Origin of the sequence: Gemmata obscuriglobus (assembly GCF_008065095.1) — a bacterium.
GTDB classification, from domain to species: domain Bacteria; phylum Planctomycetota; class Planctomycetia; order Gemmatales; family Gemmataceae; genus Gemmata; species Gemmata obscuriglobus.
This window is the reverse complement of record NZ_CP042911.1, coordinates 3,216,754-3,274,424: the sequence shown is the minus strand read 5'-3', so window position 1 is coordinate 3,274,424 and position 57,671 is coordinate 3,216,754. Positions and strand designations below refer to the sequence as shown.

General features: G+C 66.5%; 43 protein-coding genes, 4 tRNA genes and 3 pseudogenes. 33 read left to right on the top strand and 17 right to left on the bottom strand.

Annotated elements, in window-relative coordinates; all coding sequences use genetic code 11:
• Positions 1 to 317: 317 nt before the first annotated feature.
• From GobsT_RS13505 to GobsT_RS13490, 4 genes are all read left to right on the top strand, one after another.
• Positions 318 to 1,805 carry an FHA domain-containing protein gene (locus tag GobsT_RS13505; protein WP_010040349.1) on the top strand — a complete coding sequence of 496 codons (1,488 nt, stop codon included), beginning with the start codon at positions 318 to 320 and terminating at the stop codon, positions 1,803 to 1,805.
• 504 nt (positions 1,806 to 2,309) lie between these two features.
• On the top strand, positions 2,310 to 2,510 hold the full coding sequence (locus GobsT_RS13500; protein WP_071529281.1) for a transposase: 201 nt from the start codon (positions 2,310 to 2,312) through the stop codon (positions 2,508 to 2,510).
• A gap of 97 nt (positions 2,511 to 2,607) precedes the next feature.
• Complete coding sequence (locus tag GobsT_RS13495) at positions 2,608 to 3,792, top strand: hypothetical protein (protein ID WP_050790271.1); 1,185 nt, start codon at positions 2,608 to 2,610, stop codon at positions 3,790 to 3,792.
• A complete protein-coding gene (locus GobsT_RS13490) occupies positions 3,792 to 4,577 on the top strand; it encodes a purine-nucleoside phosphorylase (RefSeq protein WP_010040345.1) in 786 nt (261 codons plus the stop codon). Before GobsT_RS13495 ends, GobsT_RS13490 begins: the two co-directional genes overlap by 1 nt.
• 610 nt (positions 4,578 to 5,187) lie before the next feature.
• Here GobsT_RS13490 and GobsT_RS13485 read toward each other — a convergent pair.
• Positions 5,188 to 6,189, bottom strand: coding sequence for a hypothetical protein (locus GobsT_RS13485; RefSeq protein WP_010040343.1), 1,002 nt, complete (start codon positions 6,187 to 6,189; stop codon positions 5,188 to 5,190).
• A gap of 253 nt (positions 6,190 to 6,442) precedes the next feature.
• Here GobsT_RS13485 and GobsT_RS13480 point away from each other — a divergent pair, with 253 nt between their 5' ends.
• The 19 genes and pseudogenes from GobsT_RS13480 (at position 6,443) to GobsT_RS13390 (ending at position 27,685) form a co-directional block, all read left to right on the top strand.
• Positions 6,443 to 6,883: an NADH-quinone oxidoreductase subunit A gene (locus tag GobsT_RS13480; protein ID WP_010040340.1), complete on the top strand. Its 441-nt coding sequence runs from the start codon at positions 6,443 to 6,445 to the stop codon at positions 6,881 to 6,883.
• Complete coding sequence (locus GobsT_RS13475) at positions 6,874 to 7,479, top strand: NADH-quinone oxidoreductase subunit B (RefSeq protein WP_010040338.1); 606 nt, start codon at positions 6,874 to 6,876, stop codon at positions 7,477 to 7,479. The genes GobsT_RS13480 and GobsT_RS13475 overlap by 10 nt, the downstream gene beginning before the upstream one ends.
• Before the next feature lie 124 nt (positions 7,480 to 7,603).
• Positions 7,604 to 8,002, top strand: a pseudogene (locus GobsT_RS13470) (NADH-quinone oxidoreductase subunit C); the annotation flags it as partial.
• Positions 8,003 to 8,191: 189 nt separating this feature from the next.
• Positions 8,192 to 9,421: an NADH-quinone oxidoreductase subunit D gene (locus tag GobsT_RS13465; RefSeq protein ID WP_010039196.1), complete on the top strand. Its 1,230-nt coding sequence runs from the start codon at positions 8,192 to 8,194 to the stop codon at positions 9,419 to 9,421.
• Entirely contained in the window at positions 9,418 to 9,915 is a 498-nt protein-coding gene (locus tag GobsT_RS13460) for a TIGR03067 domain-containing protein (RefSeq protein WP_081471604.1), read from the top strand. Before GobsT_RS13465 ends, GobsT_RS13460 begins: the two co-directional genes overlap by 4 nt.
• A gap of 18 nt (positions 9,916 to 9,933) precedes the next feature.
• Complete coding sequence (locus GobsT_RS13455) at positions 9,934 to 10,416, top strand: NADH-quinone oxidoreductase subunit NuoE family protein (RefSeq protein WP_010039193.1); 483 nt, start codon at positions 9,934 to 9,936, stop codon at positions 10,414 to 10,416.
• 3 nt (positions 10,417 to 10,419) lie between these two features.
• Positions 10,420 to 11,787 (top strand): NADH-quinone oxidoreductase subunit NuoF, encoded by a 1,368-nt coding sequence (gene nuoF / locus GobsT_RS13450; protein WP_010039191.1) that lies wholly within the window; start codon positions 10,420 to 10,422, stop codon positions 11,785 to 11,787.
• Positions 11,788 to 11,837: 50 nt separating this feature from the next.
• On the top strand, positions 11,838 to 12,221 hold the full coding sequence (locus GobsT_RS13445) for a hypothetical protein (protein WP_010039189.1): 384 nt from the start codon (positions 11,838 to 11,840) through the stop codon (positions 12,219 to 12,221).
• A gap of 16 nt (positions 12,222 to 12,237) precedes the next feature.
• On the top strand, positions 12,238 to 12,993 hold the full coding sequence (locus tag GobsT_RS13440) for a hypothetical protein (RefSeq protein WP_010039186.1): 756 nt from the start codon (positions 12,238 to 12,240) through the stop codon (positions 12,991 to 12,993).
• Between the two features lie 101 nt (positions 12,994 to 13,094).
• On the top strand, positions 13,095 to 14,801 hold the full coding sequence (locus GobsT_RS13435; protein ID WP_010039183.1) for an NADH-quinone oxidoreductase subunit G: 1,707 nt from the start codon (positions 13,095 to 13,097) through the stop codon (positions 14,799 to 14,801).
• 108 nt (positions 14,802 to 14,909) lie between these two features.
• Complete coding sequence (locus tag GobsT_RS13430; protein WP_010039176.1) at positions 14,910 to 16,208, top strand: complex I subunit 1/NuoH family protein; 1,299 nt, start codon at positions 14,910 to 14,912, stop codon at positions 16,206 to 16,208.
• Between the two features lie 63 nt (positions 16,209 to 16,271).
• Positions 16,272 to 16,838, top strand: a complete 567-nt coding sequence (locus tag GobsT_RS13425) for a NuoI/complex I 23 kDa subunit family protein (RefSeq protein ID WP_010039172.1) — start codon at positions 16,272 to 16,274, stop codon at positions 16,836 to 16,838.
• Positions 16,839 to 16,975: 137 nt separating this feature from the next.
• Positions 16,976 to 18,208 (top strand): NADH-quinone oxidoreductase subunit J family protein, encoded by a 1,233-nt coding sequence (locus GobsT_RS13420; RefSeq protein ID WP_010039170.1) that lies wholly within the window; start codon positions 16,976 to 16,978, stop codon positions 18,206 to 18,208.
• Positions 18,205 to 18,630: an NADH-quinone oxidoreductase subunit NuoK gene (nuoK, locus tag GobsT_RS13415; protein ID WP_010039169.1), complete on the top strand. Its 426-nt coding sequence runs from the start codon at positions 18,205 to 18,207 to the stop codon at positions 18,628 to 18,630. Before GobsT_RS13420 ends, nuoK begins: the two co-directional genes overlap by 4 nt.
• Positions 18,623 to 20,581 carry an NADH-quinone oxidoreductase subunit L gene (gene nuoL / locus GobsT_RS13410; protein ID WP_010039167.1) on the top strand — a complete coding sequence of 653 codons (1,959 nt, stop codon included), beginning with the start codon at positions 18,623 to 18,625 and terminating at the stop codon, positions 20,579 to 20,581. Before nuoK ends, nuoL begins: the two co-directional genes overlap by 8 nt.
• A 93-nt stretch (positions 20,582 to 20,674) precedes the next feature.
• Positions 20,675 to 22,582, top strand: coding sequence for a complex I subunit 4 family protein (locus GobsT_RS13405; protein ID WP_109571108.1), 1,908 nt, complete (start codon positions 20,675 to 20,677; stop codon positions 22,580 to 22,582).
• A gap of 83 nt (positions 22,583 to 22,665) precedes the next feature.
• Positions 22,666 to 24,237, top strand: coding sequence for an NADH-quinone oxidoreductase subunit N (locus GobsT_RS13400; protein WP_010039163.1), 1,572 nt, complete (start codon positions 22,666 to 22,668; stop codon positions 24,235 to 24,237).
• Positions 24,238 to 24,730: 493 nt separating this feature from the next.
• A complete protein-coding gene (locus GobsT_RS13395; protein ID WP_010039161.1) occupies positions 24,731 to 26,017 on the top strand; it encodes a PQQ-binding-like beta-propeller repeat protein in 1,287 nt (428 codons plus the stop codon).
• A 186-nt stretch (positions 26,018 to 26,203) separates the two neighbouring features.
• Positions 26,204 to 27,685 (top strand): outer membrane protein assembly factor BamB family protein, encoded by a 1,482-nt coding sequence (locus GobsT_RS13390; protein WP_010039157.1) that lies wholly within the window; start codon positions 26,204 to 26,206, stop codon positions 27,683 to 27,685.
• Between the two features lie 490 nt (positions 27,686 to 28,175).
• Here the strand turns inward: GobsT_RS13390 and GobsT_RS13385 are convergent, their stop codons facing one another.
• Together GobsT_RS13385 and GobsT_RS13380 are read right to left on the bottom strand one after the other, a co-directional pair.
• Positions 28,176 to 29,159 carry a sugar kinase gene (locus GobsT_RS13385; protein ID WP_010039153.1) on the bottom strand — a complete coding sequence of 328 codons (984 nt, stop codon included), beginning with the start codon at positions 29,157 to 29,159 and terminating at the stop codon, positions 28,176 to 28,178.
• 19 nt (positions 29,160 to 29,178) lie between these two features.
• Positions 29,179 to 29,826 carry a bifunctional 4-hydroxy-2-oxoglutarate aldolase/2-dehydro-3-deoxy-phosphogluconate aldolase gene (locus GobsT_RS13380; protein ID WP_010039150.1) on the bottom strand — a complete coding sequence of 216 codons (648 nt, stop codon included), beginning with the start codon at positions 29,824 to 29,826 and terminating at the stop codon, positions 29,179 to 29,181.
• A 179-nt stretch (positions 29,827 to 30,005) separates the two neighbouring features.
• Here GobsT_RS13380 and GobsT_RS13375 point away from each other — a divergent pair, with 179 nt between their 5' ends.
• Complete coding sequence (locus GobsT_RS13375; RefSeq protein WP_010039148.1) at positions 30,006 to 31,220, top strand: TerC family protein; 1,215 nt, start codon at positions 30,006 to 30,008, stop codon at positions 31,218 to 31,220.
• A gap of 145 nt (positions 31,221 to 31,365) precedes the next feature.
• On the opposite strand, the gene GobsT_RS13370 is transcribed toward GobsT_RS13375, so the two are convergent.
• Both GobsT_RS13370 and GobsT_RS13365 read right to left on the bottom strand, forming a co-directional pair.
• Positions 31,366 to 31,713 carry a hypothetical protein gene (locus GobsT_RS13370; RefSeq protein ID WP_148087727.1) on the bottom strand — a complete coding sequence of 116 codons (348 nt, stop codon included), beginning with the start codon at positions 31,711 to 31,713 and terminating at the stop codon, positions 31,366 to 31,368.
• A 109-nt stretch (positions 31,714 to 31,822) separates the two neighbouring features.
• Positions 31,823 to 34,936, bottom strand: a complete 3,114-nt coding sequence (locus GobsT_RS13365) for a WD40 repeat domain-containing protein (RefSeq protein ID WP_010039144.1) — start codon at positions 34,934 to 34,936, stop codon at positions 31,823 to 31,825.
• A gap of 196 nt (positions 34,937 to 35,132) precedes the next feature.
• Here GobsT_RS13365 and GobsT_RS13360 point away from each other — a divergent pair, with 196 nt between their 5' ends.
• Positions 35,133 to 35,447, top strand: a complete 315-nt coding sequence (locus GobsT_RS13360; RefSeq protein ID WP_010039143.1) for a hypothetical protein — start codon at positions 35,133 to 35,135, stop codon at positions 35,445 to 35,447.
• Between the two features lie 1,327 nt (positions 35,448 to 36,774).
• On the opposite strand, the pseudogene GobsT_RS40840 reads toward GobsT_RS13360, so the two are convergent.
• Positions 36,775 to 38,105: pseudogene (locus tag GobsT_RS40840) on the bottom strand (IS701 family transposase).
• Between the two features lie 152 nt (positions 38,106 to 38,257).
• On the opposite strand from GobsT_RS40840, the gene GobsT_RS13350 reads away from it, so the two are divergent.
• Positions 38,258 to 38,668: a hypothetical protein gene (locus tag GobsT_RS13350; protein ID WP_010039142.1), complete on the top strand. Its 411-nt coding sequence runs from the start codon at positions 38,258 to 38,260 to the stop codon at positions 38,666 to 38,668.
• Between the two features lie 25 nt (positions 38,669 to 38,693).
• Here the strand turns inward: GobsT_RS13350 and GobsT_RS13345 are convergent.
• The 3 genes and pseudogenes from GobsT_RS13345 to GobsT_RS13330 all read right to left on the bottom strand — a co-directional run.
• Positions 38,694 to 39,137, bottom strand: a pseudogene (locus GobsT_RS13345) (transposase); the annotation flags it as partial.
• Between the two features lie 227 nt (positions 39,138 to 39,364).
• Positions 39,365 to 39,886 (bottom strand): hypothetical protein, encoded by a 522-nt coding sequence (locus tag GobsT_RS13340; RefSeq protein WP_148087726.1) that lies wholly within the window; start codon positions 39,884 to 39,886, stop codon positions 39,365 to 39,367.
• An 828-nt stretch (positions 39,887 to 40,714) separates the two neighbouring features.
• Positions 40,715 to 40,788, bottom strand: a tRNA-Asp gene (locus GobsT_RS13330).
• A 402-nt stretch (positions 40,789 to 41,190) separates the two neighbouring features.
• Here GobsT_RS13330 and GobsT_RS39585 point away from each other — a divergent pair.
• Positions 41,191 to 41,895: a hypothetical protein gene (locus GobsT_RS39585; protein ID WP_010039129.1), complete on the top strand. Its 705-nt coding sequence runs from the start codon at positions 41,191 to 41,193 to the stop codon at positions 41,893 to 41,895.
• On the opposite strand, the gene GobsT_RS13320 is transcribed toward GobsT_RS39585, so the two are convergent.
• From GobsT_RS13320 to GobsT_RS13310, 3 genes are all read right to left on the bottom strand, one after another.
• Entirely contained in the window at positions 41,888 to 42,883 is a 996-nt protein-coding gene (locus tag GobsT_RS13320) for an IS701 family transposase (protein ID WP_010033997.1), read from the bottom strand. The two genes, GobsT_RS39585 and GobsT_RS13320, sit on opposite strands and share 8 nt — an antisense overlap.
• A gap of 465 nt (positions 42,884 to 43,348) precedes the next feature.
• Entirely contained in the window at positions 43,349 to 44,440 is a 1,092-nt protein-coding gene (locus tag GobsT_RS13315; RefSeq protein ID WP_109571109.1) for a site-specific integrase, read from the bottom strand.
• A gap of 329 nt (positions 44,441 to 44,769) precedes the next feature.
• Positions 44,770 to 44,841: transfer RNA gene (locus GobsT_RS13310), tRNA-Val, on the bottom strand.
• A 188-nt stretch (positions 44,842 to 45,029) separates the two neighbouring features.
• On the opposite strand from GobsT_RS13310, the gene GobsT_RS13305 reads away from it, so the two are divergent.
• Positions 45,030 to 45,587, top strand: a complete 558-nt coding sequence (locus GobsT_RS13305; RefSeq protein WP_010050494.1) for a flavodoxin family protein — start codon at positions 45,030 to 45,032, stop codon at positions 45,585 to 45,587.
• Positions 45,588 to 45,605: 18 nt separating this feature from the next.
• Here the strand turns inward: GobsT_RS13305 and GobsT_RS13300 are convergent, their stop codons facing one another.
• The 3 genes from GobsT_RS13300 to GobsT_RS13290 all read right to left on the bottom strand — a co-directional run bounded on the left by GobsT_RS13300 (position 45,606) and on the right by GobsT_RS13290 (position 48,918).
• Positions 45,606 to 47,615 (bottom strand): alpha/beta hydrolase-fold protein, encoded by a 2,010-nt coding sequence (locus tag GobsT_RS13300; RefSeq protein ID WP_081471997.1) that lies wholly within the window; start codon positions 47,613 to 47,615, stop codon positions 45,606 to 45,608.
• Positions 47,612 to 48,082 carry a MarR family winged helix-turn-helix transcriptional regulator gene (locus GobsT_RS13295; RefSeq protein WP_033200040.1) on the bottom strand — a complete coding sequence of 157 codons (471 nt, stop codon included), beginning with the start codon at positions 48,080 to 48,082 and terminating at the stop codon, positions 47,612 to 47,614. The genes GobsT_RS13300 and GobsT_RS13295 overlap by 4 nt, the downstream gene beginning before the upstream one ends.
• Positions 48,083 to 48,618: 536 nt before the next feature.
• Entirely contained in the window at positions 48,619 to 48,918 is a 300-nt protein-coding gene (locus tag GobsT_RS13290) for a twin-arginine translocase TatA/TatE family subunit (protein WP_010047044.1), read from the bottom strand.
• A 466-nt stretch (positions 48,919 to 49,384) separates the two neighbouring features.
• Here GobsT_RS13290 and GobsT_RS13285 point away from each other — a divergent pair.
• Together GobsT_RS13285 and GobsT_RS13280 are read left to right on the top strand one after the other, a co-directional pair.
• Positions 49,385 to 49,455: transfer RNA gene (locus GobsT_RS13285), tRNA-Gly, on the top strand.
• Between the two features lie 467 nt (positions 49,456 to 49,922).
• Positions 49,923 to 49,996, top strand: a tRNA-Met gene (locus tag GobsT_RS13280).
• 577 nt (positions 49,997 to 50,573) lie between these two features.
• Here the strand turns inward: GobsT_RS13280 and GobsT_RS13275 are convergent.
• Positions 50,574 to 51,551, bottom strand: coding sequence for a glycoside hydrolase family 16 protein (locus GobsT_RS13275; RefSeq protein ID WP_010047041.1), 978 nt, complete (start codon positions 51,549 to 51,551; stop codon positions 50,574 to 50,576).
• Between the two features lie 453 nt (positions 51,552 to 52,004).
• On the bottom strand, positions 52,005 to 53,567 hold the full coding sequence (gene dacB, locus GobsT_RS13270) for a D-alanyl-D-alanine carboxypeptidase/D-alanyl-D-alanine endopeptidase (RefSeq protein WP_010047039.1): 1,563 nt from the start codon (positions 53,565 to 53,567) through the stop codon (positions 52,005 to 52,007).
• Positions 53,568 to 54,082: 515 nt separating this feature from the next.
• On the opposite strand from dacB, the gene GobsT_RS13265 reads away from it, so the two are divergent.
• The 3 genes from GobsT_RS13265 to uppS all read left to right on the top strand — a co-directional run bounded on the left by GobsT_RS13265 (position 54,083) and on the right by uppS (position 57,644).
• On the top strand, positions 54,083 to 54,832 hold the full coding sequence (locus GobsT_RS13265) for an SDR family oxidoreductase (protein WP_010047037.1): 750 nt from the start codon (positions 54,083 to 54,085) through the stop codon (positions 54,830 to 54,832).
• A 662-nt stretch (positions 54,833 to 55,494) separates the two neighbouring features.
• Positions 55,495 to 56,772: an adenylosuccinate synthase gene (locus tag GobsT_RS13260; protein WP_010047034.1), complete on the top strand. Its 1,278-nt coding sequence runs from the start codon at positions 55,495 to 55,497 to the stop codon at positions 56,770 to 56,772.
• A gap of 98 nt (positions 56,773 to 56,870) precedes the next feature.
• The gene (gene uppS / locus GobsT_RS13255; RefSeq protein WP_010047033.1) at positions 56,871 to 57,644 is read left to right on the top strand and encodes a polyprenyl diphosphate synthase; all 774 of its coding nucleotides are present in this window, start codon (positions 56,871 to 56,873) and stop codon (positions 57,642 to 57,644) included.
• Positions 57,645 to 57,671 lie beyond the last annotated feature (27 nt).

Genomic DNA, 57,671 nt, shown 5'->3' with positions numbered 1-57,671 from the left:
GAAAAATGCCCGAGGCGCGAGTGCGATCGGCGGCGCCAAGGAGCGGAAAAGCAGTTTCCCGCGCCGGCTTTACTGCGCCGGGCGGTACGTGCCATCTGTCGGGAAGCGGCGTGCCAAAATCGCACACCACCACGCCGTTTCCGCTCACTCCGACATGCATCAGTGGTGGGAGACAGGCAGGGCAGAGAGAACCGGGCAGGCGCGAACGTGCCGGCGTCCGACGCCGGCACCGCACCTGTGTCGGAGGTTGGTCGGTTTCAATCGATTCGAATCTGGTACACTATGCGCACGGTCTCCGCCACCCACTCCGTCACCCTATGCCCGCGTCACTGTGGTTGGTACTGCGTCAGACGCAAGAGGCGGTCGGTGCCGGCCGCCCTGAAGACGCGCACCGGTTGCTCGAACCCCATCTCGCCGACGGGCACCGCAAGGTGGTTCGGCTCGCCCGCGAAGTCGTGCGGTCTTACCTGACGCGGGCGGCCAAGGCACTCGACCAGCACAACCCCGATGCGGCGTGGCGCGACCTGCTAGCTGCCGAGACGCTCAACACCGGGGAAAAAGCGGTTACCGACTTGCGGTACACGCTTTCCAAACTGTCAGTGGTTCAGGCAAAGGCGATGCTCGAAGCCGGCCGCCCCATCGACACGCTCGACCAGATCACCCGGATTCGCGACCGCGGGGTGCGGCACCCCGATCTCGAACGGCTCGAAGTCGCGGCCCAAGACTGGGTTCACGCATCTGAACTGGCGGACCGCGGCGAGTTCCTTCGTGCCTTGGCGGAATTGGACCGCATCGCCCCGAAGCTGCCGTGTCCACCGACCGGGTTGGAGCGGTTCCGAGACGCGGTCGAGGCGCGGCACGTGCAGTTCCGTGACGCGGTCTCACGCCTCATGGACGCGGCCGACGCGAAAAAATGGGCCGAAGCCGTAACGTTCGCGGCGGAGGTGCTGGCCGTAGCTCCGGACCACCGGGAGGCGAAAGCGGTTCGCGGACGGGCCTGGGCCGCCGCGGCACCCGAGACGGTGAGCGTTGCCGTTCCGATGCCGGTGCCGGAACTGCCGACCATGCGGCCGATCGCGCGGAGTACGTCGGGCCGGGCAGGAGCTACACGGGTCGAGTCGTTACATCCGCCAGCAACTGGGAGCGGTCGCCCTATCGCTCGTGTAGCCGGAACGGCTCTTGCGGAAGAGTCCTCGAGCGCAGGTGCCCCGCTACCGAAGCGGTTCCTGCTATGGGTGGACGGGGTGGGCGGGTATCTGGTGTGCCTGTCGAACCGGGTCACCTTCGGACAGGCTACAGCCGACGGCCCGGTGGACGTGCCGCTCTACGCAGAGGTGTCACGTACCCACGCCGAACTCACCCGCGATGCCGAAGGCTACGTGATCGAGTCCGGTCGCTCACTGCGCGTCAACGGCGCAGATACTAAACGGGCGGTGCTCGCGCCCGGCGATCGCGTGACCCTCGGCACGAGTTGCCAGTTCCTGTTCCACAAGCCGGTGGAGGTCAGTTCGTCTGCGAAACTGGAAGTGACGAGTGGGCACCGGTTGCAGGCCCCGGTTGACGCGGTGCTGCTGATGGGGAACGAACTCATTCTCGGTCCGGAGCCCGACGCACACATTCCGCTGGCGGTTGACGCGCCCGTGCTGATTTATCGCTCGCGCGAGGGGTTAAGCGTGCGCGTGCCGGACACGAAGTTCCTGATCGACGACCGCCCCTGTCTCGACCGGGCCATATTGCCGCTACCAGGGGTCGTGTCGTGCGAGGCGTTTACGTTCGCGGTGGAACCGGTCGGCGGGCGGCTGTGAGTCACCGCCCTTCGGCGTTCAGCGCGTCGTAGCCGGAGCAGTCACGTAACGTTCCCGAAGGGTTCACCTGCCGCAGGCGGCCGGAACCAACGTCCAGTGCGGTGAGGTATCTGCCCAAGGCTGTGCACGGATTGGTGTTGGGTAAGCTGCGGCATGTGGGTGTGGGTGCGGCTCATCGTTTCAGTAGCCGCACCCATGTCCCGGTCCCTGGTCGAGCGATTGGCCTTGCTAACGGACCCGCGGAGCCGTCACGGTCGCCAGCACCCACTGGTAGGCCTGTTGACCCTGTGCTTGGGCGGTGATGGGCGGGCACACCACGCCCGAGGCGATCTCGCAGTTCGGTCGGCTGCGACAGAAGCGGTTGGGTCACGCGCTGGGTTTTGGGGCATGGCAACATACCGTGCCCCAACACCCAGGGCTAGTCAGAGATTGAGAGGTTGAGAGGCTGTACGGCAAATCCGAATTCTCCTAAAGTGCTGGAAATCAGGGACTTAGGGAGCATTCATGTTTGGCACGAATACATCAGCTCGCAAGTCGTATAGCAGTGATCTAACGGCCGATCAATGGACGCTCCTGGAGCCGATGTTCCCGCCGAACACGGGTCGCGGGCGTCGCCAGACGATTCCGATCAAAGATATCATTGATGCCGTCTTCTACATCAACGCCAACGGTTCAGCAATTCCCGGCGAGCGAGATTCGGCTTGAAAAGCTCGAATTCGTGAGCCTTTTTGGCCCCAGCGGGGTACGCTCGGTCCGAGGCGGCCGTTGTCGTATCGCCCTGGGATCTCGCTGGGGCGTGGTCATGAGCATACCCGTCAGTTCCCCGCGTGCATATGAGGACCTGCACTCCGACGCCCTGATCGCGTGCGCCCGGGAGCGGTTCGAGACGATCCCGGACGCACGCCGCGAGCCCACGTTCTCGCTGCCCGACGTGCTGATGGCGGGGCTGGCCCTATTCGCCCTCAAGGACCCGTCCCTACTCGCGTTCCAACGGCGCACCCTGGACCACAACCTGCGGCACGTGTTCGGCCTCACGGGCCGGCCCAGCGACTCCCAGATGCGGTCCATCCTCGACGACGTGGACCCGGACCACCTGCGTCCCGTGTTCCGGGACGTGTTCGCCCGGTTGCAGGCGGCTCACGTCTTGGACGAGTACCGGGTGGACGGGTGCTACGTGGTGGCCCTGGACGGGGTCGAGTACTTCTGCTCCCAGAAGGTCCACTGCCCCCATTGCATGACCCGCCGGCACGCCAACGGGGCCGTGTCGTATTACCACCAGATGCTCGGGGCCGCGGTCGTTCATCCGGACTTCTCCGCGGTCCTGGCCCTGGCCCCCGAGCCGATCCAGCGGGCCGACGGGGGGACCAAGAACGACTGCGAGCGGAACGCGGCCCGGCGGTGGTTGGGCCGGTTCCGCGAGGAGCACCCGGACCTAGCCGTTCTCGTGGTCGAGGACGCGCGGAGCAGCAATGCACCCCACGTCCGGGACCTTCAGAAGGCCAGGTGCCATTTCCTCCTGGGTGTCAAGGCTGCGGACCACGCCCACCTGTTCGCGCACGTGTGCGCCCGCCAGGACCAGCACGCGTTCGAGGTCGTCGAGAACGCGGACCCGCGGACCGGGCTCCGCCGCAGCTACCTGTGGATCGCCGATCTGCCGCTGAACGAGTCGAATGACGACGTGCGGGTGAACTTCGTGCACCTGGTGGAACTCGATCCGGACGGGACCCCACGGGAATGGACGTGGGTCACGGACATGGCCGTCACCGGGGCCAACGTGCGGCAACTGGCGCGGGCCGGGCGGGCCCGGTGGCGGATCGAGAACGAGACGTTCAACACGCTCAAGAACCAGGGGTACCACTTCGAGCACAACTTCGGGCACGGGGACAACAACCTGTCGGTGGTGCTGGCGCACCTGATGCTCCTGGCGTTCCTCTTCGATCAGGTGCAGCAGATGTGCCCCCCCCTGTTCCAGGCGGCGGGCGTTTGATGGTCGCGTTCGCCGCGTTCGCCCGTACCGCTGCGGCGCTCGCGCCGCGGGCGGCCGTCGTACTTGGGTCGGGATTGGGCGGCGCCGCCGCCGCGTTCGTGGAACGCGCAGCGGTGCCGTTCGGCGCGGTCCCGGGGCTGGTTCCGCCGTCGGTTCACGGCCACGGCGGCACGCTGGCGGTCGGTGAATGGAGCGGCATGCCGGCTCTGCTCTTCCGAGGCCGGGTGCATTTCTACGAGGGCCACCCCTGGGAGGTCGTGACCGGCACGGTGCGCACCGCGGCCGAACTCGGCGCGCGGCGCCTCGTCCTCACGAACGCGGCCGGCGGCATCAACCCGGCTCTGGCGCCCGGCTCGCTGATGGCCATTCAAGGGCACCTCAAGCTCCTCGGTCCCGCCGCGTGGCGCGGCCTAGCGGCCGGCGACGGACCGGTGCGCCCGTACGCCGCGCGTCTCATTGAGGTCATGGGGGCGCATGAGCGAACCGGCGGACGCGAACTGCTCGCGGGGCTCTACGCAGCGCTGACCGGCCCGAGCTACGAGACGCCCGCGGAGATCCGCGCGCTCGCCGCTTGCGGGGCCGACGCCGTGGGCATGTCCACGGCACTGGAAGCCGAAGCGGCGGCCGCGCTGGGACTGGAAGTGGCGGCGGTTTCGTGCGTCACAAACAAGGCTGCCGGGATCGGCGAAACGGCGCTCGATCACGCCGAGGTGTTGACGAACGCCGCCCTGGCCGTTGACCGACTGGGGGCGTTACTCGGGGCGCTCATTCGCGCTCCGTACTGACACAATCCCGGCGCGACATCGGAGTCACACCGAAGCGGGCTTCGCAGTGCCCGCAACGGAACGCAGGACTGAGCGCGGTAACCACACAGCCGCCGCCGACCGTACCCTCAGGTCGTTCCCCCCGGGTCAGACCGTAGAGGTAAGCTCGCACCTGATCGGAGCGCCCGCACTTCGGACAAATGGGTTTGCCTTCGGGTGTCTGCTCGTAGTGCTCGTAGTCGGTCTCCAGCGGTCCGCTCGGCTCCGTGCGGTTCGAACACCCGAGCGGCGCCAGCAGCACCGCTACCACAAGAACGCTTAGCGCCCGGCGCATCGCTGGCCCTCTGAGTCGCGACCGGCTCTATGATCCGGCCGAAGCACGCCACTTCGCCCAACGCGACGAACGCACACGCGCCGTCGGAATCCGTCGTGAACTCAGAACCCCGGGATTGCGTGCCGCACTTCAGGTCGGAGTTGATGGCGATCTTGCGACATCCCGTCCATTAAAACCCCTGATTGACCATAACGACCGAAGTCCACGCGAGCAAGAGACGTTCGCCGGCAGCGAACTTAAAGCTCTCCGTACTCGACGCGAGTCAGCGCCGGCTGCTCACCGCAAAATGAATCGTTATCACGGCCGAACCGGCTTCCCCTCTTTCTTCAGCAGCTCCTCTTCCGCCGCGATGAAAATTGTCGGTTTGAGGACCACCACCCACACTTTGTCCTTAGGTGCGTAGTCCAACTTGAAAATCGCAGCCCCACCATCGACAACCACAGTAGAACCGGTAGTGCCGAGGTCTTCGGTGTCGAGTGACTGCGCGATCGCCTTCTTACCCTCCAACTCGAACAGCTCGCGCTTCTGCATCCCGGTGACGGCCGTTGACGATTCGGTCAGCTTCATCCGAACGGAGCGACGATCGGCCGAAACCACCAGCAGCGCGTTGAGGGCAAAACCTTCCTTCACGAACAGGGGATTGCTGGTTTTCGTGCCGACGCTGATCGCGGCCGGATCGTTCTTGAACGGAATGACCACCTTGCGGGCTGAAACGGTCGAATCGACTCCGTTCACGAACCGTCCGCTGGAGGTCTGCACGATTCGACCACTTTTGAGGAGCTTGAGGGCAGCAGCGGGCAGTTCCAGATCTTCCGATTTCGACTCGGGGACGCCGATCACTTCCCTTCCGATCGCGAACAGCACCGGCGACTTCGACCGACCTTTCGGGAGCGCGTTCACGAGTTGCCGATAAGTCGCCGCATCGAGCTCGAAAACCTCTGTCTTCACGTCAATCGCGAAATCCTGAAGGGACTCCAAAGCCTCGAGCAGGTCTTTCACCTCGTGGTGGACCTTCTCGGTGGTGCGAACTTCGAGCTTGCCGCCGTCGCGTTCGACCAACTGTGCACCAGTGCCGTCCGGTTTCGGCTCACCGATCGAAATGGTTTCGAAAATGAGTTTGACCAGCGCGTCGAAGTCGGCAACGACGCCCCCCTTCTCGCGCCCGGCGATCAGGTTTTTGACGGTGTACACCTTCGTTACAAGATTCTTGTCGTCGAGGGGCTTGGGGGCGGGCTGCGCCACCACGGGCGAGCAGAACAGGACGAGCGCGACCGGGAGAGCGAACAGAGTCGGACGCATCGGGGCGGCCTCCGAGACGAGGGGCGTAGGGGCAATCCGTCCATCGAACACGCGAACGGGGCGAGCGTTGGCACACTTTTCTTGACGCCTCAACCGGCCTCCGTAGGATCACTAGGCCTAAAACGCACGCCTCGACCGTCTGTCGAGGTTGTTTTTTGCAGACCCTTGTGAAATCCCTCACAAGGCGCGGTAGAATACCCGCGAAGCAGACTCGCTCTTCTCGACCGATCACGACAGAAAGGGGACACGCGCGATGCCGGTCACCCCCGTTCAAACGCCCGGCGGCATCGAACCGGCGTTCGATCTGGTCGCTTACTACCCTGTGCTCATTTACGCCGCGGTCTGCATCCTTTTCGGCTTGAGCGCTGTCGCGGCCACCCACCTGTTCCCGTTCAAGCCGCGCAAGCCGACCAAAATCAAACAGATGCCTTACGAGTCGGGTATGGACCCGATCGGGTCGGCCCGGATGCAGTTCGACGTGAAGTTCTATCTGATCGCGATCCTGTTCCTCGTGTTCGACGTGGAACTCCTGTTCCTCTACCCCTGGGCGGTCATCGCCTTCGGCGAGGGCGGGGACCAGACCTGGCGCACCGTGTTCGGAACCATCGTGTTCGTCGAAATCATGGTGTTCCTCGCGACGTTCGTGATCGCTTACGCCTACGCCTGGAAGAAGGGGGTGTTCCAGTGGCGCTGACGAACATGCTGCCGGACTTCATGATCGCGCCGCTCGACTACCTCGCCAACATGGCGCGGAAGCACAGCCTGTGGCCGATGCCGTTCGCGACCGCGTGCTGCGGCATCGAGCTGATGGCGACCGCCTCCAGCCGGTACGACATCGCCCGGTTCGGCTCCGAGGCGATGCGGTTCTCCCCGCGGCAGTGCGACGTGATGATCGTGGCCGGCCGGGTGGCGATGAAGATGGTGCCGGTGATGCAGCGCATCTGGCTCCAGATGCCGGAACCGAAGTGGTGCATCTCGATGGGCGCGTGCGCGTCGAGCGGCGGGGTGTTCGACACCTACGCGGTCGTCCAGGGCATCGACCGGTTCATCCCGGTGGACGTGTACGTGCCCGGGTGCCCGCCCCGGCCCGAGCAACTGATCCGCGCGGTGCTCGACCTCCAAGAGAAGATCCAGAAAACGGGAACGATCGACGCCCGCGAGTTCGCCTCGCGCACGGCCTACGAAGGGCCGACCGCCCTGGCCCGCGAGTTGGGTGCAGAAGAGGCGATTATCACCCCCGGTGACTACAACACGGCCACGCGGTTGCGGTCGCTGCCGACAGTAAATTGATTGCGCCGGAGCGCGGGCCTCTGGCCCGCTTTGGCGTGCGGCGCGGATCGCTCTGACAAGATAGTCGGAGCGAGATCTTGGGTGCCACCAGCGGGCCAGAGGCCCGCGCTCCAGTAAAGAAAACATGCCCTACCTCGACACTCTTAACGCGAAGTTCGCCGGGGCGTTCACCACGTCGTCGTTCCGCGACAACCAGCGGGTGCTGGTCGACGCGGAGCAGGCGCCGAAAGTGTTGTTCGCGCTCCTGAAGTGCCTGAAAGAGGAGTGCGGGTTCGACTTTCTGACCGATATCGGCGGGGTCGATTACCTCGGCTACGCCGGCGCGACCGACCGTTACTGCGTGGTGTACGGGCTCACGAACCTCGCCACCGGCGAGCGGGTGTGGGTGAAGGCGTTCGCCAACGACCCCGAACCCGAGCTACCTTCGGTGGTGGAACTCTGGAAGGGGGCCGATTGGATGGAGCGCGAGGTGTACGACATGTACGGCGTGCGCTTCCCCGGGCACCCGGACCACCGCCGCATCCTGATGCCGAGCGAGTACACCGGGCACCCGCTCCGCAAGGACTACCCGCTCCGCGGGTACGGCGAGCGGCACAACTTCCCTACCGTTACGCGGGCCGACAGCTAGACGGAGCCCGGGCCGCAGAGCCGGGATGAAACGCCAGCGAACAGCACCCGGGCGACACCGCCGGGGTTTGCCAAGAGGTGTGCAATGCCGCTTGAGACCGCCGCACCCGTCGAAGATATTGCTGGCGCGGACCAGGAGTTCCTCTACACCCTGAACTTCGGCCCGCAGCACCCCGCGACGCACACCACGCTGCGGCTCATTCTCACCCTCGACGGCGAAACGATCGTCAAGGCCGTCCCCGACATCGGGTACCTGCACAGCGGGTTCGAGAAGCTGGGCGAAGACCTCGACTTCAACCAGTACGTCACCATCGTCGACCGGATGAACTACATCTCGCCGTTCGCCAACGAATGCGCGTGGTTCACGACGGTCGAAAAGCTCATCGGCATCGAACTCACCCCGCGGTGCAAGTACCTCCGCACCATTCTCGCGGAGTTGGCCCGCATCAGCGACCACCTCCTCTGCGTCGGCGCCGCGGCGCTCGACCTGGGGGCGCTGACCGGGTTCCTGTACGCCTTCAACGCCCGCGAGAAGGTGTACAACATCATGGAAGCTGCCTCCGGGCAGCGGTTCCACCCGAGCTACTGCCGCGTCGGCGGGTTGATGGCCGACGTCAACGACGACGTGGTGGCCTTGATCCGCGACTTCGTGAAGACGTTCCGCAAGGTCCACGCCGACATCTGCCGGCTGCTGAACCGGAACCGCATCTTCATCGACCGCACCAAGGGTATCGGCGTGCTGTCGAAGGAAGACGCGATCAACACCAGTTGCAGCGGCCCGGTGGCCCGCGCCAGCGGCGTGGTCCGCGACCTCCGCAAGGACGAACCGTACCTTGCGTACAAGGAGTTGTCCGGCGCGTTCAAGATCGTGTGCGGCAAGGGCGGCGACTGCTACAACCGCTACCTCGTCCGCATGGGCGAGATGCTGGAGTCCTGGAAAATCATCAACGCCGCCGTGGAGAACCTCCCGAGCGGCCCGGTTAACGTGGACCTGAACGACAAGCTCACGATCCCGGACAAGAACGCGACCTACCGCAGCATTGAGGGGCTGATCCAGCACTTCGAACTGTTTATGTGGAACCGCCGGTGGGAGACGCCGGTGGAAGAGGTGTACGGGGCCAACGAGACAGCCAACGGCGAACTCGGGTTCTACCTCGTCGCGGACGGGACCGGGAAGGCGTTCCGGGCGCGGACCCGGCCGCCGTCCTTCATCCACTTCGCGGTCTTCCCGATGATGATGGAGGGGCACCAGATTTCCGACGTGCCAGCGGTCCTCGGCAGCCTGAACATCATTGCTGCGGAGTTGGACCGATGACTCGTCTCCTATGCGTGTGTGTGCTCGCGTTTGCGAGCGGTTGCGGCAAACGGACCTCTGCGCCGACTTCGGTGGGGCAGCCCCCATCACCGACCGAGCAGGTTCCGGCCCCACAGTCAAAGGTTGACGCCGACGCTGAGAAGCTCAACGGAACTTGGCGGGTCACGGCCATTACCGCGGCCGGGGAACCTGTTCCGAAAGAGAAAGTGGATGCGATCCAATTGGAGTGGACCTTCGAGGGCAACCGAGTCACGACAAAACGGCCCGATCGTCCGGCCGGGCCGGGGACATTTGTTCTCGACGCATCGGCCGCACCCAAGCGGATGACGATCAGTAAGCCGGGTACTCCGCCGATCAAAGCGGTGTACGAGATCGACGGCACGAAACTGCGGCTGTGCCTGTCAGTAGACGATAACCCGAACGCTGGGTTTCCGGCCGGGCTCGCTTCGACATCTGCTCCGAAAACTGACCTTCTGACCCTCGAACGGCGCTAACCTGCACGGTGTCGCGAAATGGCCGCGCTTTCCGAAGACATGAAGAACCGCATTCGGGCGTTCATCCCGAAGTACCCGCGCAAGCAGGCGGTGACTCTGCCGGCGCTGCACCTCGTCCACGACGAGCTGCGCACCGTGTCGAACGAGGCCATCGTCGAGATCGCCGAGATCCTCGAACTGCACCCGTCGGAGGTGCACGACACGATGACCTTCTACGCCTTCTTCAAGGGCGAGGGGGAGAAGCTCGGCACCACGCGGCTGTGGGTGTGCCGCGGCCTAGCGTGCATGCTCCGCGGCGCCTACGAGCTGATCGAGCACTGCGAGCACAAGCTTGGCGTTCACTGCGGGCAGACCACCGCCGACGGGAAGGTCACGCTGGAGTTCGCCGAGTGCATCGGCGCCTGCGACGGCGCCCCGGCGTGCCTCATCGAAGACGTTCACGCGATGAACGTGACGCCCGAGAAGGCCGACCAGCTCATCACCGAACTGAAGCTGAAGTAAGCCATGCCATACGAACCCGTACTCCTCGCGCGGATCAACAAGCCCAACAGCGGCAAGCTGGAGGGGTACCGCGCCGACGGCGGCTACGAGACCATCGCGCGGGTGCTCAAGGACAAGCAGCCGCTCGACGTCACCACGCAGGTGAAGGACGCCGGGCTCCGCGGGCGCGGCGGCGCGGGCTTCCCGACCGGCCTCAAGTGGACCTTCCTCCCGAAGGACCACCCCGGGCCGGTCTACCTGTGCGTCAACGCCGACGAGTCCGAGCCCTGCACGTACAACAACCGCATCCTGATGGAGAAGGATCCCCATCAGGTGCTCGAAGGGATCATGCTCGCGTGCTACGCGATCAAGTCCCCGAAGGCGTTCTACTACGTCCGCTACGAGTACGGCGACTCGTACCGCTCGCTCGCCGCGGCCGTCGAAGAGCTGTACGCCGCCGGGTTCCTCGGCAAGGGGATCTTCGGCAGCAGCTTCGACCTCGACATCGTCCTGCACCGCGGCGCCGGGGCGTACATCTGCGGCGAGGAGACGGGCCTCATCGAGTCGCTGGAGGGCAAGCGGGCTTGGCCGCGCATCAAGCCCCCCTTCCCCGCGATCGAGGGCGCGTTCCGCAAGCCGACGATCGTGAACAACGTCGAAACACTCGCGTGCGTCACGCAGATCATGAAGCGCGGCAAGGAGTGGTTCCAGTCGCTCGGCGTGCCGCCCGACCCGAAGAACCCGCGCGACGCCGGCAGCTACGGCCCCAAGCTCTACACGCTGGCCGGGCACGTCGAGAAGTCGGTCTGCGTCGAGGTGCCGATGGGCATCACGATCCGCGACCTCGTCGAGAAGCACGGCGGCGGCGTGTGGAAGGGCCGCAAGGCGAAGGCGGTCAACCCCGGCGGCCTCTCAATGGGATTCGTGGACGTGAACGCGCCGCTCAAGGGCGAGGACGGCAAGACCGAGTACGACATCCCGCTGGACTTCAACGGCCCCGGGCGAGTGCAGTGCCTCGGGCTCGGCACCGCGGCCGTCACCGTGATCGACGACCAGACCAGCATGGTCGACGTGCTCCACAACGTGTGCCAGTTCTTCAGCCACGAGAGCTGCGGGCAGTGCACCCCGTGCCGCGAGGGCACCGGGTGGATGCTCAAGATCACCGACCGCCTCCGCCGCGGGCTCGGCCGCAAAGAAGACCTCGACATTCTTGTTGACGTCGCGGACCGGATCGGGATCATGCCCGGGACGACCATCTGCGGGCTGTCCGACGGCGCCGGGTGGCCGGTGAAGACGGCGATCCGCAAGTTCCGCGCGGAGTTCGAGGCCGCGATCAAGAGTGGCGCGAAGAGCAAGTACGCGAAGTCGCTCACGATGGCAGGGGCGCACTGAGCCGGGCTCCCGGTACGGGTCCGGTGGCCGCTCCCGCGGAGGGCTCCGAAGTGACCGATAGTGCACCGCGCCCGCCGGCGGCTCACTGGTGGAACGCGTGGTTCGCGGTCTGGTCGCCGCTCGCCGCTTGGGTGACCGTGGTGGCGCTCCTCGCCGCTGCCGGTCGCCTCGAACCTGGGGGGGACGTGCTCTTCTGGGGCGCGCTCGGTTTCGGCGCGGCGTGCGTGCTGCTCGGCCTGTTCGTCGTGATCGGCCTCGCGACGGACGCGCTGGAGAGCACGGCGGACGACGCAGCCGGAACGGCTCGCGAGCGTGCGAGACTAGCGCTGCTCAGTTTGGCCGGGGTGGTGGCGAGCTTGATCGGGTACGGCGGTCTCGTGGTGCTGATCGGTTTCGTGCTGCTGATGTCGGCCTTTCGCGGCATCCAGCACTGACCCGCGAGGTGTCGCCATGCGTCCGCGAATCCTGACGGTGGGCGTCTGCTTGCTTCTCCTTGTGGGGTGCAAGCGGGGGGCGAGAGACACGGGACCGGCACGCGACGAGGTCGGCGTCAAACCGGCCCCCGCAACTCCGACCGTGGCCGAAAAACCGGACACGAAGGACGAGCCGAACTGGCTGAAGGACGAACGGGGGCGGCCGAAAAGGGATCAGCTCCCAGTTGACGGTACGACGGGCGGCGGCAAGCAGCCCTGGAACGTGGGGGCACCCGCCGGCGGCGCTCAGCCACCGGCGGACGGGGCGCAAGTGGATCAGTCGGGTGCGGCGCAACCGATGACGCCACCGGTCGCCCCACCCACTCCAGGAGGTGGTGCGAACCCGGCCCCGGCAAAGTCCCAGCCGATGCCGATGCCGGCGGTGGGGAACCCGGTGCAGGCTCTCGCCCCGGCCGGCAACACGCCCCTCGGGGCCGCAAGGCGGGTGGTCGCGATGGCCGACATGCGTGACCTTCAGTTGTTCATCGACACCGCGTCCCTGGCGGGCGGAAAGATGCCCTCCGGGGCCGAGATCTACGAGGCGCTGGTGGCAGCGAGAGCGCCAACGGCGGCGCTGGTGAAGGACGGGACCATCGTCCTGACCGGCACCCGGGAGCGTGAAAGCGTCTGGGCGTTCGAGGCCAACGCGTACCTCAAGGGCGGGCTGGTGGTCAGCCAGAACGGGGTCGAGCGGCTCACCGCCGACGAGTTAAAGCAGCGGCTCGGGAAATAACAGGCAAGGGGTCAGGGGACGGGCATCGGGGGGCGGCTAACCGCCCCGTCGCTCGTCCCACTGATCTCGGATCTCTGACCTCTGTCCTCTGGGCTTACGAGATGCCGACGGTCTACGTCAACGACAAGCCGGTCGAGATCGGCGCCAAGCGGCTCAACTGCGTGCAGGCGGCGGAGCTGGCCGGCGTGTTTGTGCCCCACTACTGCTGGCACGAGGCACTGTCCGTCGTCGCGTCGTGCCGCATGTGCCTCGTCGAGGTCGGCGACCTGAAGGACGGCAAGGTCACCATGCAGCCCAAGGTCGTTCCCGGGTGCCAGACGCCCGTGAAGGACGGGACCGTCATCATCACGGGCGAGTACGACAAGCGCGACCGGGCGCTGCCCGTGCTGCCCTACGAACCGAGCTACACGAAGGCCGCCGCGCCCGGCGAGCGGGCCAAGAAGTCGCAGGCGGACACGCTCGAAGGGCTGCTGCTGAACCACCCGCTCGACTGCCCGGTGTGCGACAAGGCGGGCGAGTGCAAGCTGCAGGACTTCTCGTTCAAGTACGGGCGGTCCGAGTCGCGCATGGTGGACGTAAAGAACGCGCCGCCGAACAAGCCGCACCTGTCCAGCAAAATCACCCTGTTCACCGACCGGTGCATCCTCTGCACCCGGTGCGTGCGGTTCACCCGCGAGATCTCCGGCACGTCGGAGTTGCAGGTGGTCGGCCGCGGGCACCACGAGGAGATCGACGTCTTCCCGGGGCGGCCGCTGGAGAACAAGCTCGCCGGGAACGTCGTGGACCTGTGCCCCGTCGGCGCGCTCGGCAGCAAGGACTTCCTCTACAAGCAGCGGGTGTGGTACCTCAAGACCACCGACGGCGTGTGCAACCGCTGCTCGACCGGTTGCAGCACCTACAACGACACGAACAAGGACATCGTGTACCGCGTCCGCGCGCGGCACAACCCCGAGGCGCAGGGGCACTTCATCTGCGACGAGGGGCGGTACGGGTACCACCACGCCAACAGCGGCGAGCGGTTCGTGCGCCCCCTGGCGAAGGTCGAGGGGAAGTTCAAGCCGGTGCCGTGGAGCGCCCTCCTACCGCAGATCAAGCAGGAGTTCGCCGACGCCGTGAAGACCTCCCCGAAGGGCGTGGTCGCGGTCCTGTCGCCGTTCCTGACCGCGGAAGAGGCGTTCCTGCTCGGGAGCTATTTCAAGTCACTCGCCCCGGACGTGCGGCTGGTGCTCGGGCCGGTCCCCGTGGTGGGCGAGGACGACAAGTACCCCAAGAACGTGCGCGGCGAATCCGTTGAACCCGTCAAGTTCACCATCCGCGCGGAGAAGGCCCCGAACCGCCGCGGCGTCGAAGAGGTGCTGAAGCAGCTCCAGGGCGCCGTCATCCCGTTCGCGACCGTTGCGGGCGAAAGTCTCGCGGCGATGTGGTTCTGCGGCGGCTATCCCGATAAGTCACACCTCGACGCCCTCGTGCCGACCGGCTGGAAGGCGCCCGCGCTGCTGGTCGCGCAGGACCTCCTGCCGACGGTGGTGACCGCCTCGGCAAAGTACATCCTGCCGGCGACGACCGGCTTCGAGAAGGACGGCACGTTCGTGAACCACGCGAACTACGTGCAGACCTTCCCGCGGGCCGCGAAGCCGCCGGTCGAGGCGCGGACGGAACTCCAGCTCGCCTTCGACCTGCTGGGGCGGCGCGGGCTGGTGCAACCCGACGCGGTGCGCAAGGAACTTGCGAAGGCGGTGCCGTTCTTCGGCGCGTTGGCCCCGGAAACGCGGCTGGCGCTGGAAGTCGCCGGCCAGCGAGGGGCGTAAGCCCGCGACGCAGACCGGTTTCACACGACCTTCGTGGCCCGACGACTGCGTGTTCGTAAACGAGAACTCGGGGGGCTGACGCCCCCCGCTCGCCAAGACCGAGACACCATGCCGACCCTCGACCCCCTTGTCATCACCGCGATTCTGATCGTCGGCCTCATCGGCGGCGTGCTGGGCGTGTGCGGGTACCTCACGCTGGGCGAGCGCAAGATCTCCGCCTGGATGCAGGACCGCGTCGGGCCGAACCGCGTCGGCCCCGGCGGGCTGCTCCAGCCGCTCGCCGACGGCGGGAAGTTCTTCCTGAAGGAAGAGGTCATCCCCGACCACGTCGACAAGGTCTTCTACCTGCTCGCCCCGGCGGTCGCGGTGGGGACGGCGCTGCTGGCGCTGGCGGTCGTGCCGTTCGGCCAGACAACCCCGCAGCCGGACGCGGTCGTGGCCGGCCCCGGCGCCGTGGCGACGTTCGAGGCGCAACAGAAGGCGTACCAGGAAAGCGTCAACTTCGCGATCGCGCCGGGCCTGGACATCGGCGTGCTGTACATCTTCGCCCTCGGGTCGCTGGCGGTGTACGGCGTGATCCTGGCCGGGTGGAGCGCGAACAACAAGTACTCGCTCCTCGGCGCGCTCCGCAGCTCCGCACAGATCGTGAGCTACGAGATCCCGCTCGGCATGTCGGTCCTCGGGGTGTTCCTGATCGTGGGGTCGCTGAACCCCGAAAAGATCATCGCCTGGCAGGCCGGCGCCAGCAGCGGGGACGCGGTGCTGGGCCAACTGGCCGCGTCGCTCTCGATCGGGAACAACTGGTGGCTCGTCCTATTCCAGCCGCTCGCGTTCCTGCTGTTCCTCGCCAGCGGCTACGCGGAGAGCAGCCGGCTGCCGTTCGACCTCCCCGAAGCCGAGCAGGAGCTGGTCGGCGGCTACCACACCGAGTACAGCTCGCTCAAGCTGGGGCTCATGCTGCTGACGGAGTACGTCCACCTCGTCACCGGCAGCTTCATGGTGGCGGTGCTGTTCCTCGGCGGGTGGAGCTTCTTCGGGCTCGAAGCGGTCTCCTCGAACGTGATCGTCACCGCGGTGCTGAAGCTGCTCATCCTCGTGAGCAAAATGGTCGCGCTGTGCGTGTTCGCCCAGTTCGTGCGGTGGACCATCCCCCGGTTCCGGTTCGACCAGCTCATGAACCTCGCGTGGAAGGTCATGATCCCGCTGGCCCTGCTGAACCTGCTGGCCGTAATTTTCGTGAAGCAGTTCGGGTGGTCGCTGCTGGTGCTCACGGGCGTGAACGTGGTGCTGTTCTTCGGGGCCGGCGTGCTGGGCGCCCGGACCAGCGGCACCGTCACCAACCCGAAGCGGAAAGTCGTGAAGCTGCCGCCGGGGCTCCCCGCGGGCGTCACGTACGCCGGACGCTGACCCGCTCCTCGCCCCGAATCGCCCCCGCCGCATGACAGGCGGGGTGTCAGGACACGGTGCCTTATGCCGCTCGCCGAGAACGACGTGACGTGGGTCGAAGAGGCCAAGCTCGGGCTGTGGGAGCAGCTCTACATCCCCGCGCTCGTCGCCGGGCTGAAGACGACGCTCGGGCACATGGTGAAGCCCAAGATCACCGAGCAGTACCCCGAGCAGGAGCCGAAGCTGACGCCGAACTACCGCGGTGTCCACCGGCTCAACCGCGACGCCGCGGGCCGCGTGAAGTGCGTGGCGTGCTACATGTGTGCCACCGCGTGCCCGGCCCACTGCATCGACATCGTGGCCGCCCCGGCCCCGGCCGACTGGCAGAAGGACGGCCGCGAGAAGTACCCCGAGACGTTCGTCATCGACGAGCTGCGCTGCATCTACTGCGGGATGTGCGAGGAGGCGTGCCCCGTGGACGCGATCGAGCTGACAACGCTCTACGACCTGACCGGGCTGAGCCGCGAGCAGATGGTGTTCGACAAGGAGAAGCTGCTCAGCGTGTTCGACACCACCACCAAGGCGGGCACCGACCCGGTGCGGACGCAGTCGGGCAAGCTCGGCCCGGCGAGCGAGGCCCCGCCCGCCTGACGCGACCGCGAAAGTCGGAACCCGGCAACCGGAACCGGGGCGCGTGACCGCCCGGTTCGGATTTCGCGCTTACCGAAAGCGGTCCCGGCCTCATATACCATTGTCGTTACGCTTGTGACACCCATCACGAACTACGCATGAACCTGCTCGCGCTCAGTTCGACGCAGCAAGCCGGCGGGCAACTGGCCCTTGCCGCGCTGCTCGGTGTCGTCGGGTTCTACCTGCTGCTGCCGCGGCCGCGGGGGCGGTTCGTACCCGGCGGCATCGCGGCCCTCATAGGCTCCACCGCGGTGCTGGTCGCGTGGCTCGTCTCCACGTTCGGCCGCCCGATGCCGGACGTGATCGGCACCGCGCTGTTCTGGCTGTTCTCGGCCGGGGCGCTGGTCTTCGGCACGGTGCTCGTGGTGCAGAAGAACCCGGCCCGCGGCGCGATCGCGTTCGCGTTCGTGATCCTCAGCGTGTGCGGGCTGTTCCTGCTCCTCGCGGCCCCGTTCCTGATGGCGGCGACCGTCATCATCTACGCCGGCGCGATCATCGTGACGTTCCTGTTCGTGCTGATGCTGTCCCAGGCCGGCACGTCGAACGAGAACGACCGCACCCGCGAGCCCCTGTACGGCAGCTTCGCCGGGTTCGCGTTCGTCGGGCTGGTGCTGTTCACCCTCTACCAAACCAGCCAGAGACCGAAGCCCGGCGAGGACGAAACGGCCCCGCACGCCCGGCTGCTGACGCAGGTCGTCACCGCCGAGGAGCACCGGGCGCTGGGCGAAGCCGCCGCGCGGCTGGAAGAGGCCGAAAAGATCTTCGACGGCGACCTGAGCACCGCGACCGAGCGCGACAAGCGGACCGAGGAGTTCGAGACCGCGTACCGTTCGATCAAGAACGACAGCCTGGTGCCGGTCGTCGGCGGCGTCAAAATCGGCGCCGGTGTGCAGGCCCGAACCAGCGCGGTGGCGGACGAAGCCGGTCGGGTTGAAAGCGGGTCGATTCGGGAACGGCTCGACCCGCCGCTCAAGCGTCTCACCGGCACCGGAGCGGCGCTGGCCCGCGCGGACCAGCAGGCCCGCGAGGCGCTGGCCCGAGCCGGATCGGTCCGCAAGACGAGTGCCGGCACGCTCGGCGAGGTCGAGCGGCTCATGAGCTCCGGTGCGGCGCCGGACACGAGGGACGGCGCCAAGGCCGCGGTCCGGAAGCTCCGCGAAGAGGTCCTGTTGCTCCGCGGGTCCGCCGACCTGCCGGCCGGCAACGTTCGCAACCTGGGGTTCGTGTTGTACTCGCAACATCTTCTAGCCGTCGAGCTGGCCGGCACGCTGCTGCTGGTCGCGGTCATCGGCGCGGTCGCGATCACCCACCGCAAAGGGGGCGCGCAGTGACCATCACGCTCTGGCACTTCCTGGCCGTCGCCGCGGCCCTTTTCGGCATCGGGCTGGTCGGGTTCCTGACCCGGCGGAACCTCATCACCATGTTCCTGTGCGCAGAAATGATGCTGCAGGGCGTGGCGATCAACTTCGTCGCGTTCGCGCGGTACCACGGGAACCTCGACGGTCAGGTGTTCGTGATGTTCATCCTGGCGGTCGCCGCGTGCGAGGCCGGGATCGCGCTGGCACTCTTCGTCAGCCTCTGGCGCCGGCAGCGGTCGCTCGACGTGACGGACCTGCAGGACCTGCGTGAACTCGGCACGCCGCTGGCGATGGACGCCGACCCGCTCGTCCGTCCGGTCGAAGAGCCGGACCCGACGCTCACCCCCGCGGGCGCCCGCCCCCAGCCGACCGCGGAGGAGGTGGCCCGTGTCTGATCCGATCACCCTCGCCCTCATCGTTCTCGCGCTCCCGCTGTCGGCGAGCCTGCTGGCCGCCCTGCTGGCGTACACGCCGCTGAAGAAGTTCGCGCACGTCCCGCTGATACTGGCGTGCGGCAGCGCGGCGGTGATCGCGCTGTTGCTCCTCACGAAGGTGATGGACGGCGGCAACGCCGCGACCTTTTCCGAGCCGGTGACGTGGTTCGCGGCCGGGCACCTGAACGTCCGGTTCACGATCGCCGTCGACCCACTCTCGGCGATGATGCTGTCGATGATCACGTTCATCGCCACGTGGATCGCGCTGTTCGCGAGCGGGTACATGCACGGCGACGGCGGGTTCGCCCGGTTCTTCGCGGTGATGTCGCTGTTCGTGTTCAGCATGTGCGGGCTGGTGCTCGCGAACAACTTCCTGCTGCTCGTGGCGTTCTGGGAGGGAGTGGGCCTTTGTTCCTACCTCCTAGTGGGGTACTACTTCGAGAAGCCGAGCGCCGCGACCGCCGCGCGTAAAGCGTTTTTGGTCACGCGCATCGGGGACACGGGGTTCCTGCTGGGTATCTTCCTGCTGTGGAAGCTCGGCGGGTGGCACACCGACCTGAACCTGCTGTTCGATCACATTCAGCGCCACCCGCCGGAGCAGTGGCAGCTCACAACGGCCTGCCTACTGCTGTTCTGCGGCGCCGTCGGCAAGAGCGCCCAGTTCCCGCTGTACGTGTGGCTGCCGGACGCGATGGAAGGTCCGACGCCGGTGTCCGCGCTCATCCACGCGGCCACGATGGTGACGGCGGGCGTCTACCTGCTGGCCCGGTGCTCGCCGCTGTTCGCGATGGCCCCGGACGCACAAATCGTCGTGTCTTGGGTCGGCGGGATCACGGCGATCCTGGCCGCCTTCATCGCGCTCGCCCAGACCGACCTGAAACGGGTGCTGGCGTACTCGACCGTCAGCCAGCTCGGGTTCCTGTTCCTGGCCCTGGGCACGAGCGGCACGATCGACCCGAAGTTCGCGGTCGTGGCCGCGATGTTCCACTTGTTCACCCACGCGTTCTTCAAGGCCCTGCTGTTCCTCGCGGCCGGGAGCGTGATGCACGGGATGGGCGGCGTGATCGACGTGCGCCAGTTCGGCGGGCTCCGCAAGGTGATGCCGATCACCCACCTGACGTTCCTGTGCGGCGCCGGGGCGCTGGCCGGGGTGCCGCTCCTGTCGGGCTTCTGGAGCAAGGATCTGATCCTCGAATCGCTGCTGGAGGCGAGCGAGACCGGGAGCCGCTACACCGCCGGCTACTTCGCGCTGTTCCTGGTGGCGTGCACCACGGCGTTCCTCACGGCCTTCTACACGTTCAGGGCGTACTTCCTGACGTTCTGGGGGCCAGAGAAGATCCCCCACGAGGCCGGGCACCACGCCCACGAATCGCCGCCGTCCATGACGATTCCGCTGGTCGTGCTGGCCGTCGGCGCGCTGGCGGTGGGCGCGGTGGTCGAGCCCTTCACCCACTGGTTCAGTGACTTCGTGGGCGCAACGCAGACCATAGCTTCTTCGCGGGGGCTGACCCCGGCGAAGGAGGTGCCACACCACTTCAACTGGGTCATGGCGGGCATCAGTGCGGCCCTGGCGCTGAGCGGCATCGGCCTCGCGTTCGTGCTGTACCGCAATGGCGGCGCCGACAAGGTGCCGTTCGGGATGAACGGGGTGTTCAAAGCGTCCCGCGACAAGTTGTACGTGGACGAGTTGTACGGCGCGGTGCTGGTCGCGCCGTCCAACGTCCTGGCGTTCCTGGCCCGCGTGTTCGACGGGTTCCTCGACGCCCTGACGCGGTTGATCGCCGCGATCCCGCAGTTCCTCGGGCACCTCGTGCGCCCGATCCAGAACGGCCTCGTGCAGTTCTACGCTCTGTCGATGGCCCTGGGAGTGGCCGTGTTTCTGACGTTTGTCGTGTTCCGAATCACCCGCTAGGAAGTGCGGGGTGTGGGACACGGGACGCGGAGTTGAAGACTCGTCGTCGTTTTCACTCTGGCCCCCGTGTTCCGCACCCCGCACTAAAGACTGATGTCTGAATACGCCGTCGTTAGCGTGCTGGTCCTGCTGCTGGTGCTGCTGCCGCTCGTGTCGGCGGTGGTGGTGCCGGCGTTCGGTCGGGTCGCGCGCCGGGTTGCGCTGCTCCTGGCGTTACTGCACCTCGGGGTTACCGGGGCGGTCGTCATTTACGCGGGCGCGTGGCTCACCCAGCGCAACACCGACCCGCGGCTGAACGGCGACATCGGTTCGCTGCACTTCAGCCCCGAGTTCGTCCCCGGCGACTCCGCCGGCTCGTCCGGGAACGGCACCGACGGGCGCACCACCTGGACCGTGTTGAGCCTCTCGGGCAAGCCGACGGCCCGCGGCACCACGGGGCCGAACGTCCAGTTCTACCTCGGCGTCGACGGGCTGAACCTGTGGCTCGTCGCGCTGGCCAGCGTCATGCTGGTGCCGGTCATTCTGGTATCGTGGGAATCGGTGCAGCACCGCCCGGGCGCGTTTTACGGGTGGCTGTTCGTGCTGCAGGCCGGCGTCATCGGCGCGTTTCTATCGTTCGATGTGGTGCTTTTTTACGTCTTCTTCGAACTCACGCTGATCCCGTCCTTCTTCCTCATCGGTAACTGGGGGGCGACCTCGGCCCGCCGCGACGCCGCCCGCAAGTTCTTCCTGTACACCCTGGCCGGAAGCCTGCTCACCCTCGTGGGGGTGATCGGCGTGGTGCTGACCAACCCGAGCGAGGACGGCACGATCACGTTCTCCATCCCGAAGCTGATGGCGAACGTGCAGGAAGGGATGCACGCGGCGCACCTGAAGGCGCTCGCGGGCGACGGTTCCGCGCTGGCCGCCAAGCACCAGACGCAGTTCTGGCTGTTCCTGGCGCTGATGGCCGGCTTCATGGTGAAGGTGCCCATCTGGCCGTTTCACACGTGGCTCCCGTCGGCTTACGGTGAGGCGCCGACCGGCGTCACCATGCTGCTGTCGGCGCTGATGGCGAAACTCGGGACGTTCGGCATCTTGCGGTTGGTGCTGCCGCTCGTGCCCGACGCGGCGATCCAGTACGGCCTGCCGGTGATCGGCGGGTTCGCGGCGTTCGGAATCGTGTACGCGGCCCTGTGCGCCTACGCGTCCAAAGACATGAAGCTGGTCATCGCGTACAGTTCGGTTTCGCACCTGGGGTTCCTGGTGCTCGGGCTGTTCGCGTTCAACCGCGAGGGCCTAGCCGGTTCCGCGCTGCACATGGTGAACCACGGGCTGAGCACAGGGGCGCTGTTCGCCTCGCTCGGCTTCCTGATGGACCGGTACCGGACCACCGACATCGCCAAGTTCGGCGGCCTCATGGGCCGCTACCCGAACTTCGCGATCCTGTTCTTCGCGCTGGCGCTGGCGAGCGTCGGGTTGCCCGGGCTGAACAACTTCGTCAGCGAAATGATGATGCTGGCCGGGCTGTTCGACGCGCGGAGCCCCGGTCTCAAGAGCCTCGCCCTGGCGGTCGTCGCGGCGACCGGCATCTTCCTGAGCGCGTGGTACGTGTTCACCATGCTCCGGGCGGTGTTCTTTAACCCGCTGAAGGAGCCGGAGCGGGCCGCACCCGAGGCACCGGCGGGCGACGTGTCCCGGCGCGAGTTCTTCGCGTTCGGGTCCCTCGCCGCGCTGTGTCTCGTGCTCGGCCTGCTCCCCCAGCCCCTGCTGGACGCGATGAAGCAAGACGTCCGGAAGTTGTCGATCGTGGGCGACGCGGCCCGCGCCCGCGTGCAGGGCGTGCCGTTCGTGTATGTCGACGACGAAGCCCCGGCCGCCCGCCCGTCGCCGCCGGTTGAGCGGCCACAACTGCTCGAGCCGATTCTTAAGGGCGGGCAAGAGAAGGGCGCCGGTAACGGCAAAGGCGCGGCTAAAGGCAAAGCCGCCGGTAACGGTAAAGGCCCCGGCGCGAAAGAGTAGCGGTAGCGAAGGCGGCGCGCTCGCGGCAGCGCGCTAACCGGAGCCGGTCGCGGCTCGTCACACCCGACACGACAGCAACCCCAATGACCGATCCGCTCCTGAAACAGACGCTTACGGGTGTGTTCCGGCTCGCGGTGCCGGAGATCGCGCTCGTCGCGACCGCGTGCGCCGTGTTCCTGTTCGGGTGCCTTTACAACCGCCGTTGGCTGTGGTTCACGGTGTCGCTGCTCGGTGTGGTGCTGGCCGCGGTGCTCGGGGGCGTGTTGGACGCACCCGCCCCCGAACTGCTCACCGCGGCCCCGCTGGTTCCGGACGGCACTGCGGCGTTCGTGCGGTGGATGAGCCTCATCAGCGTGTTCGTTCTGCTGTTCGTGTCGTGGGGCGAGGTGGACCGCACGAACGCCTCCGAGTACTACGGGTGCCTGCTGGTCGCCGGCGCCGGGGTGTCGCTGGTGGCGAGAGCGAACGACCTCGTGACGCTGTTCCTCGCGCTCGAGATGCTGTCCATCCCGACGTACGTCCTGCTGTACCTGCCGGCGCGCAACAAGCTGAACCAGGAAGCCGCCGCGAAGTACTTTCTGCTCAGCGTGATGTCGTCGGCGCTCATGCTGTTCGGGTTCAGCTACCTTTACGGGCTGACCGGCAGCACGAACCTCACCGTCATCACCGACTCGCTCACGAAGGCCCACGCCGACGCGCTGAACCCGATGGCGTTGGTGGGCATTGTGCTGGTGATTGCGGCGTTCGGGTTCCGGATCACCGCGGTGCCGTTCCATTTCTACGCCCCGGACGTCTACGAGGGCGCGCCGGCCGGCGTGGTGGCCCAACTCGCGTTCTTCCCGAAGGTCGCCGGGTTCGTCGCTCTGGCGCGTGTGCTGGGGCTCCTCGGCGCCGACGTGAAGCACCTGCCGTTCGACTCCGCCACACAGCTCCCGCTGCTGCTCTGGATCTTGGCCGCGCTGACGATGTGCGTCGGGAACGCGCTCGCCCTGCTCCAGGACAACGTGCGCCGGATGCTGGCGTATTCGAGCGTGGCGCACGGCGGGTACATGCTGATGGGTCTGGTGATCGCGAGTTCGCTCCCCGACGCGGCCGGCCGGCCCGATGTGGGCGGGATTGATGCGGTCCTCGTCTACCTCGCGGCTTACGGGATGATGACCATCGGCGCCTTCGCCGTGATCCTGTTTCTAAGCCCCCCGGACCGGCCGGTGGAAGCAATCGAGGACCTGGCCGGGGCGGGCCAGGCGCACCCGATCTCCGCGGCGGCCATGACGGTCTTCCTGTTCAGCCTGATCGGGCTGCCGCTGACGGCCGGGTTCGCGGGCAAACTGCTGTTGTTCGTCGGCGCGTTCAGCGCCCCGAACGGGACGCCGGTGATGCGGAACCTGTATCAGGTGATGGCGGTGATCGCGGCGATCAACTCTGCGATCGGGGCCTACTACTACCTGCGGGTGATCGGGGTGATGTACCTGCGCACGCCGCTCCGCACCCCGAGCCGTTCTCGCGCGGTGCCGACCTTCCTGGCAAGTATGGCGCTGGCCGGGGGAACGCTGTTCTTCGGCGTGTACCCGGAGCCCATCGTGGCGGCCGCCCGGAAGGCGGCACCGGTCCCCGCAGCCGCAGCCAAGCCCACCGCCGAACGAGACGCGAAGTAACTGTTCTTGTCTACGCGCCCTGTTACCCGGGGATGATTGACAGGGTCTCTCAAAGAAAGCCACCACAGCATCAGCACACAGCCGGTCGGGTTGCGGATGTGACGGTCCGCTTATCGATCGGCTTTCCGTTTCTTCTCAATTTTGGCCCCTCGCAGTGCTCGCGGCACTTCTCACACAATACGGGTGTTCGAAAGGGCCGTTCGACATCACTTCGATTACGCGGGGTGCGGGCGTCAGCGTCATTTGCGATCGGCCCGTCCCGCGCTCGTTCCAGCGGCAGTATTATCTACGAAGCGCACAGACATTTCGGGACTGACGGGTCGTGTGACCGGCACCCGCAGCCAATTCGTCGGGCGATGTGCGAGTTCCCCGTCTCCCGACTCGTTATCGCCCCCTTGACGCACGGCGGCGCCCCGGCGATAGTGTGTACCATTACCGCACACCTGAGGCGCCGCTCCGCCTCGCCCGCCTCCCTTCCCGTTCCGAGACAGCTATGACCTGGTTCCGCACGCTTTTGGGTCTTTTGGCCTGCGGCACGATCGCCTCCGCCGGCGACTGGCCGCAGTGGCGCGGGCCGAACCGCGACGGCCACTCCGCGGATACGGCACTCCTCGGCGCGTGGCCGGCGGACGGGCCGAAGCTGCTCTGGTCCCTGACCGACGCGGACAAAGTCGGCACCGGCTACGGCTCCCCCGCAGTGGTCGGAAACCGGATGTACATCATCGGGGCCGACGGGGCGAAACAGACCGCGGCCGAGTTCGTCACCTGCCTGGACCTGAAGGACGGGAACCGCGTGTGGCGCCAGAACCTGGAGACCACACCGGGGAAGTTCAGCGACGGCTGGGGCGGCGGCCCGCGGTCAACGCCGACCGTGGACGGGGACGCCCTGTACGTACTCGGGGTCACCGGCGACCTGGTGTGTCTGGGGGCGGAAAAGGGTGACATCCGCTGGTCCAAGAATCTGGTGAAGGACTACGGCGGCGGCATCCCGATCTGGGGCTACAGCGAGAGCCCGCTCGTGGACGGCGACAAGCTGCTCGTGACGCCGGGGAACAAGGGCGGGATGATCGCGCTCGACAAGCGGACCGGCAAAACGGTGTGGCAGTGCAAAGAACTGACCGACGGGGCCGCGTACTCGTCGATCCTGGTCACCGAGGTGGGCGGGGTGCGGCAGTACGTGCAGCAAACGATGGCGTCGGGCGTCGGGGTGCGGGCGAGCGACGGCAAACTGTTGTGGAAGGTGGGCGGGATCGGGCGCCGGACCGCGGTCATCCCGACGCCCGTGCTCCACGACAACTACGTGTTCTTCACGGCCGGGTACGGGGCCGGGTGCGAGTGCTTCAAGCTGGAGAAGGACGGCGACGGCACCAAGGCGACCGAGGTGTACACGAAGAACAAGGTGGTGGCCAACCACCACGGCGGGGTGGTGCGGGTGGGCGATTACATCTACGGCCACAGCGACAGCTCCGGGTGGGTGTGCTTCGACATGAAGAAGGGGGGCGACGAGGCGGTGTGGCAGAACAAGGGGGTGGGCAAAGGGTCGGTCAGTTTCGCGGACGGGTTCCTGTACTGCTACTCCGAGAACGACGGCACCCTGGCCCGCGTGAAGGCCGCCGAGACGGGGTACGTGGAATCGGGCAAGTTCGCGATCCCCCAGAAGAGCAAGTTGCGCCCCAAACAGGGCAAGGTGTGGGCGCACCCGGTGATCGCGGGCGGCCGACTGATCCTCCGGGATTACGAACTCCTGTTCGTCTACGACGTCCGCAAGCCGAAAGCGTAATGCCCCGGTTCTCCGATGCCGGTCAGGCGGGTCCCCATTGCACTGCCGGAACGGCTCGGTTCCGTTGCGGCCGCCGCCGGGGGCAACTGGCCCGCTGGCTCGGCCCGAACCGTGATGGCACCGCGGTCCGGTGGCTGATACCGGGCGCCGGTGGATAAGGAGTGCGTCCCACGTTCGGAGGAGATGATGCGAGCCGCCCGAGCGTTCCTGTGGGTTCTGATTACGGTACCGGCGCTGGCGGCGGACTGGCCGATGGGTGGGCGCGGTCCCGACCGTAACCCGGTCAGCCCGGAGAGGAACGCCCCGACCGACTGGCAGTTCCCCACCGAGCGCGGCAAGCCGCGGAACATCCGGTGGGCCACGCGAATCGAGGGCGGGTACTACGCGTCGGGCGGGCCGATCGTCGCCGGCGGTTTCGTGTGGGTCGGCACCACCGATCGCTTGTCCGACCCAAAGAACGAAAGCCTCGACAACGCCGTGCTGGCGTGCGTTCGCGCGTCGGACGGGAAGGTGGTGTACCGGTACGTCTCGCCGCGGCGGATGTTCCCCGCCGACTGGCCGGGCCAGAGCCTCACCGGGTCGCCACTTGTCGCCGGCGAACGGCTGTGGTTCTGCACCAACCGCCGCGAGGTCGTCTGCCTCGACCTCGCCCCGCTCTATTCTGCCAAGGGCGAGCCGCGCGTGGTGTGGAAGTTCGACATGGTGAAGGAGCTGAAGGTCGCGCCGAAGGCGATGATGATCCCCGGGCCTGAGACGCACGGCTCGCCCGCGGCGTACAAGAACCTCCTGTACGTCCCGACGGGGAACGCAGTGGACGCGGACGGAAAGACCGTAACCGCGCCCGACGCGCCGTCGCTGGTGTGCCTGGAGAAGGACACCGGCAAGGTGGTGTGGTCGGACGCCTCGCCGGGCAAAGACATGATGTGCGACCACTTCGCCAGCCCGCTCGTGGTCGAGGTCGGCGGGAAGGCCCAGGTGATCCACCCGCAGGCCGACGGGTGGGTGCGATCGTTCGACGCGCGCACCGGCAAGCTGATCTGGAAGTTCGACACGAACCCGAAGTCCGCCCCGCTCGACTTCACCGGCGGGGCCGAGGCTAGCGAGCGCAACGCGGTGGTGGCGACGCCGGTGTTCGCCAACGGGCGGGTGTTCTTCGCCACCGGCCGCGCGCCCGAGTGGGGGGCCGGCCCCGGGCGGCTGTTCTGCATCGACCCGACGAAGACCGGCGACGTCAGTCCCGAACTCGGGGAACGACCGAAGCCGGGGCAGCCGAACCCGAATTCCGCGGTCGTGTGGACATTTACCGGCGGCGGGTGGAGGGAAACCGACCGGATGCACCTTTCGCTCTCGTCGGTCGCGGTGCATGACGGATTGGTGCTCGCGGCCGATCGGCACGGAAGCGTCCACTGCCTGGACGAGAAGACGGGCAAGCGGTACTGGTCGCACAACACCAGGGCCAGCGTGTACGGCAGCCCGCTGGTGGCAGACGGTAAGGTGTACGTGGGAAGCGACGCGGGGGAGGTCCACGTTCTGGAGCTGGCGAAGGTGAAGAAGGTGATCGCAAGGCACGGGTGCGACAAGGTCATCGAGTCGTCGCCGGTGTTCGCCGGCGGGGTGCTGTACGTGCTAACGCGCGGGAACCTCTACGCCGTCGCCCCAAAGCGGTGAGGCCCGTGCCGCACAGCTACGATGTTGATTGTCTTGTGGTGTTTTCGTTTGGGTCGGCACCGGGCAAGATGAGGTCCGCCCTCTTGGCGGCAACAAGCACACCACGTGTCGCACAGCTTCAGCCGCGCCACGGGTCGTGATCGTGATCGGCTGCAGCGTTAGTGCGGCCTCGACCTATAGTTGTAACTCACGCTGTTCGGCGAACCCGGGGACGCGTAGCGGCGTTGCACCCAAGTCAGTTCACCAAAGCTCGATGACCTTCGAGCCGGCTTTACCGAATGCGACGGTAAAGCCGCTCTAAATCTCGACGTTCCAGAACTTGTGCGACTCGCCATCCTGGAAGACGAACGTTCGCATGGTCCGGCTCTCGCTGTCGATGGGATCGGTGGTCGCTGGTGTCTGGATCGTTTCCATTGGGCCGCGGCCTCAAAAGCGGAGTAGCATCGAACCGCAATCACCTTCACCGTTCCTAAAGGCGCTTGGATCGGCGCTATCGCTTGATCCGAAGCCCCTGCCCCTGCATCGCGGCTTCGACCTCGTCCTTCGTGAGCCAGGGCAGATCGCCGGGGAGTGTGTGCTTCAGTGCGCCCATTGCGGCGCCGTAATCGAGCCCCTTCTTCAGGTCGCCGTCGAGCAGCCCGTGAATGAGCCCCGCGGCGAGCGCGTCCCCGGCTCCGAGCCGGTCCACGATCTCGACCTCGTACCAAGCGGATTCGTAAGTCCGGCCGTCGGTGTACCCGACCGCGGCGAACCGGTTGCGCCACACCAAAGGGGCCTCGCGCCGCGTTCCCACCACCGTCTTCACCCCGAACCTGCTCACCAGCCCCGCAGCAACCTCCGCAAAGTCAGCGCCGGTGATCCCAAACAGGTGTTCCGCATCGGCCTCGCTCGCGATCAGCGCGTCCACCTGCGGGAGGAGAATGCCGAGCACCTCCGCCGCGTGCTCGCACCCCCACAACTTCGAGCGGTAGTTAAGGTCCATGCACACCTTCACGCCCGCGTCGCGGGCCGCGTGCATCGCCTCGTCCACGACCTCCGCCGCCCCGGGCGACAGCGCCGGCGTGATGCCGCTCACGTGGAACCACTTCGCGCCGCGGAAGATGGCTTCCCAGTCGAACATCCCGCACTGGGCCAGCGAGACCGACGAGTCCTTGCGGTCGTAGAGGATGGAACTGGCGCGCGGCGACGCCCCGAACTCCAAAAAGTACAGCCCGCACCGCCCATCGTCGGCGAACTGCACGAACCGGTCGGAAACGCCCACCTCGCGCACGCGGTTGGTGATGAGCGCTCCGAGCGGGTTGTTGGGGAGCCGCGACACCCACTCGACCGGGTGCCCGAGCCGGGCCAGCCCCGCCGCGGTGTTCAGCTCCGCGCCGCCGATTTCGAGGTCGAGCGAACGCGCCTGTTCGAGGCGCTGAAAGTTCGGCGGGGCGAGGCGCACCATCGCCTCCCCGAACGTAACGACATCTGCCATGATGGGTTCCGTGTGCGGGTCAGCCGGCGCGGTGCCGTTTCACGATCGCGACGTACTGCGCGGCCAGTTCCGTGATGCGGCCGAACTCCCCGGCCGCAACCAGCTTGGGATCGACGAGTTGCGAGCCGACGCCGAGGCACACGGCGCCGGCCTTCAGGAACTCCCCCGCGGTGTTCAGGTCGACCCCGCCGGTCGGCATCAACTTCACCTGCGGGAGCGGCCCCTTGAGTGCCTTAAAGAACGCCGGACCAACGACATCGGCCGGGAACACCTTCACGACATCTGCGCCCGCCTCCCACGCAGTCACGACCTCTGTCGGGGTGAACGCCCCGGGCATGACGAGCTTGTCGTACCGCCGGGCCATTTTGATCACATCGAGGTTCAGGCTCGGGGCGACGAGGAACTCGGCCCCCGCGAGGAACGCGGCCCGTGCCGTTTCGGAGTCGAGCACTGTGCCCGCGCCGAGCAGCACGCGGTCGCCGAGCTGCTTCTTGGCTTCGCGGATCACGTCCAGCGCGTTCGGAACAGTGAACGTGACTTCCGCCACCGTAACTCCGCCGGCGGCCAGGGCTTTGACGACTTCGACCAACGGACCGGGGTCGCTGAAGCGCACGACGGCGACGATTCCGCAGTCGATGACGCGCTGAAGGTCTTGTTCGCGGCTCATGCACGGATTCTCCGGTCCCGGCACGCGGTTGGCAACCGGGAACGGCCGTTCTCCGCGCCGCCGGGCGCCTTTTCCGCCCCACTACCGGCAAGAACGGCGTGCGGCGAGCGAAACCGCTAGCAACCGCCCGTGTCCCCCAATAGATTCGTCTGATATTTGCTGCCACCCAAGGACCTGCCATGCCACGCCGCCCGTTCCCCGTGTTCGTCCTGTCCACCGGCCTGGGTCTCGTGCTGTTCCTGCTACTGCGCCCAGCGTTCGCCGGCCCCGCCGACGCCGAACCCGTTCGCGCCGACGACGCGAGCCAGTTCCCCACGGTGCGGATCGAACTGGTTTCCGGCGGCCCCCCTGTTGAAGGCAAGTTGAAGCTCTCCGCGATCACCGTGCGCACCGAGACCGGGAGCACCACCATCGCGGCGCAGCACGTCAAGCGCGTAACGTTCCAAAAAGAGCCGGAGGGTGACGCGCACGACGCCGTTCAGCTCACCGACAAGAGCACGGTCCACGGCCGGGTGCAGGGCGAAGAGTTCCAGGTCGAGCGCGGCGGCGCCGAGACGACTGTGAAGCGGTCCGATCTGCGGGAGATCCGGGTATTGCGCGAAGAGCAGTTGTCCCTGATCTCGATCATCCTGGGGTTGCTCACGCTGACCGCAATGGAAATCGTTCTGGGGATCGACAACGTCATTTTCCTGGCGATCGTCGCGGGCAAGCTCCCCAAGGAGCAGCGCCCGAAGGCCCGGCAGATCGGGCTGGCGGCGGCGCTCGGGACGCGCATCCTGCTGCTGTTCGGCCTGTCCTTTTTGCTCGGGCTTACGGCCCCGCTGTTCACGCTGCCCGATCTGGGCTTCTTGCGCGACATGGAGGCCCGCGAGGTGTCAGGGCGGGACCTCATCTTGCTCGCCGGAGGGCTGTTCCTGATCGGCAAGAGCACCTTCGAGATGCACGAGAAGTTGGAGCAGGCGAAGGCCGAGCGGAGCGGGGAACCGGAGGCGGCGCCGGCGAAGGCGGCGAGTTTCGCGAAGGTGATCCTGACCATCGCGATCATAGACATCGTGTTCTCGCTCGACTCGGTCATCACCGCGGTCGGGATGGTGGACACGCTGTGGGTGATGATCACGGCGATGGTGCTGGCGATGCTGGTGATGCTGTACTTCGCCCGCCCGATCTCCGACTTCGTGGAAAAGCACCCGACGCTGAAGGTGCTGGCGCTCAGCTTCCTGATCCTGATCGGCGTGATGCTGGTCGCGGAGGGGCTGGGGCAGCACATCGATAAGGGGTACATCTACGCGGCGATGAGCTTCGCGCTGATAGTCGAGATGGTGAACATGCGGTTGCGCGGCCCGAAAGAGGAGCACGCGACCGACGAAACCGCACCAGTGCCGGCGGTCAAGTAAGGCGCAAGCGCGGGGAGAGGTGCGGTGAGCGAAGCTGCGTTCCTGCGAGCGAGTCGCGCCGCCCCGACGACACCAGTTCCGCTGCAGCGGGTCGTTCGGCCTGCCTTGTTGGCCCCGAGCGACGGAACTGCCACAGCACGATTCGCTACCTGCTGAACCGCGGCCACTCCTCGGCCGGCAGCAAGGTGTCGGCGTCCGACAGTCGGAACACATCCGGCGTGGTGGCCAACGGGTCCCAACCACGCCGCCGCCCTTCCAGGAGGGCCAGTCGCACGACCCGCGGCAGGATCAGTCGGTGACCAGCCGACCGAGACGCCCCTTCGCCGGCCGGCACCCAGTCGTCGTGGTAGCGAAACGCGACCCACAGCCGCTGGCCGCGAGCCCCCTCGGGGCGGGCGATCAGGGCGACGAACCCGTCGTTCGGGGAGATGGTGTAGCGGTACACCACACCGTCGACGGTGATCCGGCGGCTGTCTTTCCGCGACCGCCCCACCGCGAAGCCTCCTTTGCCGAACTGACAAATCGAGTGACCCACCGCGAACCAGTTCCGGTATCCGACCGCGCGAACGACGGAGCGGCGCTCCGAAGCTTCCTCCAGCCGGTTACGGCAGTTCCAGCACGTAGGCAGTGCCGTCGGCGTTGGCGGTCACCACCGACTTCCCGTCCGGCGTGTACGCGGCGCCGTTGATCGTCACCGGCACCACCCACGACCGCACCTCGACGACCTTCTTGTCCTTGAACTCGGTCAGCGACCACGCCTTGATCTCGCGGTCGTTGCTGAGCGTCACGAACGTCTTGCCCGTGGGCGAAACGATCAGCGCCCGCACCCCCGCCTTGTGAGCCGGGCAGTCGGCGATCACGTCCCGCTTGGCAACGTCAGCGATCTTGATCGTGCCCTCCTCGTCGGCCGCGACCAGCAGCTTCTTGTCGGCCGTCACGCCCAGGTCCGCGAAGCCGCGCTGGAACACCGGCCAGTCCCCGCCGATCCGCTCGCCCTTCTCCAGGTCGAAGACGCGGAGGGTGCCGGACTCGTCCCCGGCCACCGCCCAGGCGAGGTCCGAGGTGAAGGTCGCGGAGCGCACGTTGCGGCCCTTGTCGGGCGTCGAGGAGAGCAGCTTGCCCTTCGCGTCGTATATCTCGAAGGCGTTGTTCCTGACCGTGTCCCCCACCGCCTGGCGCGACGCCCACGCGCCGAACCGGGCCGCGTCGGACGCGGTCACCACCGTGTACACCTCGCCGGTCGGCACCGCGGTCGAGCGCGACGGGTTCAGCGCCCAGAGGTGCAGCCGCCCGCTGTCGCGGGTCGGCACGCGGCCACCCATCACCAGCGCGTCGTTCCCCACGAACGACACCGCGAACGGGGTGTCCGCGTTGCCCACGAGCGTGGCCACCTCCTTGCCGGTCGCGATGTCCCAGACCTTGATGGTGTGGTCGATCGCGGCGGTCGCGACGAGCTTCCCGTTCGGGCTGACGGCCACCGCGTTGACCGCGAGCATGTGGCCGCCGGCCGCGCTGGCGGCGTCCAGTTGCGGCAGCTCAAAGATGCGGAGCGTGTTGTCCTTCTCCGCGGCGACGGCCACGAGCGACTGGCCGTTGGGGCTGAACGCCACGGACGTCACCCAGTCCGTGTGGCCGCGAAGCCCGCGCGCCTCGCTCTTGGTCTGAATGTCCCACACCCGGACCACCGCGTCGGCCCCGGCGGTGGCGACGTACCGGCCGTCGGGGGCGAACGCGACGGTCGAGAGCGGCGCGGCGGCGGTGCCGGTCGTGGTGACCGGGCCGTCGAACCGCACGAGCTGCGTGAGCGCCCCGTCCGTGCCCACCGACCACACCCGCAGCGCCCCGTCCCCGCCCACACTCGCGAGCCGGTTCCCGTCCGGGCTGAACGCGACGCACGTCGTGCCGGCGGTGTGCGCCGCCAGCGTCGAAAGCTCGCGCGGCGCGGGGCCGCTCACGTCCAGCACGGACAGGCCGCCGTCCGCGATGCCCACCGCGACCCGCTTCCCGTCCGCCCGAACCGCCACCGCCACCGCGGCCTTGCGCGCGGACCACTTCCAGACCTCTTTTCCGGAGTCCGGGGCGAACCCGCGGACGCTCGCGTCGGCCGAACCGGACACCACCAGGTTCCCGTCTGGGGACGCCGCCACCGTCAGCACCGCGAGCGTGTGCCCGCTCAGCTCCTTGAGCACCTTCTTCGCGGCGAGGTCCCACACCTTCACGACCTTGTCGCCGCCGCTTGCCACCAGCCGGTTGCCGTCCAGGAACACCAGTGCGGTCATCGCGGCGCCGGCGTCGATGGTGGCTTCGAGCTTGCCGGCCTCCATGCTGTACACGCGGATGCTCCGGTCCGCCCCGGCGGCCGCGACCCACTTCCCGTCCGGCGAGGCCGCGACCGCCCACAGCGACTCCTTCGCGTCCTTCAGGGCGCGGTGCTCGTCGGTGGCGTTCAGGTCCCAGACGCGGACGGCCCCGTCCTCGGACGCGGACGCCACCTGCTGCCCGTCGCCGCGCACCGCGACCGCGATGGCCTTCGTCATGTGCCCCTGGAACGACCGCAGCGCCTTCCCGCTGGCCACGTCCCACACGCGAACCGTCCGGTCCTCGCCGCAGGTCACCAGAGTTTTGCCGTCGGCCGTCACCGCCAGCCGGTTGACCGCGCCGCTGTGCCCGACGAACTCGCGGAGCTTGGTCGCCGTGTTCCCGGCGCTCTTGCCGTCGGGGTCAGGCCCCGCCGTGAGGCGGGCCTTCTCGTCCAGCCCGCAGGTGAACACGCTCCCGCTGTCGGCCGCGAACGCCACCCCGAACACCCCGCCCCGGTCCACGCCCTGCACGCTCATCGCGAGCTGGTTGCCCTTGCCCCGGGGCACGTACACCGCCACCTGAGAGTTGTTGTCGCCGAGCGCGACCAGTTTGCCGTTGGGCGAGAACGCGACCCGCTCGATGCGGGCGTTCCGCGAGTTGCTCTTGAACACTTCCTTCCCGCTGTCGGACTCAATCACCCGCAGGATGAAGTCGTCGCCGCCGACCGCGAGCAGCTCGCCGTCGGGGCTGAACGCGATGCTCGTGATGGGCTTGTCGGTCTTGCCCAGGTGGAGCAGCACCTTGATGAGCTTACCGGTCGTCGGGTGCCAGAGGTGAACTTGGTTCCCGCTCGCCGACGCGACCACGTTCCCTTTCGGGTGGAACGCCACGTCGGTCGCGCCGAGTACGTTCGTACTGGTCTTCGTGGGGTCGTCGGTCTGATCGACGTGGCCGCGGTAGGTGACCAGCTCGCGGCCGTTGCCGAGGTCCCAGATCTTGACGGTGAAGTCGCAACTGGCCGACGCGAGCCGCCCATCGGGGCTGTAGGCCAGCGCGTTGACGCGGTCGGAGTGGCGCATCCGGGCCTCGCCCAGCACCCGGGTGACGTGTGGCGGCAGCCCGGACGGCAGGTACGGGAGCTGCCAGCGGGCGTCGCGGACGTGCCGCAGCGCGGCCTTGTAGTTCTCGCCCTTCGCGGCCTCGTCGGCGCGCTTCAACAGCTCGTCGGCCTTCGCGAGCGTGTCCGCGGGGAACTTGGCCTTGACCGCCTGTTCGCGCTCGGTCTGGAACGTCTCGCGGAGGGCCTTCACGTCGGCCTCGGCGGCGCCGGGCGCAGGCGGTTGGGCGCCGACCAGCGGCACCGCGACGCCGGCCGCGAGGAGTAGAACCGCAGCGGATCGAAGAACAGGCACCATGGAGCGGCCTCACGCGGCTTCGGTTCAAGTGGTTGCACAATATGGGGTTCAGTATACACAGACGCCCGAGCGGGGCGAAAGTAACAACCGTGATGGGGTGTGATCCGGGTGAGCGTCACAGAAGACGGTGGCTTTTTTGACACGAGTACGGGAGGATGAGTGTGAGTCCAAATTTCCTCCTGTCAGGAGCCGTCCGATGGCCCGACGCATCACTCCAGAGGTTCTCACGTCCGAGCAACAAGCGGAGGCGGATCGGCTTTTCGCGGCGCTCCAACAGGCTGCCGTTGATGACCTCCGAGAACTGGCGAACCTACTCGCGACCAAGAACGATTCGAACACCTTCGGTGCCACCGAGTACACGGTCCGCGACATCGTCCTGGGGATCGGAGCCAAGGCACTCCAGCACGCCCTCGAGGGGCGGAAAAAAGGGGGTACCACGGTTCCTCGACCACCTGCCCCCACTGCGCCGAGGCCGCCACGTTCGACCGCTGGCGAACCAAGCCCGTCGTAACCGTCGTGGGCACGGTGCGGGCAATGGGGTGTGATCTGGCTGGTGCGCGCTTTCGAGCCGTTTTCGAGTGCGCGTCGGCGTTGCGATGCCGGGAGTTCGATTGAGGTTGTTCGTTGAGTGCCGGATTGGGGTGGGCAACGCCGCGTCCGGCGGGCGGAATGGAGGTACCTCTACAACCACACGCCCCGCACGGACGCGACGATGACTTACAGTACCCACTTGGCCACGCTCCTGTCCACCGGGGCTGTTGCGCCCGACGCCCCCGCGACCTTGCTCCCCCAGGAGATCCGCCCGCAACTCGAGAACCGGCTCGCGGAGCACTTCCGCGCCCTCGTGCGAGAGGTCGTCACCTTCTGCGCGCAACCGATCAGCCCGACGACCGTGTTCGAACTCGAGCACCGCATCGAAGCTCGACTCAAGGAACTGGGCCGGGAAGCGATGGCGTGCGTGTGCAACGGGCTCGAAGGGGGCGACCCGGACGCGTTGCCTTCCCACCTCCCGTCCGGAGGTGACGAGCTCCGCCTCCATAAGGCGAAGACGCGTCGGCACGTGGACACGCTGTTCGGCCCGATCGACCTGTGGCGGCACCTGTATCGCCCGGTCCATCGGGACTCGGCGGAGCGGGCGGTTGCCCCGCTGGCCCGGACCCTCGGAGTGGTCGCGAACGCCACCCCGGCACTGGCCGAGCGGGCCGGCCGATACCTGGCCGAAGCCGGGGCCACGCAACACGTGGTGCACGCGCGGTTGCGGGCTCAGCACCATGTGTCGATGGGGACGGCGCGCCTGCGCACCCTGGCCGCCCATCTGTCCGGGGAGATGGCCGAGGCCCGTCACGGATTGCAGGTGGCGAAGCTGTTGAACCTGTTGGACCAAGCCAACCGCCGTTCCGGGAGCCGCAAGCCGGTGCTCTGGGTCGGACGAGATGGGATCACCCTGCGCGAGTATCGGCGCCGGTTGTACGAAGTGGCGTCGTGTGCCACGGTGACGGTCCTGGACCGGACCGGGAAGCGGCTGGGGACCGTGTATCTGGCGTTCGTACCGGAGCACGGCCAGGGGCGGATGAGCGCCCAACTGACGGCCCTGATCGAGGCGGTCTTGCGTGCGTGGACCGGACCGGTGCCGCGGCTCGCGTATGTCACCGACGCGGGGGATCATGAGACCGGGTATTACCAGCGGGTGCTCGCGACCATGACGCACCCCCGCACCGGGGAGCGGCTGGCGTGGCAACGGGTAGTCGATTTCTACCACACGATGGAGCGCGTGCGGGTGATGGCCGGGTTTCTGTTCGGGGAGGGGACGGCCTGTAGTTTCCGCGAATCGGCCGCGCTCACGCGGCCAGATCCAAGCACCGGTGGGCGAGGTCGCGGATTTTCGCGTGGTCGTGGTGCTCGCCCACAACGGCCTGAATCTCCTGGGCCAACAGCTCGTGTTGCCAGGCCCGGCGCTTGTCCGCGTGGCTCGGGCGCCGGTTCGGGTCGTCCCACGGGGATGCGGATCGGTGCCCCACCAGGGCCTCGGCGTTCTGGTTCCAGGCCCACACCTCGGTCAGGGTGTGGGCCCACGCGCACAGGTGGAAGCACCCCACGTTCGACGGCACCCCGCGCACCTGCTGCTGACCCGCCCCGGCGACTTGTTTGAGATCCCGAAAACAGGTCTCCAGGGTGAACCGGTCGGCCACCCGCTCCAGGATGTCGGCCACGGTCGCGGTGGTGTCGGTGCCGAAGAACGCGACCCATCCGTGGGGCTCGTCCACCAACACCACCCGGATCGCCCCACCGGCCGGGCGCCACGTGGCCACGAACGTCTTGTACCGCTTCTCGACCGACTTCCCGTACACGGTGAACATGCCGGTGCTCCACCCGCCGGGGTGGGCGGCCCGCTTGGCCAGCGACACCCGCTCGGTCCCGTACACCCGCGGCCGCCGGGCCGCCCGGGTACTCGCGCCGGTGGCACCGAGCACAGGGCCGCATCCCGGCGCAGTCGGCTCACCACCGTCACCCCGAGCTTCCGCAGCGGCTTGAGCACCGGCCCCTGGGCGTACGCCCCGTCGGCCACCACCCACACCGCCTTCCCCCACAACGCCAGCCACCCGTGCGCCCACCGCACCAAGCCCACGGCCATGGTCAGCTTGGTTGCGAACGGGGGCCGGTCCGCCGCCCGAACCGCCCCCAGGTTCGCCTTCCGGATGTACCGCCGGGCCAACAGGGGTAACGCCACGACCCCGCCCAGCGGGTGCGCCACCAGCAACCCGAGGACCACCCACACGTGCCCGTACACGAACCCGCTCCCGGCCGGCCCGGGGGTCGGGTTGTGGTGCACCCCGGCCCCTTGCACCTGGGAACCGTACCGCGCCGTCGGGGTGTCATCCAACGCGAGCACGACCCGCGGCCCGGTCACCAACGGCCGGAGCACCTCGACCAACAACCGGGTGGCGATGGCCTCGGCCCGGCGCCCGACGGCGGCCGCGGTGGGGTAGCAGCGGCGGTACTGGGACGACAACCCGGCGGCTCGGATCCAGCAACTCAGGGCCTGTCGCCCGCGGGCCAACAGCACCCCCAGGAACAACAGCGCCAACCGCCGGCCCGAGCGCCGATCCAAGGCACCGGCCAGAATCGAAAACCACTGGCACCGCGGGGCCGGAGTGTGCGAAGATGGCATCGCCGCGTCCGTTCGGGTTGGGAGGTCGTGTGGTAACGCCATCCTCCCGGACGGGCCGGCATTCGTCTACTCCGAACGTACCACCATCACCGCCCGGCCTACAAATTCGCGGAAAGTACAGGACGGCTCAGGCGCGGGGTTGGGCGCGACGCATGGGTGGGCTGTTGAAGAAGCCCAACGGCCCGTTCCGGGTGCTGCACGCGGCGGCCGCGGTGCGGGCCCGCCGGGTGTTGAGCCCAGGGGCGAAAAAGGAGTACCAGACGGCGTACCGGCACATCCGCGAGCGGACCCAGTGGATGCAGTACCACGACTACAAGAGGGCTCACGTGCCGCTGGGGAGCGGGATCTCCGAAGCGGCGTGCAAAACGATCTTCACCCAACGGCTGAAGCGGTCGGGGATGCGGTGGACCAAGACCGGGGCCCAGGTGATCCTGAACCTCCGGGTGGTTCTCCTGAGCGGGATCTGGAATGAGGCCTATCGCCAGATACTCACGACGTATACCCGGAACGAATTACCGACTCCCGAGCCGCAACACGAAATCCCCAAGCAAATGGCCGCGTAAACGGCGCACCAGCCGGATCACACCCCTCTTCGGTCCGTTCCTCGCGCCGCTGTTCCGCCGCACTGACGTCACGCGACCGCCACGCGTAGAACCCCGACCGCGACACGCCCAGAACTCGGCACATCAGCACGATGGAACACTCACCCTTGCGTTCCTCGATCCAGGCGAAGGCCCGTTCGTCTGGGCGGCGAAGAACGCCGTCGCTTTTTTGAGCGATGTCGCGCTCCGCGTCGAGCCGCTTGACGTCGGCCCGGAGCGTGCGGATCTCCTCCTCCTGGGGCGTGAGGTGACCGGAGCCGGGGAACGCATCGACGCCCTTGGTGGCGAGGGCCTTCTGCCCGTCGTGGAGCCGGTTCTCGGTGATGCCCACCCGCCGGGCCACCTCGGCCACCGACAGCTTCTGCTCGGTGATCATCTTCACCGCCGCGAGCTTGAACTCCGACGTGTACGTCTTGCGCTTGTTCGCCATCGGTGTGTCTCCTCGTGATCAGAGTTTACACCGCTTTCCCGCTGCCCACCAAACGTGGGGAACTTCACTGCGCGCGCACGATTGTGGGGTACGGCCTTGCCCCGTACGAAATCGTGTATTTGTCGCACCCGGACGAGGAGAAAATCGTCGGCTTTGAGCTGTTCCCCATCTTCCCGCCGTCCCTCCGTTCTCAGGACGGTAAGCTCACGCAATACGTGCCACAGCGGTTAAGCTCGAGCGGGACATTTCCTACCCAGATCTCCGTCGATCCGAACCGTCTCGCGGTCTTTACTCTTCCCGACGAGCTGCGAGACGATCTCGGCCTCGCGATCTCGGGGCTCGCTCGCATCGACAACACGCGCGGGATGGATCTCGCTGTTCAAGCGGCAGCGGGAAACGCGCGGGCTCACGGGTACAACTTTCAGTCGCACCAGCGCGCCAAGCACCTCGCGGTCGCGGAAGCCACTCGCAACATTGGCTGAGATGCTCGGGGGACGTTCCGCAGCGAGCAGCTTGAGTTTCACATCATCTACCGGCACTTGTTGTTTCAGCGGCTTGTCATCCGCATCCGCGAAGCGATCATCGAGACTCTGAATCAGACCCTTGAGTGCGTCGGTAGTGTCATTAAGCCTTTGGGTCGGCTGCGCGTGGAGGGGCTCCCGACGTCCAACGACGTCGATGACTCCCTTGGCCACCTCGACGCGGGCGATCGGCAATTTAAAGAGTTGCTTGATCCGTTTCTGGGGCACTGACTCCGCACGCCGGCGTGTCCATTTTCGACACCTTGCGTTGGTGCGGAGAACGCGCAGCGAGTGGGCTTCGACGGGGGCAAGATTCCCAGTGCGAACGGGTACCTCGGGTAGCTGCTGGACCAGTTCCTCCAAGACCGCACGAACCGGCGGACCGACGAGTACGCCGGCCCCGTCGAGAACGGTGCGCGGCTCCTGCTGGAGGTTGCGGGTGTGATGGTGTCGGTGTGGGGAGCGGGTCGACATGCGCCACGCGACGACGTGCACTCGATAGGCGATTCGAACCCGGCCGCTACGTTCGGTAACATCGCAGAGCAACTCGGCGGGCGAGGCCTCGCGTTCATCGTAGCACGCGAGGCTATCGGCCCCACCACGTTCGGGCCGGAACTGAAGCGGAAGTTCGGTGGGCCTACATCGCCAACGAGGGGTTCTCGTTCGAGGCCGCGAACCGTGCGATTGCGGCCGGGAAGGCCAACACGGTGGCGTTCGACAAGCTGTTCATTGCGAACTCGAACCTGTCGAAGAGATTCGCGCTCGGTGCTAGCTGAACGAACCGGACCGGAGTACGTCCTACGGTTTTGGCCCTCACGGTTACACCGATTACCCGACGCTCAGTCACACCGTCGGTGAGAGGCCAGCCAGCACTGTAATCGTCAGGGCCGCAGGCACAATAAGCGGACACATGGATTTGCACCCGTGGCACCGCCCATAGCCTTCACGAGATTTCACAGGCGTTCACAGAATTCTATGCGTCTGAGTGGGGCCGCCTGAAGCGGCAGATAAAATAATAACGCCGCAAGGCGTTACCCTAGCGGCGTTTACGTTGAGCGAGGACGACGGGACTCGAACCCGCAACCACCGGATCGACAGTCCGGTACTCTAACCAATTGAGCTACGTCCCCAACTACTTAACATTTTAGCATTCTGAGCGTTAATGACAACTTCTTGTTTCAGGAATTTAGATCCGTTAATTTTCGAGTTACGAAGTGGTGTCAAATTACCACTTCAATTCACAATCGCCTTGCACCCGTCAGCATTTTGCGTGGTCGCCATGTCTGAACCAAATTCTACATCACGGGCACTCGACGGCAAGTGGTCGAAACCGAACAAGTCGGGCTCATGAGACACCGGGTTGGGAATTAGCACTACAGCGCTAAAATCCGCAATTAGTGTGGTGGTTTGGACAATACCCCACGCGGCGGGTGGTGTCCTGTGTTCTGTTCGGCTTGCATGCGGCTGCTGATACGTGGCAAGGAGTTTACACCGTTCGGTGGTGTTTTCCCTCGCGCGGGTCGAGATCGGTGATGGACGACCTGAGTCGGTTCTGCTGCCGGAATGCGGATTGCCCGGACCACGGGAAGCGGGGGCACGGTAACCTGACGGTGCCGGCCCGGTACGGACCGAACCGCACCCGGGTGCTGCGGTGCTCCACGTGCCAGGCCCGGTTCTCCGAGCGCAAGGGCACGCCCCTGTATGGGACCCGGCTGTCGGCCCAAACGGTGACCGCGGTGCTGGCCCACGTGGCCGAGGGGGCGGGCACCCGCAAGACCGCCCGGTTGGTCGGGGTGCATCGGGACACGGTCACCCGGTACATCCGTCAGGCCGGGCACCAGGCCCAGCAACTCCACGACGAGTTGGTGGCCCTTTCCCCCCCCCGGACCAACGAACTCCGGCTCGATGAGGAGTGGAGCTTCGTGGCCCGCGAGGAGAAGAACGGTGCCCCGGAGGACCGGTGCCGCGGCGCCCGCACAAGGCTCGGGTGGTACTCCCGGCATCGGTCATGTGCGCGACCGTACACAAGGAGCGGAAGAGCAACGCGGGTGGTGTTCGGGACCCGGGCCGCAGTGGCCGCGGCGCTCGGCGGTGAGCACGGTTGTGAACACGTGCTTCGTGGGGCGGCACAACGGAACCAATCGGAACCGGTGCCGCCACAAGGTGCGGAAAAGCTATGGGTTCTCCAAGGACTAGGACACGCACCGCGTTCCGCTACTTCAATAGGACTTACGTAGTTGACTTTTGGGTAAGTAGGTATGTAGGTGCGGCGAGGTAGGTTCGCACCGCTTCGCGCACGATGGCCGTCTTGGCCGCGAACCAACTGACGCCGGACTTGAGCCGGTGCCACTCGAGCCGCAGGAACGCGCGGATCGCGAGCCCGATGTGGACCGCTTGGGCCCGGCTCATGCGCACCTGGCACCGGTCCACGTGGCAATGCTGCTTGAGGCCCCGGTGATACTCCTCGATGCCCCACGCGTGCCCGGCCAGAACCGCACGAGTGGCCTCGTCCATGTCGAGGTCGTTGGTGATCCAATGCTCCGTGCCCCCATCACCGGTGGCGATCCGGAACGCCTTCACCAATCCGAACCCCTCCAGGTGCACCACCGTACCGGCGGCCCCGATCGGGCACCCCTCGATGGCCCGATTGCCCGTGCGATCCGGGTTCACCCGCCGGTTGCTCCGCACCCGGGTCAGGAAGTGCCACCCCAGGGCCCGCACCGCCTTCAGGTTGTCCTTGCCCGAGTACCAGGTGTCGAACAGTACCACCCGGGGCGACAGGTCCCGTCCCTTGGCGACCGCCAGCATGGCTCGGAAGTGGTCGTTCTTGGTCTCGGCTCGGGCCGGGTCGGCGAGCCGGTAATCACACGGTACCAGGGCGGCCCCGTCGGTCCACAGCAGGGTCACCAGCCCGATCCCGCTCACCACCCGGCGGTGCCGCCCGGACCAGCACCGGCGCACCAGCCCCATGTGCCGGGCGAACGGCTTGTCCAGCACCGAGTCGTCGAGCACCACGGCACCGCCCGGGCGGACCGACGACCGGGCTTCGTCCCACAACGCCGCTGGGTCCGGTTCCAGCCGGTGCAGCAGTCGGGTGAACGCATCATGCGCGGGCGCCGTCGGATGGTCCGGTTGGGCTCGCGCGGCTTCCGCGGCCGACGCCACCTTGGGGGTGGCGATCAGGAATTGGATGTAGTCCTCGGCGCTCGCACGTGGTGCGTTCATGGCCCGATCATAGACCAACAACACACCATGCGCAAATCCTGCGCCAGCGCAACTGCGTAAGTCCTATTCAATTACAACTTCTGCTGGCCCGTCCGCACCCTGCGCGCCAAGGGCTAGGGCGGCCGGTGCCGGTAACGAACCCCGGCACCGGCCGCCGGGCTCACCGATCACGTGTGGTCACTCGCTGAGTGGCTGGCGTTCCCGGCTGTGCAAAGCAAGTCGGACACCATCCAGAAGGGCTGATCCGAGAAAATCCGGAATGAGTAACGTGCGCGAGTGGCGTGCGCCCCATGTCTGTCGAGCCCGGTAGGCGGTTCACCGACCGCTCGCACGGGCCGCCACCGTTCGCCTTCGAGCGCTCGGCTCCCCCCCCGTTGCTTCGAAGTGATGCGAACCGCCGCGCGAGCGGGCGGAAACGAAAACATCCCGCCGGACGTCGGCGGGGTCGCGCGATCGGGGCGCCGTTCAACCGATCTTCTTGGCAATTTCCGCGGCCAGGGACTCGTTGCGTTCGGCGTACACCTGGGTCACGTCGGCCCGCGAGTGCCCGAGGAGCACCTGGGCCGCCTCCAACCCGTACACGCGCCGCACCTCGGTCCCGAACGTGTGGCGCAACTGGTTCGGGTGCCAGCGGTGCTCGCGCTGCCACACCTTCACCGCGTCCCGCTGCTCGTCGCTCAGGCGTGCCCGCCACTTCGCAACCGACTCCTTCGGCCGCCGGGCCAACGCGCCCGTAGGCGGGAACGCCCGGTCGCAGCCGCGGGTCACGGCAGTCAGATACGACATCCGGGAGTACCGGGCCGCTGGCGGCCGAATCCGCCGCGCCACCCGCTTCGTTTCGTTCCGCGCCATGTGGCTCGGGTACTTCGGTGTTTTCCGCGCGGCGCTCCGCTCGGCCCGGAACTCTGCCACCGCCCGGGCCGGAGAAAACAGATAGTCCGTCGGGTCGTCCGTGAAGAACGGCCGGATCATCGCCTGCGCCTTGGGACCGATCGAAATCGTTCGCGACTTGCCTTTCCACGCGGTCTTGTGACGTACGGGCTTGAACCGCCACACCGCCCCGCTCGTGTCGATGTCGCACCGGCGGAGCACGCACGCCTCTCCCGGACGACACCCAGTGAGCCGCTGGAACTCGACCAATCCGCGGATGTGCCGGTTCAGGAACGGCAGTGTCGCGTCCACCACGTCGTTGGCGACGGGACCAACGGGTTCGGCTTCACGTGCCTTGGTGCGCCCCCGCTGCAACCCGGGAACCGCAGCCAGCGCCTGGTGGACGAGGGGCGAAACCAGTTCCTCGGCCACGGCCCACTTGAACACACGGCGCACCCGTTCGACCCGCGCGTTCACCGTCTTGCGGCCCCACCCCAGATCGACGAACTTCTGGCGCACCGACTTCAGCGCCAGAGGGCCGAACGCGGCCGCCGTCTGCTCACCGTACAGTTCGCGCACGAACCGGCACGCGGTCTTGATGTGCCGCAATTCGTCGGTCGGATTGCCATCGAGATCGCAGTAATGCTGCTGGGCGTGCCGCAAGTACGCAAGCAGCAGTTCGTTCACGAGGAGCCCACTTGCCGGCGGCGTAACGGCGTATGGGGAGGTTTCGAGTTCGAGTTGGAGCCGTGCGAACGCGGTCCGGGATTCGGGGCTGTCCTACGCGCCGGGCAGAAGTTTGTCGTGCCGACCGGAATGGTCGGTCCAGACGGCGCGGGCACGGCCGGATTGTTTATGAGGAAGATAGGAGGGAATGGGTTTGCGTCGAACACTCATAATTGCGGTTCCTAACCGCGAACTGTGGAACGATTCCAAAGTTCGCTAGGTTTGGAAGCCGCACCCGGTACTCACCGGGGTAAGCAGGAACTGCTTCGGCTAAAAGGACTTAAGCAGAGTGGGCGATACAGGATTTGAACCTGTGACTTCGTCCGTGTGAAGAACGCACTCTACCACTGAGTTAATCGCCCGCGATATCCGCAACTCATCGCCGCGGTATTACTATTATGGTGGAAAATGCCGCAAACGGCAAGGTGGATGCGAAATAGTCACCCAGAGCCGTTCCGTGTTTCGCGGTACGAGTGGGTTCGGGTTTCATAAGCAAGCGTCCGCGATGGTACGACGCACCGCCGCGGAACGGTGCCGTTGGGAGGTGTCGATGGGAAAGGTTCTGGTGCTCTACCACTCCGCCAGCGGGAACACCGCGGCGATGGCCCGTCTGGTCGCGGACGGGGCGGCCCTGATCCCCGGGACGGAGGTCCGGCTGCGGGAGGTAGGCGCCGCCGCGCCGGAAGACGTGTACTGGTGCGACGGGCTCGCGGTCGGCAGCCCGACCAACATGGGCGTCTTGTCGTGGAAGATGAAACGGTTCTGGGACGAGGACATGTTCGACCACTGGGGCAAGGTCGACGGCAAGGTGGCGTGCGCGTTCTCGTCCAGCGGCGGGTGGGGCGGCGGCGCCGAGATCGCGTGCCAGTCGCTCCAGATGGTGCTGATGAACTTCGGGTTCCTGGTGTTCGGGGTGACCGACTACGCGGGGCGGAGCACCACCGCCCATTACGGGGCGGTGGCCGCGAAGGAGCCGCGGGACGACGAGGTGAGAAACGGCTGCGTGCTGCTGGGCCGGCGGCTGGCCGAGTGGGTGGCGGTGGTGGCCGACGGCCGCAAGGAGCAGCACCCGCTCGCCAAGCCGGAATCACGGACGCTGCCGGGGTGAGTCCGGCCGCGCCGCCGGTCACTTCGTCGGTTGGAACAGCCGCGGGGCGAACTCGTGGAAGGCGTACCGCCACGTCTGCCACTCGTGCCCCAGGCCCTTCTTGTCGCCGAACGCCACGTTCTTGGCGCCGGCCGTCCGGAGGCCCTCGTATAGCGCCTCGGCGTTCTTGTGGATGCCCTCGTCCAGGCCGACATCCCCCGAGTGCAGGTACAGCAGGGCGACCTTCTTGTCGAACGCGACGGGGTCGGCGAACACCCCGCCGAACGACGTCTTGAGGTCCACCTTACCCACCCCGCTGAACGCTCCGACTGCGGAGAACGTGTCGAGGTGCATCAGGCCGGTCCGCAGGGCCTGTCCGGCGCCCATCGACAGGCCCGCGATGGCGCGGGACTCGCGCTCGGTCTTGGTGCGGTACGTCGCGTCGATCATCGGGATCAGGTCCTTCGTCACCACGTCGTCGAACACCCCGGGGTCGCCCTTGCCGGGGCCGGCCGGTTGGGGCGCGCCCGCCGCGCGGGTGGCGTAGCCCTTTTCCATGACCACGATCATCGGCACGGCCTTCTTCTCGGCGATCAGGTTGTCCAGGATGAAGTTCATGTGCCCCTGCCTCACCCACCCCGTTTCGTCCTCGCCGCCCCCGTGCTGGAGGTACAGCACCGGGTACCGCGTCTTCACGTCGGCGTCGTAGCCGGGCGGGGTGTACACCATGATGTGCCGCGTCTGCCCCGTGACCTTGGACGTGTACCAGCGCGAGCGGACCTCGCCGTGCGGCACGTCCTTGGCGCGGTAGAAGTCGACGCCCGGCTCCGGGACCTCGATCCCGCTCGTCGGGCGGCCGGTGCCGAAGAACGTGTCGCTGCCGGGGTCGTTCACCCGAACGCCGTCCACGACGAGCGCGTAGTAGTGGAACCCGGGGACGACCGGGGGCGAGGTCAGCGCCCAGACCCCGTCGTCGCCGCGGGTCATGTCCCACGGCCCGCCGGTTCCCAGCCCGTAGCCGGTGAAGACCTGGACCTTCTTGGCGTCCGGCGCCCTCAACTGGAACGTCACCCGCCCGTCGGCGTGGACCCGCGGGTAGGCGGCGTTGCCGGTGTTGGTGGAGGCGGGCCGGCCCTCGCCCGGCGCCTTCTTCTCGGGCTGCGGCGCCGCCTTCTCCTGCTCGCGGAACACCAGTTGCGCGAAGCGGTACAGGTCGCTCTTCCACACCTTAAAGTCGTGCGCGCCGCCGGGGATCACGTGGTACACGTGCGGCACCTTCTTCTCGTCGAGCATCTTGTGGACGCCCTCGCTCACCCGCAGGAGCCCGTCCTTGTCGCCGCACGCCACGTACAGCAGTTTCAGCTTCTTGGCCGCGTCGGCGTGGTCCTTGATGAGGTCGCCCGGCTTCTTCGTGTTCGGGGCCGAGGAGAACCCGCCGACCCACGCGAACGTGTCCAGGTTGCCCAGCCCGAAGTTGAGCGACTGCCCGCCGCCCATCGACAGCCCGGCCAGCGCGCGGCCCTCCCGGTCCTTCTTCACCGGGTACGTCTTCTCGACGAACGGGATCACGTCCTTGAGCAGGTCGGCCTCGAACGCCTCGAACGCCTTGGCGTGAGCGAACACGTTCCCCTCCGCCCGGTCGTTCGGCTGCGCCCGGCCGTTGGGCATGACGACGATCATGGGCGCCGCCTTTTTGTCCGCGTACAGGTTGTCGAGGATCACCTCCGGCGCGCCGCCCCGCTTCCATTCCGTCTCGTCACCGCCGATCCCGTGCAGCAGGTAGAGGACCGGGTACGAGCCGCCCTGCTTGTACCCGGGCGGTGTGTACACCAGCATCTTCCGCTTGTTGCCCACGGTCTTCGAGTCGTACTCGACCGTTTCCACCTTCCCCCGCTCGATCCCGTCCCGCTTCTTGTCGAAGTCTTGCGGCGGCGCGGCGAACTTTTCCCCCGCGGCCTCCTTCTTGCCGTCGGGCGGTTGGGCCGGTGTCGGCACGGCCGAACACATCACGGCCGCCCACGCGGCGAGTACCATCATCCGTCCATTCATACGTCGTCCTCCGGAGAGTGAGAGGTCGCAGGGGCAGAAGCCGACTCGGCGCTCAGCCCCCGGGCAACACGAGCCAAGAGTGAGACGAGTGCGCTCGCCTCGTCGGGCCGGAGCGCGCCGAGCATTTGCGCCCGAATCGGCTCGCCCGCCGCCCAGAGCCGCTGAAACGCGCGCTTGCCGTCCGCGGTGAGGGCGACCGTCCGCGCGCGGGCATCGGTCGGGTGGGGGGCGCGTCCCACCAACCCGCGCTGCTCCAGCAGGACGAGCATGGCCCGCACGGTGCTCGGGTCTGACGACATGCGGCGCGACAGTTCCCGCTGGGTGAGAGCGTCCCCACGGTCGAGCGTGGCCAGGAGTACGAACTGGTCGGCGGTGACGCCGAGCGCCGCAAACGCGGCCTCCGACCGGCGGTGGAGTGCCAGATACGCCGCGCGAAGAGCGATGGCGAGTTCGTGTCCATCGGTCATGATGACGGCGAGGTTCAGAAACCGAATCCGGGACGAGTTCGGAAGCCATTCCCCGCTCACGGTGTCCGGAACGGGGGAGGCACACGACTTCGTGCGTAGACGCACGATTATTGTGGATGTTAAGTCACCCCTATGGGTCGCTACTAGTGAGAAAATGGTGAGAGCACACGCGCTCCGACGGTGTTGGCCGTTCGCAGAGCTATTTTCCGTGGATCTTGGGCCGCGAATGAGGAAACAAGCTCAGGGCAAAAGATAGGGGGCGCCGGAATTGAAGTTGGTGAGCCGAGCAGGCGTCAGGGCGGCAGTTTGAACAACTATCAGAATCGAGGAGGGTCGCGGCGTCGTTCCCGATGAGGGGGCCCTCATCGGGAACGACGCCGCGACCCCAAACCATCATGAGCGAGATTAACCGGCAGGTTATGTGTCCCCGGTTTCACCCGCCGGAGTCAATCGTGCGGTCGAACGGCTCGAAGTACCGGCGATACGGCGGCGACTCTTCGGACCATCGCGGCTCTGGCGAACTGGCTGCCGAGCATTTACATCTTTGGCGGCGCGCTGGAAGGAGCCGGGGAATCATCGAACTTTGGCGTACTCGAGGGCGTCACGCGTTGGGGTGCTTTGATCGGTTCGGGCTCAACAGACTGGCGCGACGAACTCGGCTCGCTCACTTCATCCTCGATTCCCCTCAGCCCTTTCTTCACTTCCACCACCGTCTTGCCGAGTGATCGGCCCAGTTCCGGCAGGCGGCGACCGAACAGCAAAACCCCCAATAAGGCCAGCAGCAACAGCTCTTGCGGCCCGATGCCTGGCAGAAAAGCAAACAAATGCATGGACATAACCTTCCTCCTCTTGTGGGGTTGCAGAACGGGGGACTGACTGGATTGTGGAGGAGGTTGAAGGTAACCCCATCGGTGTGCAGCCTGCAGGCTGAAAGAAATTATACACTCTTAACCCCGCAGCGGGCAAGGAGAGCCTTCGGATTTTGCCAAGGTCAGCGGGGCGTTCCGCACATCATACAGTTGACAGGATGATCGCCTTTAAGGCAGGTGAATCCACTCGCTGGGCTTTGTGTCCGCGGGTTCACTGAACGACGCCTCGGCGACGGTTCTGAACTTGTGCCGGTTGCGATGTGCGATCCACGCGCCGCCGCCCGTGTTCTAACGGCTCCGAATTCGAGCACAACACCAGCACGGTGACCCAGTCCAGCCCATTCGCAGTGCGCCTGGACTTCGGAGCCTCGGTGGGAAACCTTCGAAAAAGTAGCCTTGCCCCTGAAACGACTTCCTTTAAAATCTGCTATGTGCGGGATTGGTATATCGGCTGTGCCCAGCCTTCCCAAGGCTGTGAGAGGGGTTCGACTCCCCTATCCCGCTCTGCCTTCTGACTCTCCATAAGTCGAAGCACTTCCACCACTTATGGCGATCGCCGTGAGCGAATTCAAATTCATTAATCCTTGCCAGCACCAAATCGGGCACTGTAAGCCTGTTCCCTAAAGCGTAATGGCATTACCGCCGGAACCTTGGTAAGGCCAAGCGAAACGCATGCGATGTTCGACAGTGAATGGTTAGCAGTTCCGTTAAGGGCCATCGCGTCCCAGCATCTCAGCATTACGCAAGAATTCAATCCGGCCAACTTGGGCGATCGCTGATCCACTTGATTTATGTGACAAAAACCGTGCCAAGCAAAGAGTTACGGCACTCCGCATCCGCTACTGCTCAGCCGAGTTGGATCGGTGGGTCGCCCGGCGAGAAGAAGTAGGCCTGTTGACATGTTCGCCCGAGCCGCTATGATTCCTTTGTACCCGAGTGGTGCCCGCAACGCGGAGCCCACACGGCAATGGTGGGGTGTGGAGCAGCCCGGTAGCTCGCAAGGCTCATAACCTTGAGGTCGCTGGTTCAAATCCAGCCGCCCCGACTTAGAGATGGCGTTTGTTGAGCAAAAGCATCGGTTAGACCTGATGCTGCATGGTCTAACGGTAGAACCCCGGGTGTCCAGAAGGGCATCCGGGGTTCTGCTTTTTTGATGCGTAATCAGGAGCAGGACCGTAGTTGGAATCCGCCGCGGTCGCGAGCGGAAGTCAGTGAGGCGAGAGAGAGGGTGAGACCACGCCACGGTTTGCAGCGATTGCGGCTCTTGAATGTGGGACAGAAAATCGCTGGGTCGGTTTCACCGCTGAGACTGTGCTGGGCGGTAACGAAGTCACCGAGCAAACAGACCTTAATGCCGCCGGGATACTCGCCCCGGCGAACGGGCGCGGCAGCGTGGTACGCGCCGAACGTCTGGCCGGGTTCGCGGTGGTGAGCAAGCCGGTTACCGGGCCGTGATGTACCGAGCGGAACCGCAAGCGATCGCAACCGCTTCTCGACTTCCGCAAACGTGTGCTCGCCCGCCTCGACGGGGCTGGTCGTTTGTTTCACGCGCCGTGCCATTGTAAACCCCGGACCGAGGGAGCGGGCGTGCGCAGTAGACACATGCCGCTCTTTCCGGTTCGTCACTTTCCGAACGGCAACTGGCCTGCGCCGCGCGGCTTGGCGGCGCCGTACCCGCCGACCCTGTCGTACACCCGGACGTAATCGACCAGCATCTCCGCGGGGAATTTCGTCGTCCTGTCCGGCTTGCCCAGGAAGTTGCCGCCCACCGCGACGTTCATCACGAGGTAGAACTCCTGGTCGAACGGCGCCGGCCACGGGTTCAGATCGGCTTCTTGCTTCGGGCGTGCGCCCTTCTCGCCGTCCAGTTTGCTGCTGCTCCACCAAAACGAGTGTGTGCCGGCCACCGTGTCGTCCACCGACCAGCGGACCTCGCCCGGGGTCCATTCGACCGCGTACACGTGGTAGTCCGTGATCGTGCCCTGGTCCGGGAACGTGTAGGTTTTGCTGGCGTGTGCGTTGTTGGGCCAGCGCGAGCCGTAGTGCAGCGTTCCGAGCACCTTCGTCGGCTCCTGGCCCTTCGCTTCCATCACGTCGATCTCGCCCGACGACGCCCAGGTGCCGTACTTGTCGCTCTGCGGGAGCATCCACAGCGCCGGCCACACCCCCTGCCCCGGCGGGAGTTTCGCGCGGAACTCGAACCGGCCGTACTTTTTGCTGAACAGCGAACGGCCGTCGCGCTTTCGGGTCTTCAGCCGTGCCGACGTGTACCCGCACCCCTGGTACGACTCCTTGATGGCGACGATGTGCAACGCTCCGTCTTTGACGAACGCGTTCTCGGGCTCGCGCGTGTAGTACTGCAGTTCGTTGTTGCCCCAACCGCTGATCCACTGGTTGGCGTCGTAGTTGTAGAACCCGTTGCCGAGGTCGAAGTCCCACTTCGTCCGGTCGATCTCCTTCCCGTCGAACTCGTCGGACCACACCAGCTTCCAACCCACCGGGGCCTTGTCCGCGTCCGCCGCTTTCGGCGCGAACGCCGAAACGGCCGCCGCGACCGCGGCCGCACACGCTATCGGTCCTGCGAAGCGAACGGCGTGCATGTCAACGCCCTTTCTGTTGGAAGAGCAACCGCTGTTTAGAAATCCGACACGCGAGAGCAGCCGGCGTGCCGGGGCAAAGAACCTCTCGCCCGGCCACCTTTCTCTGATTCACGATCCGGCTGGTTGTGTCCGTTTCTTGTGGCACACACATTCTTATCGGTGCGGCCTTCTCGCCCCGCACCGACAGGGATGCCTGTGTCACAAAGGCATAAGAACCGGTGGCGGAATGAGCGGCCGGCCGCGGCGTCATTTCGCCCCACACGAGTTTCGTGCTTACGAAGAACATTTTGACAGGATGAACAGGATTTACCGGATGAAGATCGATCAATTTTAAATCCTGTTTATCCTGTTGATCCTGTCAAAATGTTCTTGGCTCCGCCATCGAGTCCCGGGGCGAAATCGACGTGCGTGGTTTGTGGTTCCAACTGTTCACGGAGGGGATACCCAACTCCGTCACGGGCCGTGTTCGTGCAGCACCTCGCACAGCTTGCCGAGCATCTTGCCTTCCCGACTGGATATCACGCCCTTGGGCAGAGGGACGTTGTTCACCATCACGCAGAACAGCAGCTCCTTGCCGTTCTTGGTGGTGAGCGAACCGGCGAGAGCCTTGCTTTTCAGCAGGAACCGCTCGTTGGCCGCGTCGTACCAGAGGAGCGTGCCGGTCTTGGCGTGCGCCTTGCCGCGCGCCGGGCTGTCGTCTTTGACGGCGTCACTCAAGGTGCCGTCAACGCCAAGGATTGGCAGTGCGGCTTTGTACGCGTCCCACTCGGACCGCTTCGACATGCCCTGAAGTAGCTGCACGGTCGCCCGCGCGCTCACGTAGTCGGACTGTGCGCCGCCGGCCCCGCCGCCGAACGAGATCGCGTTGGTGTCGACGCCGAGGTCCTTCAGTACCGCCCGCTCTTCCTTCAGACCGGCGTCGAGTGTGCTGGCCCCCTGAGCGACCGCCAGCAAGCAGGGGATGGCGCTGGCGTACAGGTTGTGGCTCACCTTGAGCGTGACCGTGACCGTGTCCTTGAACGGTGCCGACGCGAGCGCCGCGACCTTGGGCAGCTTCTCGTAATCGGCTTTGGGAGGCAGGAGAACCGCGCCGGGACGCAGCACCGCGCACTGCGCGCGAACGCCGGCCCGCCGGAGCGCCTCCACGAAGAGCGCCCGGGCGAACGACGCCGGTTCGTCCACGTTGAACACGCGGAGCTGCGGCTTTCCGCCCACCGGAACCGTGCCGCGCACCGCGAACTGCGTGGCGCCGATGGGGATCAACTGGATATTTGCTGTGGCGCCCGCCGCGGCGGTACTCACGGTCGCGTCCATCGTGTACAAGCTGGTTTCGGGGCGCATCGTGACCGTCGCGGGGGCGCCCTCTTTTTCGCCGGGGGTGACGACGACATCGATCGCGTTGTCGTTCACCACGATCGGGGTGACGGCGTCCGGACCGCTGCCGCTCCCGCGGGTGCGGGCGAACAGCCGGTCGTCGATCAGCACCTCGCCGTTAATCTCGTTGATGCCGGCGTCCTTGACCTGTTTGGCAAGGGCGTTGAGGCCCGCGAGCGGGTCGGTGTCGGTGACCTCGCAGTCGCCGAACCCGCCGTTCGCGTAGGTGTGGTCTTTGTCCTTGAAGACGGTTCTGCCGTCCTTGGTGCGCCCGCCGAGCATCAGGTCGCCGCTCGCGACGAGCACGAGGTCGCCGCGGAGCGTGCCCTTGAGCACGATGCCGCGCTGGTAAACGGCGGTTTCCCGCTTGTGGTCCGGCCCCAGCGTGACCAGCGCGGCGGCACAGGTGAAGAGCTTCGTCACGGAGGCGGGGGCCAGCATCGCGTCCGGGTTGCGCGCGTAAACTGTGCCCCCGGTCTTGGCGTCCACGATCAGGATGCCCCAGGAAGCGTGCTTGTAATCCGGAGCGCCGGTGATTGCTTCGAGCTTCTCGGCCAGCCCGTCCGGGGGCGCGGCGGGGGCGGGAACGGTGCCGAGAACCACGACCAGCGCGGCCGCGACCAGTGGGCAAACGCGAAGCACGTTGAACCGCCTTTCGGAACCGGGTCGGAAGGTGGAGCTTTAAGGCGCGTGGCGTCATGAGCGAATGGTCGCGGCCTCGTCCCGGCCCGCGCGGACCTCGCGTTTACGAAGACCGATTTTGACAGGACTGGCAGGCCCCACCGGATGACGACCGATCGATTGAAAATCCTGTTTATCCTGTCGATCCTGTCAAACTCTTCTCGGCTTCTCCATAGACCTTTCGTGCCGCGCGCCCTCGTATCAAGTTGAGTCGCGCCAAGCGGTACTCGGCTCGCCACGCGCTCTTATGGTACTTGCGGGCGGCCGCGCGACCCATACCCTCGTTCGAGCGAACCGGGTGCGGTGGCTGCAACCGCCCAACCGTTACCTGAACGCGGACCGCGTTGTCACAGAACGCAGCCCTTATCCGTCCTTGATGTCGAACGGTTCGGAATCGCACCCCGTGCCCGGCTGCTGGGAACCGACTCGGCGTGTCGAGCGGGCCTTGAGCGAGCGAACAACAGGAGATCATCGTCATGAAAGTAGTCGTAATTGGTGGCAGCGGGCTCATCGGGAAGAAGCTGGTACCGCTCCTCCGCGGCGCGGGGCACGAGGCCGTACCGGCGTCTCCGTCGTCCGGCGTCAACGCGCTGACCGGCGAGGGATTGGCGGCGGCCTTGACGAGCGCGGACGTTGTGGTGGACGTGTCGAACTCGCCGTCGTTTGCGGACGACGCGGTGATGTCCTTCTTTGACGCCTCGACGCGGAACCTGTTGACCGCGGCGTCGGCCGCCGGCGTGCGGCACTACGTGGCCCTGTCGGTTGTCGGGGCCGATCGGCTGCCCGACAGCGGGTACATGCGGGCGAAAGTGGCGCAGGAGAACCTGCTCAAGGCGGGATCGGTGCCCTACACGATCGTCCGGGCGACGCAATTCTTCGAGTTCCTCGGCGCGATCGCCGGAACGGGCGCCGGTGAGGTTCGTCAGCCAACAGCGCCGATGCAGCCCGTGGCGGCTGACGACGTGGCCGCGGCGCTGGCCGCAATCGCGGCGGACGCGCCGGTCAACGGGACGGTCGAACTGGCCGGTCCGGAGTCGCTTTCGATCGCGGCGTTCGTGGAGAAGTTCCTGGCCGCGAGTGGGCAGCCGCGTTCCGTGATCGCAGACCCACAGGCTCGCTACTTCGGGGCGGCGCTGGACGAGCGCGGGCTGAACCCGGGGCCGAACCCCCGCCTCGGTCCGACGCGGTTCGAGGAGTGGGCCGCCCGTGCGGGCTTGAAGGGGTGATGCCGGGTGCCATCTGATTTGTAGCGGCGGTGTTGGGCGGAGGTGCAACACCACGGGCCGATGGCCGGTTTCGTGCGGCCGCAATGGACCGGACTCGCTGCTGTCGCTGTAACAAGGGTTACACCGTGGACCGGTTTCAGTCGCTGGGGGGCCGAGTGGACAGAAGTTGGCGTCCGACTGGCAATTCGCTGGTCGCTCACTGGGGCATCGCTACCACCCACTCGCACCGTTACGAGGCTCCGCACCGCCCCGTAAACACGCCCGGCCCACCGAGTGAAAGTTGCGTAACATTAATCTAATTAATCACTTACCGCCGAAAATTGCTAGCGGAGGCCACATTGATTGCCGAACGAGAATCTCAATAACCATCGTGTGGGGTGCGGCGGGAACTTCTGGAAGTGCTGCGAATGGGAATTAAGGTGGAGAAGTGCTTAAAGTGCCGGTTGGAGAGCCGGCACCAGTGCCACAAACGCGGAGGTGCTTTCTCGCTGCACTGAACGCCATAACGGATGATTCCGGGGTGGGCGCCATGCGACGCGCGAAACGGCTCCGCGGCATTGCCCGGTGCTTGCTCCCCCCTCCCTTGACGCATGCCGCCGCATGACCTAGCGTGAGACGGGTTGCTTTACACCACAGAGTTCGCAACGCGGCGGTTTTACACAATGCCCGGTACGTGCGTGGTTGGGTTGCAGTGGGGTGACGAGGCCAAGGGCAAGATCGTTGACCTGCTCGGCGACGGGTTCGATCTGGTCGTGCGGTACAACGGTGGCGCCAACGCCGGGCACACCGTCGTCGTCAACGGCAAGAGCTTCAAGCTGTCCCTGCTGCCGACCGGGGTCATTCGGCCGAACGTGACGTCCGTGATCGGCAACGGCGTGGTGGTGTACCCGCCGCGGTTCATTGAGGAAATGGAATCGCTCGCGAAGGGGGGGATCGACCTCGCCGGCAAGCTGTTCGTGAGCGACCACGCGCACGTCATCTTCCCGTACCACATGGAAGAGGAGCGGGTCCTCGAAAGCGGCACCGAAGGCAAGATCGGCACAACCGGGCGCGGCATCGGGCCGTGCTACCAGGATAAGGTGGGGCGGCGGTTCGCCATCCGGGTCGGCGAACTGCTGCGGCCCGATCACCTGCGCGAGCGGCTGAAGTTCATCGTTCCGCACAAGAACAAGGTTCTGGCGGCACTTTCGAGCGGCGCGAAGGCGTTCGACGCCGATCAGCTCGCGGCGGAGTACGGGGCCTACGCGGAACGGCTGCGGCCGTTCGTGCGCGACACCGCCCTTTATCTGCACGATGCCCTGAAGGCGAACAAGCGGTTCATCTTCGAGGCCGCGCAGGGCAGTTTGCTCGACGTGGACCACGGCACGTTCCCGTTCGTGACCAGTTCGAGCAGCCTGCCATCTGGTATTTGGGGCGGCACCGGCGTGCCGGCCAAGTTCGTGCAGCGCATCATCGGCGTGGTGAAGGCGTACACGAGCCGCGTGGGGCAGGGGCCGTTCCCGACCGAACTCGACAACGAACTGGGGCAGCGCATTCGCGAGATCGGCAACGAGTACGGCACCGTCACACGGCGGCCCAGGCGGGTCGGGTGGCTCGACACGGTCGCGGTGCGCCACACGGCGGCCCTTTCGGGCGCGGACGAGATCACCATCATGCTGCTCGACGTGCTGAGCGGGTTGCCGGAACTGAAGATCTGCACCGGCTACGAACTGGACGGCGAACGGATCGGCTACTTCCCGAGCGACGCCTACCTGCTCGAGCGCGTGAAGCCCGTGTACGAGACGGTACCGGGCTGGTCCGAGGACATCACCAAGGCGCGGGCGCTGTCGGACCTGCCCGCGGCGGCCCGGCGGTACATCGATCGTGTGGCGGAACTGGTCGGCTTGAAGGTGTCAGTCGTGTCCGTCGGTCCGGACCGCGAACAGACCATCATGGTGTAAAGTCGGCGTCACCCGGGAGGCACAAAGGGCCACACAGCGGATGCGGGCCGATCGGTCCGCTTGATTTCGTGCTCGCTTCCGCTTTGTGGTGCGATCTTATGATTTCAACCGCTCACGACCCGCGCGTTTACGCCGCCTCGCTCGGACTCACACCCGAGTTGCTGCCGCGCCACATCGCCATCATCATGGACGGTAACGGACGGTGGGCGCAGCGCCAGGGCAAGGAGCGCGCCGACGGGCACGCCCAGGGGGCGCACTCCGTCGATGTCATCACGGAGGAGTGCTGCCGGCTCGGGATCGGACAGCTCACGCTCTACTGCCTCAGCTCCGAGAACTGGAAGCGACCCAAGCCCGAAATCGACTTCCTGATGGCCCTGCTGAAGCAGTACCTCCTCGCCGAGCGCGAGAAGATTCAGCGGCAGAACATCCGGTTCGCGGTGATCGGGCGGCGCGCGGGGCTCCCCGACGAGGTCCTTGCCGAGATCGACGAGAACGTCCGGCTCACACGCCACAACACCGGGCTGACACTCTGCCTCGCCATTAACTACGGCAGCCGGGGCGAGATCGTGGACGCCGTTCAATCGCTCGCGCGGCGGGTGCGGGCCGGTGAACTCGCGCCCGAAGAGATCGACGAGCGGGCGATTTCCGGCGCGCTGTACACGGGCGGAATGCCGGACCCCGACCTGCTCGTTCGCACGGCGGGCGAGATGCGGGTCAGCAACTACCTGCTGTGGCAGATCTCCTACGCCGAACTCTGGGTGACGCCGAAGTTCTGGCCCGAGTTCGACCCGCCGCTGCTCCACTCCGCCCTCCGCGACTACGCGCGCCGCGAGCGCCGGTTCGGCGGGCTGAACACCGACGCTTCCACCTGACCCACGGCCGCACGCATGATCCGAACG

Excerpts from the sequence above, each read along its gene's own strand:
- GobsT_RS13350 (WP_010039142.1), top strand. The coding sequence starts at position 38,258 with ATGGGTGGGCTGTTGAAGAAGCCCAACGGCCCGTTCCGGGTGCTGCAC.
- GobsT_RS13455 (WP_010039193.1), top strand. The coding sequence starts at position 9,934 with ATGGCCGCGCTTTCCGAAGACATGAAGAACCGCATTCGGGCGTTCATC.
- GobsT_RS13365 (WP_010039144.1), bottom strand. The coding sequence starts at position 34,936 with ATGGTGCCTGTTCTTCGATCCGCTGCGGTTCTACTCCTCGCGGCCGGC.
- GobsT_RS13265 (WP_010047037.1), top strand. The coding sequence starts at position 54,083 with ATGAAAGTAGTCGTAATTGGTGGCAGCGGGCTCATCGGGAAGAAGCTG.
- GobsT_RS13505 (WP_010040349.1), top strand. The coding sequence starts at position 318 with ATGCCCGCGTCACTGTGGTTGGTACTGCGTCAGACGCAAGAGGCGGTC.
- GobsT_RS13360 (WP_010039143.1), top strand. The coding sequence starts at position 35,133 with ATGGCCCGACGCATCACTCCAGAGGTTCTCACGTCCGAGCAACAAGCG.
- GobsT_RS13295 (WP_033200040.1), bottom strand. The coding sequence starts at position 48,082 with ATGACCGATGGACACGAACTCGCCATCGCTCTTCGCGCGGCGTATCTG.
- GobsT_RS13375 (WP_010039148.1), top strand. The coding sequence starts at position 30,006 with ATGCCACGCCGCCCGTTCCCCGTGTTCGTCCTGTCCACCGGCCTGGGT.
- GobsT_RS13500 (WP_071529281.1), top strand. The coding sequence starts at position 2,310 with ATGTTTGGCACGAATACATCAGCTCGCAAGTCGTATAGCAGTGATCTA.
- GobsT_RS13260 (WP_010047034.1), top strand. The coding sequence starts at position 55,495 with ATGCCCGGTACGTGCGTGGTTGGGTTGCAGTGGGGTGACGAGGCCAAG.
- GobsT_RS13405 (WP_109571108.1), top strand. The coding sequence starts at position 20,675 with ATGTCTGAATACGCCGTCGTTAGCGTGCTGGTCCTGCTGCTGGTGCTG.
- GobsT_RS13420 (WP_010039170.1), top strand. The coding sequence starts at position 16,976 with ATGAACCTGCTCGCGCTCAGTTCGACGCAGCAAGCCGGCGGGCAACTG.
- GobsT_RS13490 (WP_010040345.1), top strand. The coding sequence starts at position 3,792 with ATGGTCGCGTTCGCCGCGTTCGCCCGTACCGCTGCGGCGCTCGCGCCG.
- GobsT_RS13485 (WP_010040343.1), bottom strand. The coding sequence starts at position 6,189 with ATGCGTCCGACTCTGTTCGCTCTCCCGGTCGCGCTCGTCCTGTTCTGC.
- GobsT_RS13300 (WP_081471997.1), bottom strand. The coding sequence starts at position 47,615 with ATGAATGGACGGATGATGGTACTCGCCGCGTGGGCGGCCGTGATGTGT.
- GobsT_RS13290 (WP_010047044.1), bottom strand. The coding sequence starts at position 48,918 with ATGTCCATGCATTTGTTTGCTTTTCTGCCAGGCATCGGGCCGCAAGAG.
- GobsT_RS13480 (WP_010040340.1), top strand. The coding sequence starts at position 6,443 with ATGCCGGTCACCCCCGTTCAAACGCCCGGCGGCATCGAACCGGCGTTC.
- GobsT_RS13465 (WP_010039196.1), top strand. The coding sequence starts at position 8,192 with ATGCCGCTTGAGACCGCCGCACCCGTCGAAGATATTGCTGGCGCGGAC.
- GobsT_RS13460 (WP_081471604.1), top strand. The coding sequence starts at position 9,418 with ATGACTCGTCTCCTATGCGTGTGTGTGCTCGCGTTTGCGAGCGGTTGC.
- GobsT_RS13380 (WP_010039150.1), bottom strand. The coding sequence starts at position 29,826 with ATGAGCCGCGAACAAGACCTTCAGCGCGTCATCGACTGCGGAATCGTC.
- GobsT_RS13430 (WP_010039176.1), top strand. The coding sequence starts at position 14,910 with ATGCCGACCCTCGACCCCCTTGTCATCACCGCGATTCTGATCGTCGGC.
- GobsT_RS39585 (WP_010039129.1), top strand. The coding sequence starts at position 41,191 with ATGGACGACCTGAGTCGGTTCTGCTGCCGGAATGCGGATTGCCCGGAC.
- GobsT_RS13435 (WP_010039183.1), top strand. The coding sequence starts at position 13,095 with ATGCCGACGGTCTACGTCAACGACAAGCCGGTCGAGATCGGCGCCAAG.
- GobsT_RS13385 (WP_010039153.1), bottom strand. The coding sequence starts at position 29,159 with ATGGCAGATGTCGTTACGTTCGGGGAGGCGATGGTGCGCCTCGCCCCG.
- uppS (WP_010047033.1), top strand. The coding sequence starts at position 56,871 with ATGATTTCAACCGCTCACGACCCGCGCGTTTACGCCGCCTCGCTCGGA.
- GobsT_RS13400 (WP_010039163.1), top strand. The coding sequence starts at position 22,666 with ATGACCGATCCGCTCCTGAAACAGACGCTTACGGGTGTGTTCCGGCTC.
- GobsT_RS13390 (WP_010039157.1), top strand. The coding sequence starts at position 26,204 with ATGCGAGCCGCCCGAGCGTTCCTGTGGGTTCTGATTACGGTACCGGCG.
- GobsT_RS13440 (WP_010039186.1), top strand. The coding sequence starts at position 12,238 with ATGCGTCCGCGAATCCTGACGGTGGGCGTCTGCTTGCTTCTCCTTGTG.
- GobsT_RS13320 (WP_010033997.1), bottom strand. The coding sequence starts at position 42,883 with ATGAACGCACCACGTGCGAGCGCCGAGGACTACATCCAATTCCTGATC.
- GobsT_RS13275 (WP_010047041.1), bottom strand. The coding sequence starts at position 51,551 with ATGCACGCCGTTCGCTTCGCAGGACCGATAGCGTGTGCGGCCGCGGTC.
- nuoF (WP_010039191.1), top strand. The coding sequence starts at position 10,420 with ATGCCATACGAACCCGTACTCCTCGCGCGGATCAACAAGCCCAACAGC.
- GobsT_RS13305 (WP_010050494.1), top strand. The coding sequence starts at position 45,030 with ATGGGAAAGGTTCTGGTGCTCTACCACTCCGCCAGCGGGAACACCGCG.
- GobsT_RS13395 (WP_010039161.1), top strand. The coding sequence starts at position 24,731 with ATGACCTGGTTCCGCACGCTTTTGGGTCTTTTGGCCTGCGGCACGATC.
- GobsT_RS13495 (WP_050790271.1), top strand. The coding sequence starts at position 2,608 with ATGAGCATACCCGTCAGTTCCCCGCGTGCATATGAGGACCTGCACTCC.
- GobsT_RS13425 (WP_010039172.1), top strand. The coding sequence starts at position 16,272 with ATGCCGCTCGCCGAGAACGACGTGACGTGGGTCGAAGAGGCCAAGCTC.